Genomic DNA, 55321 nt, shown 5'->3' with positions numbered 1-55321 from the left:
AACTCGCCGGGGTCGGCGGCGATCAGCACGTCCCAGTACCAATGGCCGACCTCGTGGCGGACGTGCCCGAGCATCGTGCGGTAGGGCTCGGCCAGCTGTACGCGCAGCCCTTCGCGGAACCCGGCGTCGCCTTCGGCGAGGTCGATGGTGATCACGCCGCCGGCGTGCCCGGTGGTCACCGGCTCCTCGGCGCTGGACAGCAGGTCGAACGCCAGCCCGTGCTCCGGGTCGTCGGTGCGTGGCGTGGTGGGGAGGCCGAGGTCGTCGAGCTGGTAGAGCAGCCGCCGTTTGGCGGCCTCGGCGACCCGGAAGGTGTCGTCGACGTCCTTGTCGGCCGGGCGGGTCCGGGTCAGGGCGCAGCAACCGCACAGCGGGCCGCCGGCAGCGAGCCAGTTGCACCCGGCGAGCTCGGCGTTGGCGCAGCGCCGGTTCCCGCCCGCCCGGACCATCGACGCGCTCGCGCGGTCGAAGCCGACGCCGGTGCCGCACACCACGCAGGCCGAGTTCTCGAAGAACAACAGGTTCGCGCATTCCGGGCAGGTAAAGGTCCGCATGGGTTTCCCTTCGGTTCGGGCCGGGAGCGCGCCGTTTCACGGGACGTCCGCCGGAAGTTACCCCGTGGCTGTCCCGGACGAACTTGTGCTGGTCGTCACGTCACCCGCGACGACGACGCCCGGGTGACCACGATCGATTGAATGATCATCTTTCTGCCAGCTGTTTTCGGGCCGGTCACGCACGATGACCGGAGCAGCAGCCGAGGCGGAGGTGTCGATCGGATGGGTGGCGGGTCACGGCGGAAGGTGCCGGCGCTCCTGGTGGTGGCGACAGTGCTCGCGGGGTGCGTGTTCGCGTTCGGGCCGGTCGCGCGCGCCACCGCCGCGACGCACGACTGCGGGTTCGCGTCGGCGGGAACCGGCACCTACGCGCGGACGCTGTGCTGGTTCGACCTGTCCGGCTACGACGCCGCGGAGGCCACGTCCGCGGCGGGCCAGCGGCTGACCTTCGCGCTGCCCGGCGGCTACCGGCTGGCGGTCACGCTCAAGGTCTCCGGCGGCCCCGTCGCCGCGAACCGGCTCCCGACCTATTCCGCGGCCTACCTGGGCAACTCCGGGCACTACACGGGCGTGCCGGGGCGGCCGGCGCTGTACCAGACCGCTTCCGGCACGACGACGGTCGCCGCGCTGAGCGACATCGTGGCCACCGACAGCGCCGGGGCGGTGGTGCAGGGCTACGGGCTGGTGGGAGCGGACGCGGAGTCGACCGATGCCGGCGAGTCGATCGAGTGGACCTCGTCTTCGCCGCTCGAATCCCTGACCGCGACCGGGTCCGATCCGGGGATCGGGAACGCCTGCGGCGGCGGGTACAGCGGCATCGGCACGCGGACGGTGCGGTGCGCCGGGCGCACGGGCGCCAACAAGACCGGCACCGCGATCATCTCCGCCGAAGACCCCACGTCGTTCAGCCAGCGCATGGTCGGCGGCGGGCGCCAGGCGGTCGGGTTCGGCGTGCTGGTCTCGAGTCTGCAGCTGACCAAGAAGGTCGTGCGGGGCTTCCCCGGCGACTCCTTCGGGGTCTCGGTCGCGGCGCCGGGTGGCAGCGTGCTCGCCTCGGCCGACACCGGGGGCGGCACTTCGGCGAGCACCGGTGAAGTCACGGTGCTGGCCGGTGCCCGCGGCGGTGACTACACCCTGCGCGAGACCACGACTTCCGGGCTCGAGTCCAATTACGACAGAGCGTGGTCCTGCACCCGCAACGGCAAGGCGGACGGGGAACTGCCCGCCGGTGACGCCGGTGGTTCGGCCCGGGTGCACGTCGGCATCGGCGACTTCGTGTCCTGCACGGTCACGAACACGGGGAAGCCCGCGACGCTGAAGCTGGAGAAGCACGCCGCCACACCGGTCGACGTGAACGGCAACGGGATCACCGACGCGGGCGACACCATCGGGTACACCTTCACCGTCACCAACACCGGCGCGCTCGAACTGCACGACATCGCCGTGGCGGACGCGAAGGCCGGGCCGGTCGCCTGCCCCCGCCCGAGCCTCGCACCGGGGGAGTCGCAGACCTGCACCGCGCAGGCGCCGTACGTCATCACTCCGGCCGACGAGAACGCCGGGGCGGCGGTCAACACCGCGACGGCCTCCGGGCTGCCGCCGGGCAGTGCCACCCGGGTGACGTCCGACCCGTCGTCGACCCGCACCCCGACCGAGAAGCCGGCTCCGGCGCTGACGCTGAAGAAGTCGGCCTCACCCGACAACCCGGACGCGTACACCGCCGGCCGGCCGATCACCTACTCCTTCCTGGTGACCAACACCGGCAACGTGCCGCTGAACGACATCGCGGTCGACGAAACCGCGTTCTCCGGCAGCGGTGTCCTGCCCGCCGCCGGCTGCCCGGTCACCACGCTGGCTCCCGGCGCGAGCACGACGTGCACCGCCACCTATGTGCTGACCCAGGCCGACGTCGACGCGGGCCGGCTCGACAACACCGCCACTGCGCACGGCAAGCAGCCCGGCTCGCGGGTCCCGACCACGTCGAACCCCTCGAGCGTCTCGATCCCGACGCCCGCACACCCGGCGATCACCCTGGTCAAGACGGCCGACCCGCTGACCGTCGACCGCGCCGGCCAGTCCGTCGGCTACACGTTCGTGGTCACGAACACCGGTGACGTGACTTTGCGCGACGTCGGCGTCGACGAGACCCGCTTCACCGGCTCCGGCCCGGCCCCCGTCGTCACCTGTCCGGAGACCGTGCTCGCCCCGGGGGCCGTGCAGACGTGCCGGGCGACCTACGCGGTCACGCAGGCCGACGTCGACGCGGGTGCGGTGGAGAACACCGCTGTCGCGCGCGGAACGCCACCCCGCGCGACGAAGCCGACCACGTCGGAGCCATCGTCGGCGAAGGTGACCGCCACGCGCTCGGCCGCCTTGACCCTGGCGAAGTCCGCCCGCCCGGCCGTCGTGACGTCCGTGGGGGAGCCGGTTCGCTACTCGTTCACGCTGGAGAACACCGGCACCGTGACGCTGACCGAGGTGGCGATCACCGAGGGCGCCTTCAGCGGCAGCGGACCGCTGGGCGCGGTCACCTGCCCGGCCGGGAGCGCGGTGCTCGCGCCCGGCCAGGTCGTCACCTGCACGGCGGACTACGCGGTGACCCAGGCCGACCTCGACGCCGGCCGCATCACCAACAGCGCCACGGCGGCGGGCACCCCGCCCCCGGGCTTGCCGCCGGTGACGACGCCGCCCGCGACGGCGGTCGTGACCGCCGGTGGCGGGGCGGCGCTCACCCTGGTGAAGTCCGTCGAACCGGCCACAGTGGCCGGCGCGGGCGAGACGGTGAGTTACCGCTTCGCCGTGACCAACACCGGTAACCGCACCCTCACCGGGGTGTCCGTGCGCGAGACGGAGTTCACCGGCACGGGCCAGGCGCCGGTCGTCGAATGCCCGTCGCGGACGCTGGCGCCCGGGCAGGCACAGACCTGCACGGCCACCTACACCCTGACCCAGGCCGACGCCGACGCCGGAACGGTGACCAACACGGCCGAGGCGACCGGCACCGGTCCCGGCGGCGAACCGGTCACCTCCGGCCCGTCGCGGGCGAAGGCGACCGTGCCAGGCAAGCCGGGGCTGTCGCTGGTCAAGTCGGCCGACCCGGCCGACGGCGGCCACTTCCGCGCCGGGCAGACGGTCACCTATTCCTTCGTGGTCACCAACACCGGGAACCGCACGCTGACCGCGGTCACGGTGCGCGAAACGGCGTTCTCGGGCACCGGCCGGCTGTCCCCGCCGTCCTGCCCGGGCGGCGGCGCGACGGTGGCCGCGCTGGCTCCGGGGGAGCAGGCGGTGTGCACCGCCGCCTACGTGCTCACGCAGTCCGATGTGGACGCCGGAAGGGTGGCCAACACGGCCGTCGCCACCGGTACCCCGCCCCAAGGCGACCCGCCGGTTTCGGATCCGTCGACGGTCGTCGTGCCGACGCCGCCGGACGCCGCGCTCACCCTGGCGAAGACGGCTTCGCCGGGCACGGTTTCCGCGGCCGGGCAGGAGGTCACCTACTCGTTCGTCGTCACCAACACCGGCAATGTGACGCTCGAAGCGCTCGCGATCCGCGAAACCCGCTTCACCGGCAGCGGAGGGACACCGGTCCCGGTGTGCCCGGCCGGTCCGCTGGCGCCGGGGCAGCACGTGACGTGCACGGCGGCCTACCGGGTCACGCAGTCCGATGTGGACGCCGGGCGGATCGACAACACCGCCGTCGCGTCGGGTACCCCGCCGGCGGGCGGTCCGGCGGCGGAGTCGGCGCCCGCGAGCGCGACGGTGCGGGTCACCGCCGCCGCGGCACTCGCGATCACCAAATCGGCCCGGCCGGTCGACGTGAACGGCGACCGCGTGACCGGCGCCGGTGACCGGATCGAGTGGACGGTCACGGTCGGCAACACCGGTGCGGTCACCGTCCGGGAGATCCGGGTCGACGACCCGTCCGCGGGCGTGGCGACCTGCCCGGCGACCGAGCTGGCGCCGGGCCAGGCGATGACGTGCACGGTGCCCGCGCACACCGTCACCGCCGCCGACGTGGCCGCCGGCCGGGTGCGCAACGTCGCCACCGCGGCCGGCACCGGGCCCGACGGGTCGCCGGTCCCCGCCGGGCAGGCGGTCGCCGACGTCCCGGTAGCACCGGCACCGACCGGCGGCCCGCACCGGCTCCCCGGCACCGGCACGGACGTGGGCAGGCTGCTCGGCCTGGCGAGCGTGCTGCTCCTGGCCGGGGTAGCGCTGTGCGCGGCCGTCAGGCGGCGGGACGTGACCCGGTGAGCCGGCCGGGGCAGGCCCCGGACCCCCTCATGCGGTCGTCACGCGGCCGTCGTGGACTTCGGCGATCCGGTCGACGGTGGTGAGGTGGGCGCGGTCGTGGGTGACCAGGACGGTCGCGGTCGCGCGCTGGTGGGTGAGGCGGGTGAGGAGGTCGAGGACGGCGGCTCCCCGCTCGTGGTCGAGGGCGCTGGTGGGTTCGTCGACCAGGAGAACGGTGGGGTCGTTCATCAGGGCGCGGGCGATGTTGACGCGCTGGCGCTGGCCGCCGGAGAGCTGGTGCGGGAGGCGGCCGGCCTGGGGGGCGAGCCCGACGGCGTCGAGCAGGTCCAGCGCGCGGGTGCGGGCCTTGGCCGGGGAGCGGCCGTCGATGGCCGCCATGACCTGGAGTTGTTCGGCGGCGGTCAGGGCGGGCAGCAGGTTGGGTTGCTGGAAGACGATGCCGATCTTGTGGCGGCGCAGATCGGTGAGTTCGCGGCGGGGGAGGCCGGTGGCGGTGGTGCCGTCGATGACGACGGTGCCGGAGTCGGGCGTGATCAGGGCGGCGGCGACGGCCAGCAGGCTGGACTTGCCCGAACCCGACGGGCCGACCAGCGCGGTCAGGGTGCCGCGGGGGACGTCGAGGGTGACGTGGTCGAGTGCGGTGAGGCGGGTGTCGCCGTCGGGGTAGGTGAGGGTGACGTCGGTCAGGGCGAGGCTCATCGGGCGCTCCCGAGTGCGGTCAGCGGGTCGACGGAGGTGATGCGGCGGATGGCGAGCGCGGCGCCGAGCGCGCCGAGCAGAACCATGGCGGCGGCCGGGACGAGCACGGTGGCGGGGGTGAGGACGAAGGGAACGGCGGTGCCGGCGAGCGCGGCGCCGAGTGCGGCGGCGAGCCCGGTGCCGGCCAGGGTGCCGCCGGCGAGCAGGACGACGGCCTGCCCGAGCGCGTCCTTGAGCAGGGCCGCCGTGGTGGCGCCCAGTGCCTTGAGGACGGCGATGTCGGCGCTGCGCTGGATGGTCCAGACGGTGAAGAAGGCGCCGATGACCAGGGCGGAGATGGCGAACAGGAAGCCGCGCATCAGCTGCAGGGAGCCGTTTTCGGAGGTGTAGGAGCCGATCGCGGCCAGGGAGTCGTCGCGGGAGACGGTGGTGGTGCCTGCCGCGTGGTCGGTGGTGGCGAGGTCGGCGCCGGACGTCGTGGTCAGGGCGATCACGGTCGCGTCCCCGCCGGTCGGCGGGGCGATCGCCCGCCAGGTGGCGAGGGTGGTCCAGACGACGGGGGTGTGGCTGTACGAGGCGTCGCCGGACACCGCGGCCACGGTGAGCCGCCGTCCGGCCAGGGTGATGCTGCCGCCGGGCCGAGTGCCCAGGTCGGCGGCGGCGGGCTCGGACAGGACCACGGAGTGCTCGGTGAGCCGGCCGGAGTCCGGGGCGAGGCCGGAGCCGGGGAGGACACCGAAGGCCGAGACGCCGGTGCTGCGGTCGCCGGCGTCGGCTTTGGTGGTGGTGATGCCCAGCGGTTCGGCGCTGGTGACCCCGGGCGTGGCCGACCACCGCTGCCACTGCGCCCGGGTGACGGCGGAGTTGGCGTAGGACAGGCTCTGGCCGCCGGTGGGGGCGGCGAAGGCGATCTTGTCGGCGGCCAGGCCGGTGATGGCGGACACGTTCTGCCTGCCGAGCCCGGCGGTCAGCCCGGACAGCAGGCCGACCAGCAGGGTGATCAGCACGATGACGGTGCCCATCAGGGCGAAGCGCCCGTTGGCGAACTTGAGGTCTCTCCAGGCGACGAACATGGCGTCGATCGTCGTCGCGCACCACCGCTGCGGCATCGGGCCGGGGATGGCACTTCCGGGGCCGGACTGCGGCGCGCCGTCTCCACCTTTCGATAGAGGTGGCTCGAGCCACGGCTCCGTAGGCTGGGAAGCACTGTGAACACCGCTCCTGCCCTGACCCCGACCAGCCGGGTGCTGACCTGGTGCCTGCACCTGCTGGTGCTCGCCCTGCTCGCCTTGGCGGCGGTGCGGGCCGTGGCCGGGGGCCAGGATCGGGCCGGCGCGGTCGTCGCGGTGGTGGTGGCGTGCGCCGTGGTGTACGCGGCCGGGCCGCTGCTGCCGCGTGTCCGCGCGTCGCGGTGGGCCGCCGCGGCGTGGCTGGCGCTGCTGAGCGCCGGGTGGCTCGTGCTGGTGGTGCTGACCGCCGACGGGGTGTGGGTCGCGTTCCCGCTGTACTTCCTGCAGCTGCACCTGCTGCCGCGCCGCTTCGGACTGGCCGCGGTGGTCGCGACGGCGGTGGTCGCGATCGCCGCCTTCGCCGCCCATCAGGATGGGTTCAGCCCGGCAGCCGCGATCGGCCCGGCGCTCGGTGCGGCCGTCGCGGTCGCCGTGGTGTGGGGCTACCAGGCGCTGTACCGGGAGAGCGAACGCCGGCAGCGGTTGATCGAGGAGCTGACCGGCACGCGCGCCGACCTGGCCGAGGCGCAGCACACCGCCGGGGTGCTGGCCGAGCGGGAGCGCCTGGCCCGCGAGATCCACGACACCCTCGCTCAAGGGCTGTCGAGCATCCAGCTGCTGCTGAGGGCCGCCGGGCGGTCTTTGCCCGAAACGTCGGGCAACGCCGCTCGCTACGTGGAGCAGGCCCGCCAGGCCGCCGCGGACAACCTCGCCGAGGCGCGCCGCTTCGTCGCCGCGCTCACCCCACCGGCGCTCGACGACACCACGCTGGCCGGTGCGCTGGAACGCCTGTGCGCCACCACCAGTACCCGGCACCGGCTCACCGCGAGCTTCCACGTCACCGGCGACCCGGTCCCGCTGCCGGCCGCGCACGAGGTCGCGCTGCTGCGCATCGCCCAGGCCGCGCTCGCCAACACCGTCCGGCACGCCGGCGCCGTCACCGCCGAGCTCACCCTGAGCTACCTCGGTGACGAGGTCGCCCTCGACGTCGTCGACGACGGCGCCGGCTTCGACGTCGGGACACTGCCCGCGGCCGATCCCGGCGAAGGCGGGTTCGGGCTCGCCGCGATGCGTGCCCGCAGCGGGGCGCTGGGTGGTTCCTTCACCGTCGAGTCGGCACCCGGTCGTGGCACGGCGCTGGCCGCCCGGCTTCCCCTGCCCCGGCCCGACGGCACCCGGCTCGAGGCCCGGCCGTGACCGGCACCCCGATCCGGCTGCTGCTGGCCGACGACCACCCCGTCGTGCGGGCGGGACTGCGCGCGGTGCTGGAGACCGAGCCCGGTCTCGTGGTGGTCGCCGAGGCCGCGACAGCCGAAGCCGCCGTGGCGCGGGCAGCCGAAGGAGACATCGACGTGGTCCTGATGGACCTGCAGTTCGGGCCCGGGATGACCGGAGCCGACGCGACCGCGGCGATCACCGCGCGGCCGGGCGCGCCCCGCGTCCTGGTCGTCACCACCTACGACACCGACGCCGACACCCTGCCCGCCATCGAGGCCGGCGCCACCGGGTACCTGCTCAAGGACGCCGATCCCGACGAACTGGCCGCCGCGGTGCGGACCGCCGCGGCCGGCCGCACCACCTTGGCGCCGACCGTCGCCGACCGGCTCCTCGATCGGATGCGCCGACCCGATGTCGCGGTCACCCGCCGGGAGATCGAGGTCCTCACCCTGGTCGCCGACGGGCTGTCCAACCGGGCCATCGCGCAGCGCCTGCACCTCACCGAAGGCACGGTGAAGTCGCACCTGGCGCGCTGCTACACCAAACTCGGCGTCGACTCCCGCACCGCCGCGGTGGCGACCGCGACGGACCTGGGGCTCATCCGCCGCTGACGCGGGCGGCCCGTTTGGAGGTCGAACCGGAGCCGGGGCACCTGCTTGGCCACCCGGCCGGACCAGTGGTCGCGTTCGTCGAGCGGTTCCCAGGTCCGGTCCGGGTGTACCGGTGAAGTCAGTCGGCGACGCCCTTGGCCTGGTCGATGTAGGTCTGCCGCTCCGGGGTCACGCGCAGGATGACGCGTTCGGACTTGATGTTGCCAGGCGGGTAGTCCTCGCCGTTGTACTTGCGGGAGAGCCGGTCGACCTGGCGGCGGGCGCGTTCGCCGTTCTCGACGCCGGTCACCTTGCCCCGGACCTCGGCGTAGCGGTAGGGGTTCTGCTCGTCGCGGATGAGCACGGTGATCCGCGGGTCGCGGGCGACGTTGTGGGCCTTGGTGCGGTGGGTTTCGGTGTTGAGCACGATTTCGCCGTCTTCGACGTCGACCCAGATCATCTGGGTCTGCAGCCGCCCGCTGGGCAGGACGGTGGTGACCGCGGCGAAGTTCTTGCCGGTGGCCAATTCCTCGGTCTCGGGCATCAGTTCCGGGCCATCGGCGGTGCGTGCGGGCACGTCGGCTCCTTCCGGTCGGGCGCGGCGCGCGGTGCGTCACGCCGATCGGCTACCCGGGCGCGCGGGCGGCAAACGGAAGTGGTTTCTCCGGGCCGCGACCGGGTACGCGGACGGGATGTCTGTGCAAGCCGTGGTGATGACGGAATTCGGCGGCCCTGACGTCTTGACCCTGACGGAGGTCGAGCGGCCCGAGCCGGGGCCGGGGGAGCTCCTCGTCCGGGTGCTCGCGTCGGGGACGAACCCAGTGGAGGCGAAGATCCGGCAGGGGGTGGCGATCCCGGACCTTGAGCTTCCCGCGGTCCTCGGCGGTGACGTCTCCGGCGTCGTGGAGGCGGTCGGCCCCGGGGTGACCGATTTCGCCCGGGGTGACGAGGTCTTCTACACGCCGGAAATGGCCTCGCGGTCGGGAAGCTACACCGAGCTGAACGTCGTGGCCGCGGCCATCGTCGCGCCGAAGCCCCGCGGGCTCAGTCACGTCGAAGCGGCGGCGATTCCACTGGCCGGGGGCACCGCGTGGGAGGCGATCGTCCGGCGGCTGGCCGTGCGTCCCGGGGAGACGGTGCTGGTGCACGCCGGCGCCGGCGGGGTCGGCACGTTCGCCGTGCAGTTCGCCACCGTGGCGGGCGCCCGGGTGCTGGCCACGGCCGGCCCGGCCAACCAGGACCTGCTGCGGGACCTCGGCGCCGAGCCGATCGACTACCGCGAAGCCGATCCGGTCGAGGTGGCGCTGGAGCACACCGGCGGCACGGGCGTCGACGCGGTGCTGGACCTCGTCGGCGGGGAAAACCTCGTGAAGAGCTGTGCGGCTGCCCGCGCGTTCGGCCGGATCGCGACGGTGCTGCCGCCCAAGGGCGAGCTGAGCCCGCTGTACCAGCGGAACCAGCAGCTGCACGGGATCATGCTCACCCGGGAGCGCCGTCGCCTGGAGGAGATGACACCGGTGTTCGAACGCCGTCAGGCCCGGCCGGTCGTCGAAGAGGTCCTGCCACTGGATCAGGTGCGCAAAGCGCACGAACGGCTCGATTCCGGGCACGGCCGGGGAAAGACGATCCTCGACCTCTCTTGAGCGCGATTGCTCACGAAGGGGCGGGCGCGGCCCGGACCCCTGGCGGTTTTGCTCCGCCTCGAACGGGTACGCCGAGTGATCCCACCGAGAGGGCAGCCCATGGCAGCGAGCGAAGACACCGGAACGGATCCCACGATCGGGGTGCGGGTCGACGGCACCGAGCACCGGCTCGTGGTCGACCCGCGACGGACCCTGCTCGACCTGATCCGCGACCAGCTGGGCGAGCCGGTCGCGAAGAAGGGCTGCGACCACGGCCAGTGCGGCGCGTGCACGGTGCTGGTCGGCGGCCGCCGGGTGCTGGCCTGCCTGACCCTGGCCGTGACCTGCGACGGCGCCGACGTCACGACGGCGGCGGGGCTCGCCCGCGACGGCGAACTGCACCCCGTCCAGCAGGCCTTCCTCGACAACGACGCCTTCCAGTGCGGGTACTGCACGCCGGGGCAGATCTGCTCCGCGGCCGGGTTGCTGGCCGAGTTCGCCGACGGCGTCCCCAGCCACGTCACCTCGCCCGTGCACAGCGCTCCACAGTGGTCCGACGAGGAGATCGCCGAACGGATGAGCGGGAACCTCTGCCGCTGCGGCGCCTACGCCGGGATCGTCGCCGCGGTCCGGGAGTTGCGGTGAAGACCTTCACCTTCGCCAAGCCGGCCACGGTGGCCGAGGCCGTGCGGTGGGCCGCCGAGCCGGGCGCGGTGTTCCTGGGCGGGGGCACGAACCTTGTCGATCACTTCAAGCTGGGGGTCGCTCGGCCGGACCGGGTCGTCGACGTCACCGGTGTGACGTCGGATGAGATCCGCGAGACCGAAGACGGCAGCCTGTTCGTCGGCGCCGGCGTCCGCAACAGCGACCTGGCCGCGCACCCCGTGGTCCGGCGACGCTGTCCGGTGCTGGCCGAGGCGCTCCTCGCCGGGGCCTCCGCCCAGCTGCGCAACATGGCCACGACCGGGGGAAACCCGTTGCAGCGCACGCGATGCCTGTACTTCCAGGACGTGACGACGCCGTGCAACAAGCGGGAACCCGGCTCGGGCTGCTCGGCGGTCGGCGGCGCCACGCGCCAGCACGCGATCCTCGGCGCGTCCGAGGCGTGCGTGGCGACGCACCCGTCCGACATGGCCGTCGCGCTGAGCGCCCTGGACGCGCGGGTGCACGTCGCGAGGCCCGGTGGTGAGCGGGAAATCGCTTTCACCGACCTGCACCGGCTGCCCGGCGAGCACCCGGAACGCGACACCGTCCTCGAACACGGCGAGCTGATCACCGGCTTCACCCTGCCCGCCGTGCCGTGGGCGCAGCGATCCGCCTACCGCAAGGTCCACGACCGGGCCTCGTACGCGTTCGCCCTGGTTTCCGTCGCCGCCGGCGTGTCCCTTGTGGACGGCGCGATCGCCGATGTCCGCGTCGCGTTCGGAGGGGTGGCGCACAAACCGTGGCGGGCCACCGAAGCGGAGGCCGTGCTGCGCGGTGCCCGGCCGGGCGAGGACGTGTTCGCGGCGGCCGCGGACGCCGAGCTGGCCGGGGCCCGCGCGCTCGACGGCGTCGACGGCGGGAACGCGTTCAAGATCCCGCTCGTCCGCCGCACCCTGGCCGCGGTGCTGCGCGAGGTGACGACCGAGGAGCGGACCCGATGACCGAACTGCTTGAACCCCACGCCATCGGCACCGCCACCACCCGCCGTGACGGCCCGGCCAAGGTGACCGGGACCGCGCCGTACGCCTTCGAAGCGCCGGCGGACCGGCCGGTGTACTGCCACCCGGTGCAGGCCACGATCGGCCGCGGCCGCTGCGCCCGGATCGCCACCGTGGCCGCCGAAAGCCTCGACGGCGTCGTGCAGGTGATCACGCCGTTCACCGCCGAGCGGCTGGCGAGCACCGAGGACGCCGAGCTGGCCGTGCTGCAGGCTCGCGAGGTGCCCTTCCGCGGTCACGTGGTCGCGTTGGTGCTGGCCGAGACACCGGAGATCGCCCGGCACGCCGCGGAGCTGGTGGCCGTCGAGTACGACGTCGAGCCGCACGACGTCGAGCTGCGCGCCGGCCGCGACGACCTGTATGCGCCGGACTCGGTGAACCCGGACTTCCCGACCGACACCGCGCAGGGTGACGCCGACGCCGGACTCGAAGGCGCCGAAGTGACCGTCGGGGGGACCTACACGACGGCCATGCAGCACAACAACCCGTTGGAGCCGCACGCGACCACCGCATTGTGGGACAACGGGATACTCGACCTGTGGGACTCCACCCAGGGCGTCCACCCGGTCCGTTCCACCGTCGCCGAGGTGTTCGGTCTGCCCGAGGACAAAGTCCGGGTCCGCTGCCCGTACGTCGGCGGCGGCTTCGGCTCGAAGGGCACGCCGCACGCGAACGTCGTGCTCGCCGCGCTGGCTGCCCGCGCGGTGCCGGGCCGCCCGGTGAAGCTGGCGCTGACCCGGCAGCAGATGTTCGCCCTCGCCGGGTACCGCACGCCCACGATCCAGCGCGTCCGGCTCGGCGCGGACCGGGACGGGCGCCTGCGCGCGCTGCGGGTCGACGTCGTCGAGCAAACCTCGCGGATCAAGGAGTTCGCCGAGCAGACCGCGGTGCCCGCGAGGATGATGTACGCGGTGCCGAACCGGGCCACCAGTCACCGGCTCGCCGCGCTGGACGTGCCGGTGCCGTCGTGGATGCGGGCACCGGGGGAGTGCCCCGGCATGTTCGGGCCCGAGGTCGCGATGGACGAACTCGCCGTGGCCCTGGGCATGGACCCGGTCGAGCTGCGGGTGCGCAACGAGCCGCAGCGGGATCCGGAGAACGGACGGCCGTTCTCCAGCCGGAACCTCGTCGCCTGCATGCGCACGGGAGCCGAGCGCTTCGGCTGGGCGGACCGCGATCCGCGGCCGGGTGTCCGCCGCGAGGGCCGCTGGCTGACCGGGACCGGCGTCGCGGCGTCGGTGTACCCGGCGAAGCGCTCGCCCGGGTCCACGGCGCTGGTCCGGTTCGAAGACGGCCGGTACGTCGTGGAGATCGGCGCCGCCGACCTGGGCACGGGCGCCTGGACGATCCTGCCGCAGATCGCGGCCGACGCCCTCGGTGTGCCCGCGTCGAACGTCGAGGTCCGCATCGGCGACACCCGCTACCCGAAGGCGACGGTCGCCGGCGGCTCGTCCGGCACCGCCTCCTGGGGAACGGCGATCGTCGCCGCGGCGGAGGCGTTCCGCGGCAAGTTCGGCACCGACCCGGCCGACGGCGCCGAGGCGAGCGCGGACACGCCGGAAAACCCGGCCGAAGAGCAGTACTCGATGTACGCGTTCGGCGCGCAGTTCGCCGAGGTGCGGATCGACGCCGACACGGGCGAGATCCGCGTCCCGCGACTGTGGGGCACGTTCGCGGCCGGCCGGATCGTCAACCCGGTGACCGCCCGATCCCAGCTCCTCGGCGGCATGACGATGGGGTTGTCGATGGCGTTGTTCGAGGACAGCGTGCTCGACCCGCGCACCGGGCACGTGGTCAACCACGACCTGGCCGAGTACCACATCGCCACCAACGCCGACGTCGGCGACCTGCGCGCGGACTGGCTCGACGAGCACGACCCGCACGTGAACCCGATGGGCACCAAGGGAGTCGGCGAGATCGGCATCGTCGGCACCGCGGCGGCGGTCGCGAACGCGGTGTACCACGCGACCGGCGTCCGGGTGCGGAAGCTGCCGATCACCCTCGACGCTCTGCTGCCCGCGCTCCCGTGAAGTTGCGGGTGTGCAGCCGTCACCGGTCAGGTGTAGCACGATCAGGTGACTCGCCGGACGTAGGCCCGACCGTCGCATACGGCGGACGACATGAATCAGGAAAAAGTGGCGCGTCGCGTGTACCCGCGACCGCAGGGGGAATCTGAGCGCGGTCACGGGCACTTCGACAGCCGCGATGGCGGTGGAACCCAGTCGCTGTCAAGCCCGCCATGGCCTGCTGATCACCGGGCACGACTCGAATGAACAGCGCCGGTGCGGGCTCGGCCCAAGCCGGAGCCGCGGTCCAGGACGGCCAGGAGAAGGAGACCGGAGATGACGGCAAAGGCTCGGTTCGCAGAACTGGCGACCGTGGCAGGAATAGGAGTCGCGGGCATCGGCGCGGTACGGCGGGCGATGTCCGGACGTCGGCGGGAGGGCGACGAGACTCCGGACAGGTGGTTGGTCGTCACGATCCTCCGGCCGCCGGACGAGGTCTCCGACGGATCGTTGCCCGCACCGCTCGTGGAGCTCGGCGATCTCGTCGAGGTCGAGGTCCGGCCCGCGCCGGGCGACAAGGGCACGGAACTCGCCGCCCGGCTCACCCGACGCGGACCGGCCTCGGCGTCTGCTCGCTTGCAGGGCGAGGACCCGCGCCAGCGAGTGCGGGTGGCGTTGCGCGAGGCCAAATCCCTCCTCGAGGTGGGCGAGATCGTCCACCCCGACGCGCCCGCGACCACCCACCCGGGCCCGGTCGGCCGTCTGCTGAGCCGGGTCACCCACATCGCACAAGGAGAGGGCCGGCTGTGAAGGCACTGTGCTGGGAAGGAATCAACGAGGTTCGGGTCGAGCAGGTGCCCGACCCGGAGATCCGCAACAGCGGCGATGTGATCGTCAAGGTGCGGGCCAGTGCGGCCTGCGGTTCGGACCTGCACCTGCTCGGCGGGTACATCCCCGCCATGCAGGCCGGTGACGTGCTCGGGCACGAGTTCCTCGGCGAGATCGTCGAGGCCGGCCCGGGCGTGCGGAAGCGCAAGGTCGGCGACCGGGTCGTCGTGTGCTCGTTCGCCGGCTGCGGCAGCTGCTGGTACTGCACCCATGACCTGTGGTCGTTGTGCGACAACGCCAACACCAACTCCGGCATCACCCAGGCCCTGTGGGGTGCGGACGTGGGCGCTTGCTTCGGCTACTCCCACGCCCTGGGTGGCCTGGCCGGCAGTCACGCCGAGTACATCCGGGTACCGTTCGCCGACCACGGCAGCTTCCCGGTCCCGGACGGGCTGGACGACGACCTGGCCGCCGTGTTCGCCTCCGACGCCGGCCCGACCGGGTGGATGGGTGCCGACCTCGGTGGCGTCAAGCCGGGTGACGTCGTCGCGGTGTGGGGTGCGGGGGCGGTCGGGCAGGTTGCCGCGCGCGCCTCGGCGCTGCTCGGCGCCGAGCGGGTGATCGTCATCGATCGCATTCCCGAACGGCTGCGTCAGGCTCGCGAGCACATGGGGGCGGAAACCCTCGACTACACCCGGACCGACGTCGGCGCCGAGCTGCGCGAGCTCAGCGGCGGTCGCGGACCCGACGTGTGCATCGAGGCCGTCGGGATGGAGGCCCACAGCCCCGGCCCCGAGTACGCCTACGACCAGCTCAAGCAGCAGCTGCGGCTGCAGAGCGACCGGCCCACCGCCCTGCGCGAAGCCATTCACGCGTGTCGCAAGGGCGGGTCGGTCTTCTGCCTGGGCGTGTTCGCCGGTGTGGTGGACAAGTTCCCGCTCGGGGCGCTGATGAACAAGGGGCTGGTCTTCCGCGGCGCCCAGCAGCACGGGCAGCGCTACATCCCCGGCCTCCTCGACCGCATCGCCCGCGGCGAACTGCCGACCCGGCACTTCGCCACCCACCCGATGACCCTCGACGAGGGACCGAAGGGCTACGAGATGTTCAAGCACAAGCAGCAGGGTTGCGTGCGACCGGTCTTCCGGTTCTGATCGGACACCGGCGGCGCCGTCCGTTCGGGAAGATTCGCCTTCGGATCCGAAGCTGTCTTGGCGGTACCGCTTCAAACCAGCGGATGGGGGAACTCGCCCTCGTCGGCACCCGGCGCTACGGAGGGATTCGACGATGGCAACGTTTTCCGGCGGTGAACGCGGCGACCGCGCGGGTCCCGCGCGCGAGGGGCACCACGCCCTGATCGCCCAGCCCCACACCGAGGACGAAGGCACGGTCGCCGAGGCGGAGGCGGAGGCCGCGCTGCTGCGCACCCCGGCCCGGCCGCTGGGCGAACCCGGCCGCCGGCTGAACCGGAAGTCGCCGTTCTTCGTCGGACTGCTCGGGGCCGCTGGGGTGGCGGTGGCCTACGTGCTCGCCCAGGCGATCGGCGCGGCGCAGCACACCCTCATGCTGATCGGGCTGGCGCTGTTCCTGGCGATCGGCGTGGAGCCGGCAGTGTCGTGGCTGGTGGGCCGCCGGTTCCCGCGCTGGGCGGCGGTGCTGACCGTGCTGGCCGGGCTGCTGGTCGTGGTCGGCGGGTTCCTCGCCCTGGCGATCCCGGTGGTCGTGGAGCAGGCGGCGGCGTTTGCGCACCAGGCGCCGCGGTACCTGCAGACGTTGCAGGACCGCAGTTCCCCGCTGGGGCAGCTCGACAACCGCTTCGGGCTGCAGCAGCACCTGCAGCAGCTGCTCAGTGGCGGGGCCGGAGTGCTCGACACGGCCTTGTCGGCAGGCAAGGCCGTGCTCGGGACGCTGGGGGACCTGCTGGTCGTGGTCGTGCTGACGATCTACTTCCTGGCGGACCTGCCGCGCGTCCGCCGGGGTTTCTACCGGCTGGCGCCCCGCTCGCGCCGGCCGCGGGTGATCCTGATCGGCGACGAGATCTTCGCCAAGGTGGGCGGCTACGTGCTGGGCAATGCGCTGGTCTCCTTGATCGCCGGGTCGGTCACGTTCGGTTGGCTGCTGATCTTCGGGGTGCCGTACGCGCTGCTGCTCGCGATCCTCGTTGCCCTGCTCGACCTGATCCCGGTTCTCGGCACGGTCATCGGCGGGATCGCCGTGTCGCTGGTGGCGCTGACGGTGTCCTGGCCGGTCGCGGTGGCCACCGTCGGGTTCTTCCTCGTCTACCGGGTGCTCGAGGACTACCTGCTGGTCCCGCGGATCATCGGCAGGGTCCTCAAGGTGCCCGCGCTGGTCACGGTGGTCGCGGTCCTGCTCGGCGGGGTCCTGCTCGGGGTGATCGGCGCGCTCGTCGCGATCCCGGTCGCCGCGGCAGTGCTGCTGGTCCTGCACGAGGTCACGTTCCCGCGGCTCGAGCAGACCTGAACCCCGGGCTCGGAGCAGTACGAGTGCCGCTGCCCTTGATGGCGGTGCTGATCGCGAACGAACGGCCTCCGCGAAAAGCGGAGGAGTGACCACGTTCGTCCGCGACCGGCGCCGGGTCGAAGGAGGTGCGCGTCCGGTCGGCCGCGGTGACGCGGGAGCCGGCCGGACGATCACCGGGCGTGGAGGCACCGACAGCCGGTGATCACTGTGGGCCGGCCGTGTTCCCGGAGTGCGCCTCGCGCTCGGCGAGCCGGTGAAGGGCGTCGCGCAGGTTGTTGCGGGCACGGTAGGCGAGTGCGGTCAGCTGATTCGGCGTCTTGTTGAGCGCCATGGCCACGACGGACGGCTGGACGCCGTCGACGGCGGTCAGCAGCAGCACCAGCCGGTGTCTGGCCGACAGCTCGCCGAACGCCTGTACCAGCAGGCTTTGCCGGTCGGCGGTCGCCTGCCGGTCGGCGATGGCGTCCAGACCGTCCGGGCCGGTCAGGCCGGCGAACACTGCTCCGTCCGCCAAGTACTCCCGTTCGCGTTTCTTGATGTGGGAGACGGCGCACGACCGCACCGTGTGCCGGAGGTAGGTCTTGAACCCGTCGGTACCGGGTCCGAGACCACGCTGGATCAGGGCGAATATCCGGGCGAACGCCTCGGCGGTGATGTCTTCCGCATCCGCGTGGTTGTACGTGAACTGCCTCGCGTAGGCGCGTGCGGATGCGAAGTGGCGTAGATACATTTCACCGCAGTCCGGGGGATGGCCTGGATGGTTCACGACGTGCACTTCGTGGGTGCCGGACGGGCGCCGGTCAGTGCTCGGCGGTTCCCAAGCGCGTCCGTGGTTCGCTGGGTCGGTCATCTCCGGTCAGCTCCTTTCGTGAGTGTCGCGCGCGACGGCGGCGTCGGGTGTGTGGTGCGTCGACGACACGTCGCTCAGGCTGTCGTCGGGTGCCGAGGACGGCCACCGGCCGGACCGGTCGGCCGTCGCTGCGGCTCTGAGGAGCGACTCGTCGAGGATCCGGATCCGGCGGTACTGGAGCTGAACGGCGTTCCGGTCGCTCAGCGCCCTCAGAGCCCGGTTGAGACTGGGGCGTGACACACCGGCCATGGCAGCGAGCGCGGACTGGGAAATCACCAGGACGCCGTTGCGTTCCTCCAAGAGCAGCATGCGCGCCGTGCGCTGCTCGACGTCGCCTTCCAGCACCGTCGCGAGCCGTCCCGACGTGGTGACCAGGCGGTCGGCCAAGCCGGACATCAGGTGCGGTGCGGCGCCGGGGCGCGACAGGAAAGCGTTGAGCAGGGGGTCGGTTGGCAGGAACAAGTACGAAACGTGGCTCGCCGCGCGGGCGAGCCGCGGAGCCGTTCTTCCGCTGATCAGTTCTTCGAGTCCCAGTACGTCTCCGCGGCAGAGTGTCTGCGTCACCACGTCGCGAGGACCCGTCACCAGTTCGACGATGCCGTCCTGGATGAACGCGACGCCATCGGGCCGGTGGTCGCGCCGGCACAGCACGGTGCGCGGCGCGCAGCGAACGGGAACGAGCTCCTGTGCGAGGCTGTCGAGCAGATCGTCCTGGGCGCCGAAGTCGGGTGGATCGCCCGGCAAGAGGCAATCGAGCGCGAATCTCGCGTTGCGGCGCGCGGAGTAGCGGGGTGATTGGGCTGAATTGGAGGCTGGGAAGTCATCGGTTTGCGTCATGGTTTCTCACCGTTTGTGGCCTTGAGTGCGATCGTCGAGTACTGGGCTTCGCGTGGTGCTGCCCAGGTGGATCGGTAACGTGCGGTCGGCAGGGATTCTGTGTTGCGGAGAAGTGAAGTCCGGCCAGAACGACTTGTCGGGGACGTCGCGGACAACGGGCGGGCTACCCTGGGAACTGCCTGGTCAGACACCTTTGCCGGAGCATCACTCGGCTGGTCGAGTAAATCGTCAAGCAGATGACTTTCCGAGACCGGGAAAGCGAGTTCGGATCTTCTCGCGCGAGTTCTCGGAACCGGTAACGGTAAAATTCGAACAAACCCTACACCTGCCTGGGTGGTAGGTGTTCGCAACGTGCTTCGGCGGGGTGTTCACCGGCGAAGTGTGCGGTAGTGTTCCTCGCGTCGGAGGACGTGTACGGCAAATATGAGACGGAGCTCTGGCTCTGTGGCGCGGTCCTGAAACCACGACCATGTGCGCGACCCGGTGAATTCGTCGGGTCGCACAAAGCGAGTGAGGAACAAAAAAATGAATCTCTTGGTGAAGAGCATGACCGCGGTCGGGATTTCCGTTCCGCTTCTGGTGGCGGGGTGGGGGGTGGCGTCCGCGCAGAGCGGCGGTGGCGCGGGCTGTGCCCACTACCAGGCCGGTTCGGTCGCGGCCGGGCCGAACGGTGCCGCCGCGGCCACGACCGGCACCGGCGTCGGTGGGTGCGCCGGGGGTGGTGGGAGCGGCCGCGATGCGGGCTGTGCCTACTACCAGGCCTGGCAGGTGAGCGCCGGCCCGGAGGGCGCCGTCGGGAATCTGGTGACCTCAGGCACGGGACAGTGCGTCGGCGCTTGAGGGAACCGCTGGGTGCAGGTGCCGGCCGGCCGGCACCTGCACCCGTCCACGCCAGGGTGTGCACAACCTCGCTCGTACCCGGTCGACCGTCGCCTGGCGAAGGACGAGCGCAAGCTAACGGAAAGGTCTGACGAGGGATGACAGGTCCGCTGGACGTCCGCCGGTCGAAGCCGAAAACCGGCGAGGGTGCCGTCCGATACGAGCACGCCGGTGCCGTCTTCGGTTCCGATGCGGAGTACCGCAGGTTGATCTACTCGTTCGTCACCGTCGGTGTCCAGCTCGGTGAGCGGGTCTGCTGTCTGGTGTCAGCAGGGGAACGGTTGCGGGCGCTCGACCGGCTTGCGGCGGCGGGGGTAAACGTCGGTCGCTTGACCGACCGAGGTCAGCTGCTGGTCATGTCGGTCCGCGATCACCACATCCGGCTGCCTCTCGACCAACCCGAGGGATTGTTCGCCTGGCTCGCCCGATACGCCGACAACACGAGAGCGGAAGGGTTCTCCGGGCTCCGGATCATGGTGGAGGCCAACTGGATCCGGGAGAAGCTGCGCCCGCCCGAAGCCGACGGGTTCGAGACGGGCATCGACCGGCTGATCGGTGACCGGCCGGGTGCGTTCCTGTGCGCCTACGATCGGCGCCGGTGCGGTACGGAGGCGCACCTCTGGGCGGCGGCGCACCGCGACCGGATCGATCCCGCACTGTCCTATCGCGACGAAAACCTGCAGATTGTGCCCGTCGAGAGCGGAATGCGCGTCATCGGCCGAGTCGACCTGCGGAATCGGGCGGTGTTCAGCCGGGCGTTGACGGCTGCGGTCGACCGCGCTCTGAGCACTCGGACCGATGTGCAGCTCCACGTCCGCGACTTGAGCGATCCTGACGGGCCGGCGGTCGCCGCTCTCGCCCGGACGGCCCGTCAGCTCAGCACGATCGGTCTCAGCCTCGTCGTGCACGCGCCATCGACCGGCCTGCTCCGCATCGCGAGCGTGCTGTGGGACGAGTTGCCGACCGGCATGATGATCCTGCCCTGAGGTGGTCAGAGCAGGTCTGTGGCGGGGCCGGCGGTTGACGGTATCCGTGCCGCCGCCTCGAGGCCGTCGTGGTCGAGGATCGGAATCCGCCGGTAGCGGAGTTCGACGAGGCCGGCGTCCCGGAGACTTCCCAGTGCCACGTTGAGCGCCGGCCGTGACACTCCGAGGAGATTGGCGAGAGTCGCCTGCGACAGGGGCACGACGCCCTCTCGCTCTTCGGCCAGCAGAATCCGCGCCGCTTTGGTGCGGAGGTCGTCGGCGAGCACGGCCGCCAGGTGGTCCCACGCGCGTACCAACCGGCGGGTCAGGCCGGCGACCACCAGTTCCATGAACGATCGGTCCTGGCGCAGGTGCGGGAAGGTCGTGACGGGCAGGAGCAGCGCGGTGACCTCGGTGCTCGCGCGGACCGCGTACGGACGTGGTTGCCCGTCCAGCAGCCGGACCACGCCGAACGCCTCGCCGCGGCACACCGTCTGCAGGACGAGCCGATCACGTCCGTTCGCCATGGTCAGTTCGACCGTCCCGGTCTGGATGATCCAGATGCCGGCGCACCAGCCGTCCAGGTGGCCCAGTTCGGCGCCGGCGGAGAACCGTTGCTGGATCAGTTCTCCGGCGAGCAAGGTGAGCAGACCGGACTCGGCCTCCGCACCGTACCCCGGACGCCCGGCGAGGCTGTCCGCCGCGAACCGGGCCCTGGCGAGTTCCGGCACCGAAAATGACGTGATCGGCCGCGGCGGTGCTGCCACCCGGGGAGTCGATCCGCTCATCATTCCTTCTCGGTTCACGGTCACGCGGCGGCGCCGAAAGCCCGGCTGATGAGCGGGGCGTGTCGGACGGCGGCATTCGCATTGCTGTTGACGACGGCAACCGGAGATCATCCGTGGGGCCGGACTATATGGCGAAGGACAAGGTGTTGTCCAGTGTTCAATAAAGAAACCGTGGTTTTCGGTGGCTCGGTTGGCCGCAGGGGTTGCTCCGGCGGTGCCCCGGACAGCTCGCGGCCGGTTCTGTTGTCTTCAAACAACTGTCATGCGAAGCTGCCGGGCTACCGTCAGTCACGGTCAGCGCAGGGTGATCGTGGTGATCACCGTGGCCGTCGTCACCAGCGCGCCCAGGAGCAGTCCCGCGCACAACACTTCGAGGGCCAGCCGCGGAAGGCCGTTCGATCTGTGCAGCCGGTGCCGTGGGCCGGTGTTCCGTGGTTCCGGGAACCGTGGGGAGCGAGCGGAGGTTGCCCGGCCGAGCGCGCGGTGGGTCATCGTGATTCCCATCTGGAATTTCGGAGCGTCGCGGAGAACTGATTACCCTCCCCGGCACGGTTTAATCGCCGCGGGAATCACCGGCGCTTCAGGTGGCTGCTGCCGAAATCGAACAGTCGGGACACTCTTTCGCGTTGCGGCAGTGCCATTCCGCGCTTCGGGGGAATACCGTGTGAGCACGTGGTGGTGAAGTTCTCGCTGCCACGGACGGTGGATGGCGTGCCCCGCCACCGCCGCCGGCCGGTAGGTCGCCGCACGCCGCCGGCGGCCTACCGATGCCGTTCCGGCCGGCGGCCGCAAACCTCGGAGTCGTGACCAGCAATGATCCGGACAGTGCTCGTCGACGGTCGCTCGCCGGTCAAAGCGCTGGCGCGGGCGCTCCTGGCGGAGGGGATTTCCCTCTGCTGCGTCTCGTCGGCGGATCACGCGTTCGACGTACTCCTGGCTGATCGCGTCGACGTCGTACTGGTGGACTTCGGGTTGCCCGGGGTGGACGGCGTGACCCTTTGCCGGGCCGTCCGGCGCCGGAGCGAAGCGCCGATCGTCGTCATCCTCCACCGGCCGACCGTCGGGGAAGCCGTGGCGGCTCTCGGCGCGGGTGCCGATCAGTGCGTGGTGGATCCGTTGGCGGCCGCGGAGTTCGCCGCGAGGATCCGGGCCTCGCTCCGGCGCCGGACGATCACGGCCCAGCCGGCCACGGTGCGTCTCGGTGAGGTGGAGATCCGGATGGTGGAGAGGCAGGTTCACCGGTGCGGCCGCGAAGTGCGGCTGACGAGCACCGAGTTCCGCCTGCTGGCCGAGCTCGCGGCGGCAGCGCCGATGGCCGTGAGCCGTAGCGAGCTGACCCGGCGTCTGTGGGGGTCCGCGCGCCTGGCGGACACGAGGCTGCTCGACCTCCACGTGTGCCGGCTCCGGAACAAGATCGAACCCGACCCTCGGCGTCCCCGTCTGGTCCGCACCGTGCGAGGCGTCGGGTACCAGGCCGTTCCCGCGTGGTGACGCCGGCCGGCCGGAACTCGGCGGATTCCGACAATTCGGTGCCCTGATCGAATCACTTGCCGATCTTGTCCGTCGTATCGCGCATATCCGCTGCCGGTTCGGCTATCTGAACGTCGTCCCGCCGGAACTTGTGGGTGGGACGTTCGCAACAACAAGAAAAACGAGAAAGGAACTTCACATGCGGAAGAGCTTGCGGCTCGGCGTCGTGGGTGCTGCCTTGGCGGCTCCCCTCATCCTGGGTGCGGCCGGCGTCGCGTCGGCGCAGACGGTCTCCGCCGGTGGCGCGACCGTTCCCTGCGCCGACTACCACGCGTCGAACGTCCAGGCGGGACCGAACGGATCCGGCGGGACCGAGGTGAACAGCAGCGTCGGGTGCGACGGCACCGGAGACGTCGACGGCGGGAACGGTGTCGACTCCAGCGGCGACGCCGGTGGCGGGCTCCTGAATTCGGTTCTCGGCCTGCTGTGAAACATCGGTTCATGATGTTCTGGTGATCGGTTCCGGCCGTCGAGGCCGGCAGCCGATCGCTTCGCCGGTAGGTCATCAGGAGCGTCTGGTGACCTACCGGTGCCGGCGGGTGGTGCGAGGATTCCGCAATTCACCGAATGCGCGGGCCGGTGCTCGTGGTGAACCGGAATTCGATCGTCACCGGGAGGGTGTCGAGGTCGAGAGCCTGCCGGAGCCGCGGCAGGCCGTGGGTGTCGAGGCGGTTGCGGATGGTGCTGAGTTCACCGTCCTGCTCGGCGCCGAGGACCAGGACGAGTGCCGGGGCGTCGCGGGAGCCGGTGAGGGTCGCGTGCGCCGCGTGGACGCCGGGGTAGGTGCGGACTTCGGCGAGGAACGGTTCGACGGCCGTACCGGGTGCCAGTTCGGTGGTGCCGCGGTCGGGTTCGGTGCCGAAGCGCCAGGTGTGGGTCTTGGGTGTACGGGCCAGCTGGGCGGCGAGCCAGCGCAGCAGCAGGAGACCGGCGATGACGGCGGACGCGGCGACGACGTACCAGACCCAGCCGGGTGGTCGGGCGGTGCCGGGCACGAGCGGGGTGTCCGCGGCGAGCAGCCGGAGCTTGCCGAAGTGGGTGGCGACGGCGAATCCGCCGGCCGCGAGCAGGAGCAGTCCGATCAGGGTCAGCAGGGTGCGGTTGAGGCGGGCTGGGCGGTTGAGGCTGCTCATGACGCGCTCCTGGTGGCCTTGACCTTCACCTTCACGGCGGGTTCGGTCGCCGGTGCGATCTGGGCGAGGCGGCGGGAAATGGCGGCGTGAACGGCCTCGGCCAGGCCGTCGGTCCTGGTTCGTCCGGTGCGCACGCGCGCGATGACCTTGCGGCGTCTGAGGGTCAGCTTCGCCCCCGACACGCCGTCGACGCCGGCCGCGGCGGTCCGCAGGGTGGAGCGGTAGCTGCGGCGGGACGCCCCCGACTCCGGCTCGCCCTGCAGGGGAAGCACGGTGAGCTTGCCGGGGAAGACCGCGGCGAGGACCAGGACGAGCCCGAGCAGCACCACCACGCCACCGGCGATTGCGGGGACCAGGCCGTTCCAGCGCTGTGCGTGCAGCCATCCGGCGACGCTGTCGTAGCTGATCCACGGCCGTTGCCCCAGGATCAGCTGAATCGCGACAACGGCGGCGAGGACGCACGCGGCAAGCAGGACGAGTGCGGTGAGCACGGCCGGGGTGCTGCGGCGGGGACGGCGTTTCACTGGACCCTCCTGGTGTCGGCGTGCGCGGTGTGCAGGGCGGTGACGGTGATGTCGACACGCTCCACCGCCAGGCCGGTGAGTTCGTGCACCCGGCGGATGAGGTGTTCGCGGACGGCGTCGGTGGTCCGAAGAACCGACCGCGGGTAGCTGATCGACAGGCGCACCGTCAGCGCGGCGGTGTCGCCGGCGACGGTCGCGGTGACTTTGGCGCTGCGGTCGGGGTCCTCGCTGCCGACGGCCACACCCAGCACCCGGGTGGCGGATCCGCCGACGCCGTCGACTTCGGTGACCGCGGTCGTGGCGATCCGCTCGACCGCCGTGTCCCCGATCGTCAGCGCGCCGCGGTCGCCGGCGTCCGAGTGCGCCGGCGCGGTCGTGGTCGCGGTGGTCATGGCGGGTCAGCCTCGGTCACGGCCGGACAGCGCCGACAAGTCGAGCTTGCCGTCGAGGTACCGGCCGGCGAGCAGGCCGAGCGCGCCGAGGACGAGGACCAGGAGGAAGGCGCCGAAGCCGCCGAACGCGGCGGCCAGGCCGAGGACGAGCCCGGTCAGCAGACCGAGGTGGGTCGACGTCATGGTTGTTCTCCGATGTGTCGATGGAAGTGGTTCGGCGGGGCGATGTCCCCGATGCGGACGTTCACCGGCCGGTCGGCCGGGGCGATCGCGGCGCGAACCGCGTTGCCGATTTCCGCCACTGTCGCCGGGTAGCGGCCGGTCACGCCGATGGTGATTTCGTCGGGCCGGATGCGGATTCCGGGGAGACGCCGGTGGGGCAGGAGGGTGGCGATCTCCCCGAACCGGCCGCTGTGCAGGCCCGCCACGGCGGGCAGGGCCAGCACAGCGGCGGCGATGGCGTCGGCGTCGATCGCGACGCCGCGGGTCACTGGACGCGGCCGGTGTCGGCCTGCTCGTCGGCGTCGTCGTCGCCGGGGAGGCGGACGTCGGAGACGTTGATGTTCACTTCGACGACCTCGAGCCCGGTGATCTGCTCGACCGCGGTGATGACGTTGCGCCGGACCGAGCGGGAGAGATCGGTGATGGACACGCCGTACTCGACGAGAACCTGCAGGTCGATCGCGGCTTGGCGTTCACCGACCTCGACGGAGACGCCCTGCCCGGCCGATGCGGTGGCGCCGGGGATGCGTTCGCGCAGCGCGTTGAAGGCGCGGGCGGCACCGCCGCCGAGGGCGTGGACTCCGGACACCTCGCGAGTGGCGATGCCGGCGACCTTCTGCACCACGACATCGGAGATCGTGGTGCTGCCGTGGCTGGAGGACAGCGCGCTGTCCGCGGCCTTGGTGAGGGTGCCGGTCGCCGGGCCCGCGGCCTTGCCGGTGCCGCTGGTCGTGGTGGCGGGGTTCGTCATGGCGTCTCCCTGAATACGGTTCGGATCGGTGTGTCCGTGCCGGTGTTGCGGATTCCGTCCCGCTTGCCTGCACACCAGATGGACACCGCTGTCCGGGAAACGTCACGAACCGATCGTGTGTCGTGGCTCTCGTTCGCCGGATCGGTCCGTGATCGCATTCACCTGGTGGGGTGAGTGACGAACAGCCGTGTTCGGTTGTCTTCCTGGTCGAAGGGCGCCACCGCCTGGGTGGCGCCGCGGAGACAGGGAGATCCACGATGTCGTTGGGCGACAAGATCGGCAACAAGGCCGAGGAACTCGGTGGCAAGGCCAAGGAAGCGACCGGCACCGTGACCGGTGACGAGCGGCTGCAGGCCGAGGGCAAGAGCGATCAGGTGAAGGCCGGGCTCAAGGGCGCGGTCGAAGACGTCAAGGACGTCGTCGGAAACGCGGCGGACAAGGTCAAGGACGTCTTCAAGAAGTGACCGCATCGCGGTAGTTCCGCGGGACAGCGCCACGGAACCGACCGGGATTCCCCACGGTGGGTGCGAGGTTCCCACCCGCACCCACCGTTCGGCACCGAATGGTGACTCTGCCAGCCGATACTGGATCTGTGGCTGTCGACCAGTACGGCAGCAGGTCAGGAAGGCCCACCGGCGGTTTCGCCGAGGAGGCCGACCGCAGCCGTGATGCCGTCCTCGGCACTGATCAGTTCTCCGAGGCGTGCGGTGCGGGCGCGCATGCCATCGTCCGCGAGCGTCGTGCGGAGAGCGGTCGCCAAGGAGCGCGCGGACAACCGGGGCCGGGGCAGCGGCCGCGGCCCCACGCCGAGCTCGGCGACCCTCTTCGCCCAGAAGGGCTGGTCGACTCCGTGTGGCACGACAACAGCGGGGACGCCCGCCCGCAGAGCGGCGGCGGTGGTGCCGGCGCCGCCGTGGTGGACCACCGCCGCGCACCGGGGGAACAGCCACGAGTGTGGCACCTGGTCGACGACGAACACGTCCTCGGAGGCGGCGATGTCACTCATGCCGCTCCACCCGGTGAGCAGCACCGCCCGGACCCCGGCCCGCCGGATCGCTTCGGTGACCGTTCGGGCGGTCGTGGTGGGATCACCGCTCACCATGCTGCCGAAGCCGATGCAGACGGGAGCCTCGCCCGAATCGAGGAACGTGACGAGCTCCGCCGGCGGAGTCCACTCAGGCTCCTCAGGCAGGAACCAGTAACCGGTGACGTTCCAGGCCGCGGGTACGGCCACGACGTGCCTGCTGAACCCGTAGACCGGAGGCGGGGGGTTTCTCGGCCGGGCCCGGCGACGGGGCAGGCCGAGCACGTCCGGGCGCACGGCACGGGAGACGGCGCGAAAAGGCAGCGTGAGCCCCGCTTCGGTGATCGCCGAGCCGATCAGGTTGCCCGCAGCTCCGGTCCAGGCCGGCATCCAAGGCGTCAGCACACCGGTGACCGCAGGGGAGACCGCCCCGACCGGGTGCAGGTGCGCGGGCACGAAGGGGATGCCGAGTCGCTCCGCCACGTCGATCCCGAGTACCGCGCCGCCGATACCGCCCAGCAGGGCGTCGGTGCCGTCGGCGTAGTCGAGCAGCGCGCGAGCGTGTAGCAACGACTGCCGGAGCAGCTGCTCGCGCATGCCCTTGGGGACAACACCGCGGGAGAACCCGGCCTCGGCCGCGGCGCGTGCGGCGTCGTCCATGCGTCCGGGCAGCGGCACCGCATCGAGCCCCAGGCCGGTCAGCCAGCCGGTGAAGTCCTCCGGCACGACAACACGGACCTGATGTCCCGCTTTCTGCAGGCCCAGGGCCAGGGCGGCGTAGGGCTGGACACCGCCACGCGTGTCGATGGCAACGACGCAGACCTGCACAGGCAACCTCCATTGCAACATGTTGTTGCAATAATAGGGGAGGTGGCGCCGCGTCGTCCACCGCCGGTCGTCGGCGGGTGGTGTGCGGTGCGACCGCGATATCGTCGGGCGGGCTGCGGCAGGTACAGCAGGATGGGAGCTGGGGATGGGTGATGGCCCGGACGTGCCGAGCCGTCGTGACGTGGGACGCCCCCGCGGCGCCCCCGTGGTGGCGGCGATCCTCGCGGCCGTGCGCGCCGAACTGGCCGAGAGCGGGTTCGACAAGCTGAGCGTCGATCGCGTCGCGCGCCGCGCCGAGGTCAACAAGACCAGCGTCTACCGGCGCTGGCCCACCAAAGAAGCCCTCGTTGCCGCCGCCATGGACGGGCTGCGCACCGAGTTCGCCGGCAGTCCCGACACGGGTGACCTGCGAACCGACCTGCACGCCCTGGCCAAGCCCATCGCGGAGTTCCTGTCGCGTCCCGAAGGTGCGGCTCTGGCGCGAGCGGCCATTGGCAGCGGCGCCACGAGCGAGGTCGCCTCCCTTGCCGCACGTCGGATGAGCGAGCAGGCGACACCGGTGTTCGCCATCGCCGAGCGGGCTCGCCGCCGCGGGGAGTGGAACGAAGACGCGGACCCCCAGCAGGTGATCTTCAGCCTGGTCGGTGCGATCGTGCACCGAGTGCTCCTCGAGCACGCCGACCCCACGGGCCCGTGGCTCGACTCACTCGTCGACCTGCTCCACCGCGGCGCAGCCGCGCAACGCTAACCCTCGGGCAAGTGCCTGGGGCGGCCGAGCGGGAATGGCCGGTCGGGCCGCAGCGCGCAGAGGTCTCGCCACGGCAGCGTCCGCCGCAGGCATCGGCGGCCGCGCCGCGTTCGTGGCAAAAACGACCTCGTCGCCGACTGCTGCTTCCCGGCAGCGTTTCCGATCGGAGACCCACGATTTCAGCATGTGAGTTGCGGCGCTGGTTTTACGGAGCCGTCAAAGCCGGTATGCTCCGAAATGTGATCGGCCGGCATGAAGTTTTTCCTCTGGAGTATGGCCAGAAAACATCATGATTTCCGGAGTGTGGTTCGCCGATCTGGTACTGCCGGAACCGAGGGCTGCGGCGGTTCGCCGGGGGCACTGATGTTCGCCCGCTTGCGTGACACAGCACCGTGAATGTGTCTCGGTGGGATGGCTGGCCGCTGAGGACTTGGTCGCATGGTCGGTATCCCGGTCGAGAATTTGGTCTTGCAGCACAATGCGCGCTGCTGGTTCCAGGCGCTAACGTCCGTCGTTGCGCGAGTACGGATCGGAACGGTCTGTTGGCGCTAACATCGGACGATCCCGCCGGTCGCTGTGGGCGCGACACGCTCGCGGTGTGGCTCGTTCGTCCCGTCGCCGGTGTTGGACTCCCAGCTCCTGCCGGGCTGTGTTGCTTGGAGATACTTTCGATGACCCCTCTGGACGAACCAGCGGCGCAGCAAGCCCGCGACCCTTCGGCTTGGCTGGGGTTCCCCGCGCGTGCCGGAGCAGTGGTGCGACTGGAGCTTGCCTGTCAACCAGCGGCTCGATCGGCTGGTGGCGCTCGGCGGTGGGGTGCGCACGCTCACCACCGCGTTGCAGCAGGAGTGCACGGTCACCTCCGCGATGCTGGATTCACCCCGAAGATCGCGGAGCTGCCCCCATGGGCGGTTCAGGTCCGGGTGGCGTGCAGGGCTGCGGATGTGTGCGCGGCTGAGGAGCTTCCACACTGGACTTCACCGCGCCCGGGCCGAGTGCGAGGAAAAGCCCAGGAAAAGGATTGATGGTGAACAACGGCAGGACTCCGGTGCAGCGCGCGAATTCATGGCTCGTCGACGAGCTCGTGGTGAAAGCACCCGGCGCGGCTCATGCGATCGCCGTCTCGGCGGATGGGTTGGTGCTGGCGGCGTCGGCGTGGCTTCCGTCGGACAGAGCCGATCAGCTCGGGGCGATCGCGGCAGGCGTCATGAATCTCGCCGCCGGCGCCGCCCGGTGCCTCGAGGCTGGAAGCGTCAATGATGTCGCCGTCCAGATGGACTCCGGGCTCATGATGCTCATGGCACTCGGCCACGGAGCGACCCTGGCTGTCCTGGCGAGCTCGGACAGCGACCTCGGCCGGATCGGCTATGAGATGGCCGCGCTCGTCGAACAGGTCAAGCAGGCCATGACACCGGAGTTGCGCGGCCAGCTGGAAGGGCTTCCTACTTTCCCGGAGTGAGTACCGTTTTGCCTACGAGCCGGCACAGTTTCAGGGCCAGCTCGAGGTCGATCCGGTTGTCGGCGATGGGTCGCTGCAGCACTTGTTCGGCTTTGCGGATACGGTACTGAACCGAATTCTTGTGAATCGTCAGTGCCGTGGCCGCAGCGGTGAAGCTGCTTCCGGTCGCCAAGAACGCCAGCAGTGTTTCCCGGAGGCGATGGTGCTGTGCGTCGTCGGTGGCGAGGCTGCCGAGGGTGCGGGCAACCCAGCTGCGCGTTGCCGGAAGATCCGCAGTCATCAGGGCCAGTGCTCCGACGTCGCGGAAGGCGAGGTGCCGGTGCGCGGACTGGTCGTCGACCAGCAAGGCGAGTGCGTGCACTCTCCTGGCCTGATCGTGGCTGGCCCGGAATCCGGCGACCCCGGTACCCGGATCACCGAGTGCCAGCCGGGTGTGCGGGTCGGCCGCGTCCGTGGCGCGGTGGATCAAGTCGTCGCCGAACGGTGTCGTTGCCGACAACGGGAACCACACCCACACGCAGTGTTCGTCGGAGGGAACGACCAGCGGCGCTCCGCACGAGGGGAGCTGCTGCGAGATCGCGGTTGTCGTGGCCTCGAGTGACCGAGCGGAAGCCTCGGTACCGCTGCGCCAGACGAAGACGGCGAGATGACGGCCACGCAGCCGGTATCCGAGTGTCTTCTCGGCTGCGTCGATGTCGACCCGCTCGCTGGCGAGCAGGTCTCGCACCCGCCTCGCGCGCACCGCGCTGCGGTTGAGCAGCCAGTGCTCACGTTCCTCTTGGTAGGCCGTGACGACCTGCTGGGTCACCTGGTCGATGAAGGTGAAGGCATCGGTCAGGTACCGCTGAACGACTGCGGCCAGCACGTCACTGTCGACCGGCTGCCGGACGGCTTCTGAAGGGACGTGGGCGATGAGGGTGTTGCAGGCGAGGAAATAAGCGCGAATGAGGTCGATGACGGGAGTGCCGCGTTGGGCCAGGCGCCGGGCGTACTCGATCGCGGCGGCGGGCGCTCGCACCTGGGCCGGGTCGAGCCCGTGGCGGAAGACGCGAAGGACGGTGCCGAGATTCTGCAACAAGCTTGCCGACAACAGGTTCACGACCGCTTCGTCGTCCGAAACCAGATGCGGCAGTTCGCGGGCGTAGACGTTGACGACCTCGGCGATGAGGTCACCGGCGCACGCGATGAAGGCGTCGGCGACTCGTTCGACGTGGGCGGTCACGATCGCGTCGTCGATCATCCGGGAATGGTACATCCGGCGTAACGGTCCGGAAGCCCACGGGAGTGAGCCGGAGTCCGGTTCTCCAGGAAGCGGGCGCAACAGTTTGTCCGGCGGCCCGCCAAGCCCGAACGTGTCGGCTTGGCCGGCGCCGCGATCGACGAGCTCGTGCTCCGCGGTGCGACACCGGAAGCGGCCGGGTCGATTCTCGGCTCGCTCGCACGCGCTTACGGTGGCTGTCGGCTCCTGGCCTCGACGGGCCGCCGCGCGTCGTCCGCGGTGCGGCCGGCAGGCCATGTCCAGCCCGGTGGTGACACCCCGTGGGGCAAGTGTCACGAGGTTCTCCGGTACGTGCAAAGGGACGTGGGTGTCGATCAGGCCGGGCAGCAGCGCCGCGTCGGCCGGTCGGCACCTGTTCGGCCGACACGATTTCCTTTCCCCGGAACGGCTTTCGTTGTCGCCCAGTGTCCTCGACGCAGTCTGAATCCCGGCCGGCCCTTGCCACCAGGCTGACCGCGTTGCGGATCGGGTCGGCCACCGCGCTCATTTCGGCCGGGCGGATCGGGGTAATCTTGGTGCCGAAGCACGGACGCCGGGACTGACTGGGCCCGCGTCGCCGGTGATCGGGCCGGTTCGGGCGGGCAGTGGCGAGCGTGATCCCCGGAGGACGAGCCGCAGGGAGACGGAAGTGCCGCGATCGCTGCTGACCCTGGACGGGGAGGGACAGGGGCCACGGGTGGACCGAGACGACGGGCTCGACGGCGCCGGCGGGAAGCGCGGGACGCTCCCGAAGCTACGACGTCGAAGGTGTCGACACGGAGACGGGAAATCGCCGGTCAGAGTGAACGCGCGAGGGGGCGGCTTCCGCTCACCTCGGTTCTGCCGGTCGACTGGGTGAGCCGTGGACGAGAACAGTGAACTGACGTCGCCGTTCGGGAGGCTGCTGCTGGGTCACCGGCATGCGGCGGCGCTCAGCCAGGCGCAGCTGGCCGCGGCGTCGGGGATCAGCGTTCGCGCACTGCGGGACTTGGAACGCGGCCGTGCGCAGGCCGCTCAGCAGCGTTCCGCCGAGATGCTGGCGGACGCGCTCGGTCTCGCCGGGCGGCAGCGCGACCTGTTCCTGGCGGTCGCGAAGGAAGGCCGCCGCCGCGGCGGGCGCGTGCCGGAGGCGGCCGCGCTCTGCGCCCTGCCGTCGGAGGTGCGCGACCTCGTCGGGCGCGAGGCCGAACTGGACCGGGTGCGGGCCGAGGCGCGGGGCGGCGGGATCATGGCGATCGTGGGCCAGCCCGGGGTCGGCAAGACCGCGCTGGCGGCGGCGGCCGCGCACCGGTTGCGCCCGGAGTTCCCGGACGGCTGCTTGTGGATCGACCTGCGCGGGATGGACGACCAGCCGGTCACGGCCCGCGACGCACTCGACAGGCTGCTGCGTGCGCTCGGTGTCGCACCGGAGCACATCCCGTCCCAGGAGGCCGAGCAGGTCGCTCTGTTCCGGACGATGCTGGAGGGCCGGCGCGTGCTCGTGGTGCTGGACAACGCCGTCGACGAGGCGCACGTCCGCCCGCTCCTGGCGGTCGGCAAGGGGTGCCTGACCCTGATCACCTGCCGCCGGGCGCTCGCCGGGCTGGAAGGCGTTCGCTGGCTCTGGCTCGACCCGCTCGAGAGTGCGGACGCGGTCGGGCTGTTGTCGGCCATCGCCGGTGCCGAGCGGGTGCGCGCGGAACCGGCGGCCGCGGTGGAACTGGTCGAGCTGTGCGGTCTGCTGCCGCTGGCCGTCCGGATCGCGGGCAACCGGCTGGTGACCCGGCCGCACTGGTCCCTCGCGTACGTGGTCTCCCAGCTGCGAGACGAGCGCACGCGGCTCCGCGCGCTGTCCGCGGGAGATCTGCAGCTGCGGTCGGCGTTCGAGGTGTCCTACCGGCGGCTCTCTCCCGCGGCCCGGCTGGCTTTCCGCAGGCTGGCCGTGGTGCCCGGCCCGGATTTCGGTGCGGAGGTGGCGGCGATCGCGACCGGGTTGTCCGAAGTGGACGTCCGGGCCGGTCTCGACGAACTCGCCGACGCCAACCTCGTCCAGGTCGCTCCGGCGGCCGGGCGGTTCCAGTTCCACGACCTGATCCGGCTCTTCGCGGCGGACCGGCTGGAGGCGGACGAGCTGCCCGCCGAGCGGGAGACGCGGCAGCACCGCGTACTGGAGTATTTGCTGGACACGGCGGTGCGCGCGGCGAGGCTGTTCTTCCCCGACGCGCGGGATTCCGATCGCTTCGCCGGGCCGGAGGACGCCGGTGAGTGGCTGGACCGGGAGCAGTGGAACTGGGTGGAGGCGCAGTGCGTCGCGGCCCGGCTCGGCTGGCACCGCAGTGTCGTCGACGTGGCGAGGGCGATGCACTGGTACTCCGACGGGCGGATGCGTGGACCGTGGGACCGCATCTTCGGACTCGGAGTGGCGTCCGCGCGCGCGTTGGGCAGCCAGGCGGACCTGGCCGTCCTGCTGAACTTCCTCGGCTGGGCGCAGCACGTGTGCTTCGATGACAGCGAGGCCGCGTTCGTCACCCACCGGGAGGCGCTCGCCGTCGCGCTGGCGGCGGACGACCGGCAGGAGCAGATCTGGGCCAAGGCGTACCTCGGGATGACCCTGATGCGGCTCGGTCGCCTCGGCGAGGCGCTGGAAGAGGCCCGGGAAGCGTGTGCGATGGCCGAGGATGCCGATTTCTGGACGATCCGGTTGTACGTGCGCCTGCGGCTGGGCCGGGTCCTGCGGGCGCTGGGCCGCCACGAGCAGGCGATCGCCGAGCTCCGCGCGCTGGTGTCCGAGATCGGGAAGAACGAAGACGAGGTCCCGCAGGAGTTCAGCTGCACCATGCTGGCGTACGTCCGGGAGCACATCGGCTATTGCCTGTCCGGCCTCGGCAGGTGGCGGGAAGCGGCCGAGGCGCTCCACGAGGCCTGCACGGAGTTCGCCCGCGAAGGCCTGACGAGCCGAGCCGGGGAAGTGGCGCTGCACGCGGGCATCGCGTGGCGCAACGCCGGGCAGTACCGGCTTGCCCGGGAAAACCTGGAGCTGGCGGCGGCCACCGAAGGCAATCGCCTCACCCGCGGGGACCGCGAGCGCGCGCTGGCCGTGCTCGAACTGCTTCCCGCGGACTGACGCCGGAGGATGCTGCCGGCTTGTCCGCGGGGCCGGGAACGAGCCCCTCTTCCGGTCCCGGGCCCGGCGGGGGAGTGGCCGGGCCCGGGATCCGGTCGGCGAGGCGGACCGGGCGGCCGGAACCCGGCACCCGATCACGGGCTCGTCCCGTCTGCCGCCGGGGTGCGAAGCGGACTCCGACCGGTCAGCACGCCTCGGCTTCGCCGTCGGCGGCGCGCCGGCCGAGGACCGAAACGATGAGCTGCGCGCGGCTGGTCACGCCCAGTTTGAGCTTGATCCGGCGGACGTAGGTGTCGACGGTGTGCGGGCTGATGTTCAGCCGGCGCGCGATCGAGTCGTAGGTGTGTCCGCGGACCACGTGTTCGGCGACCTGGCGTTCCCGGGTGCTCAGCACCTCGCCGGCCGCCGGGTGTTCTGCCTGTACGGTCATGTGTCGTCCCGTTCTGCATGATGTCCGGCGGCGGTCCGGTGCCGGATCAGTTCGGTCCCTCGCCCGAGTCGCCGGGGGGCGTGGAGCCGTCCCCGGTCTGGGCGACGATCCGCGCCGGGTCCGGGAAAGGGGCCACCCGGGCGCCGGGCACGGCGATCGCGGTGGCCACGAGCGCAACCGCGAACACCCGCTTCGCACGAAGTCCCCGCAGGCCCGCCGCCGGTTCGCCGATCCGCTTCGTCATTGCGTTCTCCTCTGGTTTCCGGTCTCCTCAGGACGGAAACCACTGTCTCGGTGGCGGTTCCCCGAGCGTTCCCGTTGCGGTACTCCCCGGCGGGAACGAGGATGCGGCGCGCTCGTCCGGGCAGCCGGCGTCGGCCACGCCGGCACCTGCCAACGGCGACGGGCGGGCGGCCGACAGTCCTATGTGGACAGCAGGCGGACCGCGGGTGCCGGCCGGTGACATGGTCGAAGGCCGGTGGGTGTCCACCGGCCCGGCCGCGGCCCAGCCCGCCGACACCCCGTCCCGGCGTTCGGAAACGGTCGCCGGGGCGTGGTGTCGGCGCGGAGAGGCGCGAATGGCGCGGCTTGGGTGCGGTAGCTCCTTGTCGGGAGCGGACCCCGCGGGATCAGGGCAGTTCGCCCAACCGCCTCCACACGGCCTCGGCGGACACGCCTTCGGCCACGCGGTGGCTGCCGGCGGACCCGGACGGCCCGCCGAACTCCACGGCCGCGAACCAGTGGGGCCGGGGCGGGTCGATCAAGGCTCCCGCCAGGGCGCGGAACAACCCGGTCACCAGGTCGAAGCCGGTCGCGGTCTCGATCAGGGCGGCGATGCCGTGCACGGTGAAGCGAGGCTCCGCGCACACCAGGCGTGGCCCGCCCGCGGTCAGCACCACGCGGGTGTGCGCGGGGCCGAACTCGTAGCCGACGGTGTCCAGCATCCCGGTGACGAGGGCCCGCACCTGCTGCGCACTGGTCCCGTCCAGGTCTGCCGGGTACAGGTACCGGGTCAGCGCCCCGATCCGGCGGTGCTCGACGATCCCGACGACGCGGTGCATCCCGTTCACCGTCAGCGTCGTGACCACCACCTCGGCGCCGGTGACCAGCTCCTCGACCAGGAAGGGGCCGGCGCCCGTCCGGTTTCGCCGCGTCCAGGCGGCGAGCGCCGCACCCGAATCGACGACGTCTTCGCCCGACGCCGTGGCGATGGTGGCCGCCCCGCCCAGGTCGGCGACCGCTTTCGGCACCTCGTCCGCCACCGGCACCAGGTGCTCCCGCACGACCGCGCGCAAGCTCGAAGCCAGCAGCTGCCGGAACGCCCGGACGTCGGCGAGCAGCCGGGGGGCGTCGGCGACCTCCGGGCCGGCGCCGGGCGGGATCCGGTACGCGGGGAATCCGTCGGCTTCGAGCACGTGGGTGACGCCATGGTGGTCCACCAGGTGGCGGAGGCCGGCCGCGGTACCGCCGAATTCCCCGGGACGGTACACGCGTTCCGGGGCGAGGCCCGCCACCCGGTCCTCGCCGGTGAGCACCAGAACGTCCAACCCGGCCCGCACCGCCCGGTGCACGAGCCCGGTGTCCGGGTGGAGCAGCAGCAGCCGGACCGGCGTCTCCGGAGTCGGGATGCGGTCCCCCATGTCTTCTCCTTCGGTCCGCAACGCGCCGGGGGAGCCGGCGGGTGCCCGTGGTGTACCGGAGAAACCGAATCACGGCCGGCATTGGCATGATGCTCGAATCCGCGCCCGGCACCCGGGACCGGATTCACGTGACTTGATCCAGCGGATCCGGCCGGGCAATCTCGAGGCACCGGCGGAAAGTTTCCCGGCGAGACCCACGGGCGAAGAACGGCGATCGGGCGGTGGCCCGGACACCCGTTCCCCGGCGGCTTTTTCCGGGGTGCCCGCACGTCCTCACGCACTGGCCGGGCTGGGTGCCCAGCCGGGTTCCAGGTGCGTCGTACCCGAAGGAATTCGCATGCGATTCGGCTTGTTCTTCCTGCCGGCCGAGGGACCCGGCCATTCCCGGCCGGCCGCCGAGGTCTACCGGGCCCTGATCGACAGTGCGGTGGACGCCGAGGAACTCGGCCTGGACTCCGTGTGGTTCGCCGAACACCACTTTTCCCGCTACGGCGGGTACGTTCCCAGCATCCCGGTCCTCGGTGCGGCGGTGGCCGCGCGGACCGAGCGGATCCGGATCGGCTCCGCCGCCACGATCCTGCCGCTGCGCGACGCGGTGGAGACCGCGGAGAGCTTCGCGATGCTCGACGTGCTGAGCGGCGGCCGGCTCGACGTCGGTGTCGGCCGGGGTTTCCTGCCGCGGGAATTCGCCGGCCGGGGGGTGGGCATGGACGAACGGGCCGTCCGGTTCACCGAAGGCCTCGCCGTGCTCCGCGCCGCCTGGGCCGACGAGCCGGTCACCTTCCACGGCGAGCACTACGACCTCGACCGGGTGGACGTGCTGCCCAAGCCGCTCCAGAGACCCGGCCCGCCACTGTGGATCGCCGCCTCCACCGCACGGGATTCGTTCGAGCTGGCCGGTCGCGAAGGCCTCGGCCTGATGGTCAACCCCTACAACCGGACCGCCGACGAGCTGGCTTGCGGCTTGCGCTGGTACCGGGAGGCCCGCCGCGCCGCCGGTCTCGATCCCCTCGGGGGCCGGGTGCTCGCGAACCAGCACCTCTTCGTGGCGCCGACCGAAGAGGAAGCGGCGGAGATCCCCCGCCGGGCACTGATGGAATACCTCGGCACCGTCGATGCCGCGTTCGGACGGGAGCTGTCCCCGCACGACTACGCGGAGATGTACCCCGGCAAGGTGCTCTTCGGGACCCCGGAGACGGTGGCAGGCAAGATCCGGGAGTGGGCGCGCGCGGGTGTCACCGACCTGTGCCTCATGCAGCACTTCGGCAGCCTGCCACCGGAAACCGCGGCACGCTCGCTGAAGCTGTTCGCCCGTGAGGTGATCCCGTGCCTCCGCTGAGCCGGCGCGCCCTGTCGGGTCCTCCCGTGCGCACCCCGCTGGTGTCCCTCGGCTCCGCCCACGGCTGGCGCGACCTGCTGCTCAAGGACGAGACCCAGCAGCGGTCCGGGGCCTTCAAGTTCCGCGGAGTCTGGCAGCGCACCGGCCGGTACCCGGCCGGAACGGTGCTGGTCACCGCGTCCACCGGCAACCACGCCGCGGCCCTCGCCGAAGCCGCGCACGCCCGGGGCCAGCACGCACGGGTCTACCTGCCCGCGGCCACCCCGGCGGCCAAGGTGCGGCGGGTCGCGCAGTGGGGCGGGGAAACCGTGGCGGTGGCGGGGGGTTACGACGACTGCGAAGCGGCCGCGCGAGCGGACGCGGACCGCGGGCGCGGGGTCTTCGTGCACAGCTTCGACGACGCCGGGATCATTGCCGGGCACCGGTCCCTGTTCGCCGAGGCGGCCGCGCAGGGCGGTTTGCCGGACGTGGTCTACCTCCCGCTCGGCGGCGGCGGGCTGATCACCGCCGCCCTCCGCGAGTGGGCCGCGGCCGGAGTCCGGATCGTCGGGGTCGAGTACGCCGGAGCACCGGCCATGGGGGCCTCGCTCGCCGCCGGTCGGCGGGTCACGCTGGACTCCGCCGCCGGGCTGCCGGAAGGGCTGCTGGTCCGCCGGATCGGGGCGCTGGCGTTCGAGGCCTGCCGGTCCGGCCGTCCGGACGTGGTCTCGGTCGAGGACCACGAACTGCACCGGGCGATGGCGCTGCTGTGGACGCACGCGGGCATCCGGGCCGAGGCCGCCGGGGCCGCCGCGCTGGCGGCCGCCTTGCGCGAGCGCGGTCCCGGCCGTCGCGCGCTGGCCGTCGTGTCCGGCGGGAACATCGACGAAACCTTGTGGCAGCACTGTGTCGAAGCGGCCCGGTCCCGTCTCGCGGACGGCCTGCGAACCTCCCGGGGAGCCTGACATGACCTCGATCCCGGACCGGGCCGGACCCGCCCGCCTCGGCGTGATCGGCGGGGTGGGCCCGATCGCCACCGCCGACCTCTACCGGCTGCTGGTCGCCCGCTACCGGCAGGCCACCGGCGGTACCTACCCCGACGTGTTCATCCACAGCATCCCGCTCTCCGCCGGGCTGGAGACGGGGTTCATCACCGGGACCGCGGACGACGGCCACCGCGCGGAGATCACCGCGTTGCTGGCGGCGGCACTGGACCTCTTCGAGGGCGCCGGTGTGCGCAACGTCGTCCTCCCGTGCAACACCCTGCACGCCTACCTGCCCGGCCTGCTGCGCGGCCGGTCCCTGGGCTGGATCGACATGGTCGCCGCGGTGCACCACCGGCTGGCGGCCGACGGCAGGCGCCGGGTCCTGCTGCTCGGTACCGGTTCGACGGTCACCTCGGACCTGTACCGGAGCACGGCACGGGTGGAGTTCGCCCGCCCGCCCGCGGCGGCGCAGAGCGAGGTGGAAAGCCTGGTGCTGAGCTGCCTGGACGGTGACCTGTCCGGTGTCCCGGCGGCCCGGTTGCGCCGCCTCGCGGCCTGCGCCGGGCCGGTCGACGCCGTGCTGCTCGCCTGCACCGACCTCCACCTGCTGCGTGACCGGGCCGAGTTCGGCGTGCCCGTGGTGGACAGCCTCAGCTGCCTGGCCGATGCGTGCGCGCGGACCCTCGTTGCGCAGCGGCAGCCCGTCGCGTCGGGAGCACGGCCGTGACCGGCCCGGACACCGCGTTCGACGCGGCCGGCGTGGCGGCCGACCCCACGGCTCCGGAATGGGCGGTGCGCACGGCCGGGTGGATCCGCGACGAGGTGGCCGCGCCCGCACCGGCTCTCGGGCGGCCCGGCGCGCTCTGCCCGTACATCCCGGCCGCGCTGCGACGTCGCCGGGTCCTCCTCGTCGAGTGCGGGCTGCCCGGCTCGGACCCGGCCGCCCTCGACGGCTGGCTCCTGGCGCGCGCGGCCCGGTTCCGGCGGCGGGCCGCGGCCCTGCCACCGGCGGAGGCCCTGCTGTCCTGCCTCGTCGTGGTGTACACGGCGCCGTCCGCGGACGGCGCGCTGGTCACCGGCGTCCGGGAACGGGTCAAACCCCGGTTGCTCGCCGAGGGCCTCACCACGGGCGAGTTCTTCCCGCGGAGCCCGGACACCAGCGTCCGCAACGCCGGCCTGCCGGTCGCGCGGTCGCCCTGGCCGGCGCTCGCCCTCCGCCACTCCACCCCGCACGACGAGCTGTTCCTGGCCGGCCAGCCGCCGCTGCACCGGATCTTCCGGGCCAGCGGCCCCGGCATCGACCCGGGACGGGGCAGCGAGTCCTTCCGTCCAGCCACGGCCGACCACGAGGAAACCCGATGAGCACACAACCGATCGCGAACACCGTGCCGGCGCTGCCCGGCGACCAGGACCGCTACTGCGTGGTGGGTCCCGAGCTGCACCTCGTGGCCGCGCGGCCACGCGGCGGGGACCGGATCGACTTCGAAGTCCGCGGCGACCGCGAGACCCGGCTGGGTTCGGTGCGGGCGGCCACGGTCCCCGGCGGGATCGAGCTGGTTCCCGACCACGCGCTGCGTGCCGCCGCGCCGGCCGTGGTCGCCGAGGCGGTGCGGCTGGCGGTCCGGACCGCGGCCAAGGCCTTCCGCGACGGCCTCGGCACCTGGCGGCTGGCCGTCCCCGGGCCGCTCGGCGAGACCCTGCTGCCGCTGCTGTCCGAGGAGGGCTTCGAGGCGGCGGCCGGGGGACTGCACTCGGTCCGCCACGACTTCACCCGCGGCGCCGAACGGGCCGACAGCATGGAAGGGGTCTACGAAGACCCGTACACCGTGCCGTGGAACTTCGTGCCGCTGGAAGCCGACGTGCTCGACCGGCTGACCGCGGTGGCCGCGCCCGGCGCCCGGGTGCTCGACCTCGGCTGCGGCTACGGCAAGAACGCCCGCCGGCTGGCCGGCGCGGGCTACCGGGTCGCCGGGGCGGACATCTCGGCGTCGGCCGTCGCGCGGGCCCGGCGCCTGGTCGGCCCGGAGGTGGAGCTGGTGGCCGCCGACGCCACCGGGCTGCCGTGGCCGGACGCTTCGTTCGACGTGGCCCTGGACATCGGCTGCCTGCACTGCATGCCGGACGGCGACCGGCCCGCCGCGGTGCGCGAACTCGCCCGGCTGCTGACCGGCGAGGGCGTGCTCTGCTCCCGGATGTTCCTGCCGCGCCCCGCCCGGTGGGTGGCGGCCCAGCCGTTCCGGACCACCGCGTTCGGGTTGCCGGCCGAGGAGGCCGCCGCCTTGCTCGGCACCGCCTTCGCGTGGGTGGAACTCGAGCGCACCGACGAAGCCACCTACCTCGTGGCGAGGGGACCGGTGCGGCGATGACCACCGAGCTGGTGCTGCTGGTCGGCGGGCGCAGTACCGAGCACGACGCTTCCCTGCACAGCTACCGCCGCGTGCGTGCGGCGATCGAGTCCGCACCCGGCCGGCTGTCCCTCGCCGCCGTCGTGTACCTCACGAGACAGGGCGGCGTCCGCTACTTCGCGCACGGGCCGTGGCCCGGCACGGAAGCGGAACTGAGCGCCGGCGAGGACCTTCCGGTGTACGAGGGACTTCGCCTGCTGAAGGAATCCGGGGCCTTCGTCTTCTCGCTCCTGCACGGGAACGAAGGAGAGGACGGTTCCTGGCAGGGCGTTGCCGAGGTGCTCGGGCTGCGGGGGAACTTCGGTCCCGTGCTGGCTTCCGCGCTGGGGATGGACAAGCGGCTCCAGGCCGTGGTGGCGGCCGGCCTGGTGCCCGGCCTCCGCACCCCGGCCTGCTGGATGACCCCGCGGTCCGCGAGCGGTTCGCCGGCGGCCCTGCGGAAGTGGGCGGCCGCGGTGGCGGCGGAACTCGGTGGCCGGCCCGCGGTCGTCAAACCCAACCGCATGGGAGCGTCGCTGCTCACCGAGCTGGTCCGCGTCCCGGACGGCGCGGCGCTGGCCGACGCGGTCGCCGAGGTGCTGCCCTACGACGACCAGGTCCTGGTGCAGGAGTTCGTCGACGGCACCGAGCTGACCTGCGGGGTGATCCGCACCGAGGCGGGCGCCGTGGCCCTGCCGGTGGTGGAGGCGGTGACCGCGCGGGGCTTCCTCGGTCACCGCGAAAAGCACGCGTCCGGCTGCGTGCGGCCGCTGCTGCACACCCGCGACACCGGGGACACCCGGCGCGTCAAGGAAGCCTCGGTCCGGATCTTCGAGCAGCTGGGGGTCTTCGGCTTCGCCCGGCTCGACTTCCTCGTCCGGGACGGCGAGCTGTACTTCCTCGAAATCAACACGCTGCCCGGCCTGATGGACGGCAGCGCGTTCCCGATGATGCTCGAAGCCGCCGGGTTCGGCCTGGTGGACCTCATCGAAGGCGGCGTTGCCGAGCACGGCAGGCTGCCGGTCCGGCACAAGGTCCTCCCGTACCACATCGACCACGGATCGCCCGCTCCGCAGCGAGGCGTGCCCAAGCCCGAGGAGGGACCCGTGCCGGACGAGCCCACGGAGACGTTGATCGTGTTCCCCAACCGGGCTCAGCTGGCCACGGTCGCCGAAGCCGCGGCGGTGAGCGGGGTGCCGTTGACCGTCGTCCTCCCGGACGGCGCCCCGCCGCCCGAGGTGACCGGGGTGCGCGTGCTGACCGCCGCCGCCGTGGCCGGCCGCCCGGCCCCGCCGCCGGGAGCCCGGCTCATGTGCTGCCACGAAAGCGGCGTGTACTGGGTCGCCGAGCACCGGGCGGCGGTCGGGACGCCCAACTTCGCCGAGGTCTGCCTGGAGATGCTGGTGAAGACCAAGCTCGCCGCGGTGCTGGGCGAGCTCGGTGTCACGGTGGTCGCCAAGCACAAGCTCGACCTCGTCGAGGACCGCGCCGCCCTGCCGTACCCCGCCGTGGTCAAACCGGACTTCGGGTTCGCCAGCATGCTGGTGAAGCGGGTCGCGGACGCCGCCGGGCTGGCCGAGTACGAGCGCTCCTTCCGGCGGCTGCGCGAACGATCGCTGCTCGCCGGGTACGACCGGTTCATCGACGGCTACCCGGACGCCGATCCGCACGGGATCGTGCTGGAGCCGGACCTCAGCGGCGCCACGCTGTTCCTCACCGTGCCGTTCCTGGTCCGCGCCGGTGAGCTCGCCGGCTTCTTCCCGGTGCGCGGGCTCGCGCAGCGCCGGGACGAGCTGACCGACTTCCACTGGTGCGCCTTCGGCACCGGAGGCGTGCCGCCGGAGGCGCAGGCCGCGCTCGACCGGGATCTCCGGCTCCTCGCCAAGGGGCTGGGGCTGAACGGCGGCGTGTACGAGATCGAAGCGCTGTGGGAAGCGGGCACCGCGACGTTGCACGTCCTGGAGTTCTCCCCGCGGGTGACCGGTGGCCTCATCCCCGAACTCGTCCGCCGCAGCACCGGTGTCGACGTGGAACTGCTGGGCCTGCTGTACTTCCTCGGCGCCGAGCCCGGCCCCGGCGTCGCGGTCTCGCCCGACCGCGACGAGCCGCACGTGCTGGCGCTGCTGGGCGAAGGCGACGAGCCACCCGAACAGGTCCGCGGCGTGGCACCGGTGGTCAGCCGCCCCCGGCGGCTGGGCGGCACCGAGTTCCGCGACGTGATCTACCCCGGCCCGCCGGCTCCGGAGGTGCCGCGGTGACCGCGCCCGCGCAGCCGCGCCTGATCGCCTTCGAAGGTCTCGACGGCACGGGCAAGAGCCACCTGACCCGGGTGCTGGCCGAGACACTGGGGGTCCCGCGGGCGCAGACGCCCGGCGACCTCTACCGCGGCGTCCGCGCCGCCCTGCACGGGGCCGGTGGCCTGGCCTCGTACCTGATGTACCTCAGCGCGTGCGCGTGGACGGTCGAGTCGGCCCGGCGCTCCGGTGCGGCCGCCTTGGTGGTCGATCGCTACTGGTTCTCCAGTGCCGTCCAGCACGGGTGGAACTGCGGGTCGTCCCCCGCCGAGGCGCTCTCGGCCCCGTGCCGGCCGCACTTCCTGCTGCCCCGGCCGGAACTGACCGTGCTGCTGGCGGCCTCCCGTGAGGCGCGCCTGAAGCGGCTCTCGTGCCGCGGCGGCACCGGCTCGCAGCTGGGCGATCCCGGGCAGGCCTACGAGGAGTACTGGGCCGGATGTGCCGCGCTGCTGCGCGAGGACCCGCGTGCCGGGGACTCCGTTCTGGTCCTCGACACGACGGAGACCGACACCCGCAAGGCGATGGAGCCGCTGCTCGCCCACCCGGTGGTGCGGAGCATCGCCGCCCTGGCCGGACGCCGGCTCGCGGGGGAAGGGGCGAGGGCATGACCACGACGGTGGTTCCGCACGGTGACCGGGGGTTCGCCTGGTCCGGTGACCTGCTCCGGATCGCGCCCGCCGACGCCGAAGCCGGGCTGGCCGAAGCGGCCGGGGAGACGGTCACCCTGGCCTTCCACGGCTACCTCGAATGCGGCGAAGGGACCGTGCTGTCCGGTCCGGCGGCCGCCGAACGGCTGATCGCGGCCTTCCTGGACCGCGGCGAGACCTTCCTGGACCAGGTGGACGGCGGGTACTCGCTCGTGCTCGCCGACCGCCGGACCGGGCGCACCTACGCGGCGCGCGACGCGGGCGGGCTGGGCAGCCTGTTCTTCGCCCGCGCGGCGGACCGGACGGCCGTCGGCACCGAGCCGGCGGAGGTGGCGAGCGCGGCCGGCGCCGACCGGCCGAGCTTGCCGGGCTTCGCGCAGTACCTCCTGCTGAACTACCCCCTGGCGGACAGCTGGTTCCTCGACGGGGTCCGGCCGGTGCCGGCCGGCGCGCTGCACCTGCTCGGGCCCGGGGGGCCGCGACGGCTCCGCGGCACCCGCGGCTTCCCGGGGCGCGGCGACGAGGACCTGCCACCGCCGCGGACCGGGGAGCTGGCCGCGGCGCTCGCCGCCGCCTCGTCGACGCTCGGCGGGGACGCCTTCGCGGTGCACCTGAGCGGCGGCGTCGACACGTCGCTGATCGTGCACGCGCTGCCGCGTTCCCGGAACCTGCGCACCTACACCGCTTTCTACCGCAACGACGACGCCGACCGCGCCTGGGCCGCGGAGGTCGCCCGCGAGATCGGCGCCGACCACCGGGAGTTCCGCATCCCCGCGGACGAGTCGTTCCTCGACGTGGTGGACGACCTGGCCGGGGCGCTGGGCGCGCCGGTCATGGCGATCGGGGTGCCGACCTTCTGGTACCTCGGCCGGGCCGCGGCCGAGGGCGGCAGCCCGGTCGTCCTCTCCGGGGTGGCCGCCGATCACCCGCTGGTCGGCTGGAACCGGATCGACCGCGTCGGCGCGGTCACCGGTGATCCGCGGGACCTGGCGGCCCGCTGCGCCGTGCACGTGCCGCCCGAGGTGCTGGCGCCGTACCTGGCCGACGCCGACCTCCGGATCGCTGCCGCGGAGGTGCCCGAGCGGGTGCGCGAGCTGATGCCGCACGGTGCACCGCCGGCCCGGTCGATCGAGCGGTTCCACGCCGAGCACTTCCTGCCCGAGCACCTGCGGTCGGCCTCGGTGGCGCACGGCGGGCACGGGGTCCGGGTGCGGCACCCGTTCCTCTCGCCGTCGGTGTCCGGGCTGGGGTTCCGCGCGGCCGGCTCCCGCGAAGAGGCGCTCGGGAAGCGCTACCTGCGCCGCGAACTGCACGCGCTGGGCTGCTGGGCCGCGGTCCGGGCCGGCAAGCAGCAGCAGGCCCTGTCGTTCACGGGGTTCCGGGCCCTGGCCAGGGACCGCCTGCTCGACCGCCTCGCCGGCGGGGCCGGCCTGTTCGGCCTGGACACGGCCCGGCTGGCCCGCCTCGCCGCCTCGGACGAGCCGGCCGATCCGCGGGAGCTGCGGCTGCTCTGGCTGGCCTACTCGTACCTCTGCTGGCAGGAGCGGCAGCGCCGCGCGGTCGCGGTGAACCGCGTACTCCTGCCCCGTCCCCAAGGAGCGTCATGACCCTCATCGCCTCCGGCGCCATCGTCGACCGAAGCCGGGTCCCGTTCGCCTGGGCCGCCGTTTCGGGCCTGCTGGACACCGCCTACGCCGAGGAGCTCGCCGACCGGTTCCCCTCCGGCCTGCTGCGCGAGTCGCGCAGTCCCCAGGGGCACTACCTGCTGCGCGACTGCACGGTGATCGAAGCCGGCGAGCGGACCGCGGTCGCCGCGGCGCTGCCCGAGCCGTGGCACCGGCTGCTCGACTGGCTGCTCACCCCGGACTACCGGGAGTTCGTGCGGTCGGCGACGGGCGCCGAGCTGACCGGCTGCCGGCTCAAGGTCCGGCTGTGCGAGTACGGAGCGGGCACGTTCATGACCGCGCACACCGACCGGCCGGACCGGGTGGCCACCCAGATCCTCTACCTCTCCCGGTCCTGGCGTCCCGACTGGGGCGGGGGCCTGGACATCCTGACCGCACCGGAGGACGACGACCCGGCCGCGGTGGCCGCGTCGATCCGGCCGGACTTCAACACTTCGGTGCTGTTCGCCCGCAGTGACCGCTCCTTCCACGCGGTGCGCCGGATCAGCCCCCGGGCACCGGTGCCGAGACGGACCGTGCTCGCCCAGTTCGTGGCCGATCCGGAGGGGACGGCGGCATGTGTGGCGTAGCGGCGGTGCTGGGCCCGGGAGCGACGCCGGAGACGGCGGCGCGGATGGCCGCCGCGCTGCGGCACCGCGGTCCCGACCGGGTCGCGGCCCGTGGCCGGCCCACCGCCGCCGTGGCCGCCGCCCGCCTCGCCGTCACCGGGCCCGGCGAGGCCGGGGACCAGCCGATGGACGACGGCGGCCTGCTGGTGTTCAACGGCGAAATCCACAACCACCGCGCGGTGCGGGCCCGGCTTCCCCGCCGTAGCTACCGCGGGGACAGCGACACCGAGACGCTGCTGGCGGCCCTGGACGAGTGGGGGGACGAGGCGTTGCCCCGCCTCGAAGGCCCGTTCGCCTTCGTGCACGTCGCCCGCGGCACCGGGATGGTGACCGTGGCCCGGGACCGGTTCGGGGTGAAGCCGCTCTACCTGGCCCGCCACAGCGAGCGGTGGTTCGTGGCGAGTGAGATCAAGGCACTGCTCGCCGGGGGCGTGCCCGCGGTCGCCGACCCCGCGGCGCTGCGGGCCGTGGTCGCCGACTACTGGACGAACGGCGCCGAGACGCCGCTGCGGGGCATCCGGCGGGTGCCGCCCGGCGCCGTGCTCACGTTCGACGGCGCCGGCCGGCTGGTCGGGCAGCGGCGGTGGTTCGAACCCGCGGACCTGATCGACCCGGGGGAGGCGGCCCGCCAGGCGGCGCTCTCCCCGGAAGAGTGGCACGACGAGCTGGAGAGCACGCTGCGGACGGCGGTCCGCGGTCGCTTGCCGCAGGACGACGGCACGGGCGCGGGCGTGCTCTGCTCCGGCGGGCTGGATTCGAGCCTGGTGCTGGCCCTCGCGAACGCCGATGGGGCGCCGCTGCCCGCCTACGTCGCTTCGTTCCCGGACCAGCCCGAGGCGGACGAAACCGGGTGGGCCGCCGAGGTGGCCCGGTGCACCGGCAGCCCGCTGACCCCGGTCGAGGTGAGCGCCGACGCCTGGCGGGAGCACTTCGCCGCGTCGGTGTGGCACTTCGAATACCCGCTGGTGCACCAGAACTCCGTGGCGCTCGCCACGGTGGCCCGCCGGGCCCGGGCGGACGGCCTGCGCGTGCTGCTGTCCGGGGAAGGTGCCGACGAGCTCTTCGGCGGCTATCCCTCCCGGCACCGGGTGCCGCGGCTGGCCTTCGGTGCCGCCGACGGCTCGTTGGAGGTGCCCGCGCGCCGCAACGGCGCGTTGCGGCGGGCGCTGGGCGTGGAGGTCGCGGCCGACGCCGGGTACGCACGGCGGCTGCGCGAGTCCCTGGACCGGGCCTTCGCCCACCTTCCGGGGCCGCGGCGGGCGCTGGCGGTCGCGCTGGCCGCGGACCTGCGGTTGTTCCTCAGCCACGGGCTCAACCGGCTGGACAAGAACCTGATGCAGGCCTCGATCGAGGCGCGGGAGCCGTTCCTGGACACCGCTCTGGCCGCTTTCGCGCTGAACGCGCCGCTGGACCGGCACCTGGTGCCGGTGCTGAAAGCCGGCTTGGCCGCGGTCGCCCGCCGCCGGCTGCCGGCCGCGGTCGTGGACCGCAAGAAGGCAGGCTTCAATTTTTCCCTCTCGTCGTACCTCAAAGAACTGGACGACCGCGTCTTGGAATCGGGTGTGCTGCGCGCGGTTCTGGAGGTGCCGGACGACCGGTGGCGGGCCATTGTGGCCGACGCCGAAGAGCGGACGAAATTCCGGTTGTGGTCGGCCGAAGTGTGGTGCCGTCTGTTCGTGGAAGGGATGGACTTGGCCGAGGTGAACGGGGTCGTCTGGCGAACGTGACGACTGTTTGACCGCGTGTTTCGGGTGTTCGGTCGATCTTCGGCGCGAATGGGGATCGACACTTTTTGCTGCCCTTTTTGGTGGTCGAAAAACAATTTATAAAATCTTCCGGCGAGACCTTGTCTGAACTGTTTCGGGTCGGCTAGATTTTTGTGAGCCGAGACCGAAAAGGGCTCGGAAAACCCAGCCGGAATCCACTTCCGGCTCGTCACGAGGAGGAATTCCATGGAGCGTCAGCACTCCACGGGCATGCGCCCGACCCTGGACAAGACCGCCCCGGCCCGCCGGCACTCGACCGGGATGCGCCCGACGCTGGACAAGATCGGCAAGTGACCTGCCGTTCCCGCTGAGGGAAGGTCACCGGGCCCGGCGTTCCCCGCGCCGGGCCCGTCTTCCCCGCCTTTTCCGTTTCGTTCCAGGAGGTCCGATGTTCGCCGTCGACCGCACGACCCTCGACAACGGGGTGCCCGTGCTCGCCCGGACCGACCGCCGGTTCGCCACCGCCGCGGTGGCGGTGGCCGTCGGCGCCGGATCGCGTGACGATCCGGCCGGTCAGGGCGGCACGCTGCACCTGCTGGAGCACCTGCTGATGAGCTCGCCCACCGGCTCGTCCCGGCCGCTGGCCGAAGAGATCGGTGCGATCGGCGGCAGCGGCAACGCGGTGACGGCGCTGGAGCTGATGCTGCTGCACGCCCAGGTGCTGCCCGAACACGCCGCGCCCGCGCTCGCCGCACTGGCCACCGCGGTCGCCCGGCCCACCATCACCACGGCGGGCTTCGAGACCGAGCGCACCGCCGTGCTCCAGGAACTCGCGGCCGCGGCCGCCGATCCCGCCGACGTCGTCCAGGACGCGTTCGTGGGGCAGCTGTTCCCCGGCCACCCGCTGGGCCGTCCCGTCGGCGGGACGACCGAAGAGGTCCGGGCGGCGTCCCGCGACCGGGTCCTCGCCGTGCACCACGACCTGCTCGCCACCGCACCGCTCGCGCTGATCGCGGTCGGGCCGCTGACCGCACGAGAGGTGAGCGAGGCGGTGCGGGGGACCGGGATCGACGAGATTCCCCGCCGCGAAAGCGAAACCGCCGTCGTCGAGCTGCCGCCGTTCGTCGCGGCCCCGCCACCCCGGGACTGGCCCGCCGGGTACTGCTGGCTCTCGATCGGCGGCCGCTCCCCGGCCGCGGATGATCCCGCCCGGCACGCCTACACGGTGCTCGGCCACCTCCTCGGGGGTGCGCCGTGCTCGCTGCTCTACCGCCGGCTGCGGGTGGAGAAGGGCCTGGGCTACCACTTCCAGGCCTGGCACCGCAGTTACCGCGACGCCGGGTCGTGGCGCGTGCTGGTCGGCGCGGAACCGGAAAACGGCCCGCTGGTGCTGGACATCGTGCGCTCCTGCCTGGCCGAGGTCGCGGCCGGGGCGGCGGCCGGCCTGCTCACCGTCGCCCGCCAGGCCGCGGTCTTCGACCTGCTGGAGGAGGCGGACAGCCCGCTCGGCCAGGCGATCCAGCTGGCCCGCGGGACCGGCGCCGGGGTCCGGCCGTGGTCGGCCGCGGAGGAGGCCGCCGCGCTGCGGTCCGTCCCGGACGCCGCCATCGCCGCCGCGGCGGCGAGCCTGCTGTCCGGCCTGACCGTGGTCGTGCGGCCGGAGGCGGGACGATGAGCGCGCCCGCCACGACCGCCCCCGACTGGGATTCCTTCACCGGCAGCGGGTTGCTGCACGAGGTCCACGGCCACCGCTGTGTGGCCGGCGCCAGCACGGACACCGGCGGCCGCGTCGACTGCCTGGTGGAGTACGCGCCCGAGCCGGTCGTCACCGACCCGGCGGCCCTGCGGCGGCTGGCCGGGACGGTGCTGGCGGAGCACGCGTGCGACCGGTGGCGGGACCTGGTGGTCCGGGTGCCGGGTGCGGGCGTGCCGGCCGCGCCGCTGGCCCGGGACCTCAGCCACCTCCGCTGCACCGACGCGTTCGACGCCACGATCCGGCCACCGGACGGGGTGCGCATCGCGCCCTCCGCCGGCGCCGGCGACGAAGCGCACGTGCGGAGCTGGCTCCGCCGCGCCGTCGTGACCGGGAACGGTGAGCGGGAGCTGCGGCAGGACGAGGAGGTGGTGGACCGGATCGTCGAGGGCTACCTGACCGCGCCCGACCGGGTGTCCCTCGTGGCCTCGGTGACCACCGAAGGTGGACGGCTCCCGATCGCCCACGCCACCCTCCTCACCGCGGCCGTCGACGACCTCACCGGAACGTCCTTCGTGGACCTGGTGGACATCCTGGTGGCGGACGGGTACGACGCCCGGGCTCTGATCGGCGCCCTGTCCGCCGCGTGCGCCCGGCACGCCCGCGCGGTGGGACGGCCCCTGGTCGGCAACGTCGTGCACAGCCGGGCCGATGCCGCCAACGGCGAGCGCGTGGTCGCGTCGCTGATCCGGCGGGGGTGGGAGCTCACCGGCACCTACTGGCGGTGTTCCCTCGAGGACCTGCGGGGTGCCCGATGACTCCGCCCGGCGACGCCTTCGAACCCACCCTCGACCTCCTGCGCACCCTGCTCGACGCGGAGGACGCGCCCCCCGACGTCCTGGTGCACCAGGCCCGTTCGGCCAGCTACCTCCTGCCACCCCTGGTGCTCTCGGTGGCCGACCGGGAAGGGCACCGCCTCGGCACCGGGTCGGGCGACGAGGTGCGGCGGCATCGCGAACGCACCGCGCTCTACCGGAAGATCGCCGAGGTGGCCGTGTCGCACGGCGCGCGGGTGGTGAAGGGACCGGCGCTGGCCCGGTTCCTGCCGCCCTGGGTCGTCCGCACCTCCGGCGACCTGGACCTGCTGGTCCCCGGCGAAGCGGTGCTGTGGAAGGTCGCGCTGGCCGTCGAGGAGCTCTTCCCCGTCGGCGACCTCATCCTGACCCTCGCCGGGTGGGGCGCGAGGGCACACCTGATGGTGGGACTGTTCCGCCCCGCCGACGATCCGTGGCTCGACCCCGAGCTGTGCGTGGAGATCGCCACCTTCGCCTACCCCGGCGACTTCGAACGGGTTCCGCTGCGGGCCGCGATGCCGGCGCGGGAAAGCACCGCGCAGCTGCTCGCCGTCGCGGAGGAACGGCTGCAGCGGCCGTTCGGGGCCCGGGACGCGCTGGACTGCCTGGCCGTGCTGACCTCCGCGGAGGCCCCGGACCCCGCCGAGCTCGCCCAGGCGGCCACGGCCTGGTCCCTGGCGCCGGAGCTGCTGGAACTGGTCGGCTTCGCGGCTGACGCGGCCGGTGCCGCCGCGGCCCCGCCTGCCGCGTACCGGGCGGCGCTGGCCGGCCCGGCGGCCGCGGAACAGGCCCGCCGGGACGCCGTCGAGCCGGCGGGGAACCCGGGCCCCGACGGGGAAACCCGGCCCGAGCGGCTGCGTCGGCGGCTCGCCGCCGGCGGCTCCGTGGCCGAGCGGCTGCGCAACGCTTTCCCGGTCTTCGGGATGCCACTGCGCAGCGGTACCGGGTTCGCTCCGGCCGACCGGTCCACGTTGTACGAGGACGGCGACCTCACCCTGCTGACCACGCCGCTGGACGCGTTCCTGCTCGTGGCCGAGCAGGTGGTCGCGCCCGACCGGTACCGGCGGGCGCAGGAGCTGGCCGGCCGGATCGCCGCGGCGCAGCGCGAGGCGGTCGCCGCCGGGCCGGGGCGAGCATGAGGAGCGGCACCGCGCCGTCGCCCGGCCCGGCTTCCCCCGGCATCGAGGTGACCGATCTCGTGCGGGTCTACCGCGGCGGGAAAGCCGGTCCCCGCAACGCACTCGACGGCGTCTCCTTCACCGTGGGGCGAGGCGAGACGATGGGGCTGCTCGGGCCGAACGGCGCGGGCAAGACCACCCTGGCCAGGGTGCTGTCCACCCTGCTCACCCCCACCTCGGGCCGGGTGCGGGTGGCCGGCTACGACGTGGTCGCGCAGGCGCGGCAGGTCCGCGCGGCCATCGGCCTGGTCCTCGGCGGCGAGCGGGGGCTCTACGGGCGGCTGACCGCCGAGCAGAACGTGCGCTACTGGGCCGCGATGTGCGGGCTCGGCCGGCGGGAAGGACGGCGGCGCTCCCGGGAGGTGCTGCAGGACCTGGGCCTGGCCGAGCACGCGGACCGTCCGGTGGAGCGGTTCTCCCGGGGCATGCTGCAGCGGGTGCACCTGGCCCGCGCGCTGGTCGCCGACCCGGAGGTGCTGGTGCTCGACGAGCCGACCGCCGGCCTGGACCCCAACGCCGCCTTCGGGTTCGTCGAACTCGTGCGCCGGCTGCAGGACCGCGGCACCACGATCCTGCTCACGACGCACGACATGCGCGAGGCCCAGGAACTCAGCCACCGGGTGGTGCTGCTCGACCAGGGCCGGATCGTCGCGGCCGGGAGCCCGGCGGAGCTGCTGTCCGGGTTCACCGAGCACCGGGTGATCAGCGTCGCCGCGGCCCCCGACGGCGCGGTGGAGCGGCTGGCCGCGACCGGCGGGGCCGGCACCCCGGTCCGCACCCCGACCGGGGACCTCCGCTGCACGGTGTCCGGCACGCAGCAGCTGGCCCGGACACTGGCGGTGCTCGGCGAAGCGGGCTGCACCGGGATCTCGATCAGCACCCCGGGGCTCGACGACGTCTACCGCTCGATCATCCCGGACCGGGAGTTCAGCGTCCGATGAGCGAACACGTCCGCACCGCCCTGCTGCTGGTCGCCCGGCGTCCCGGCGTGCTGTCCCTGCTGGTCTTCGTCCCGCTCTACTCGGTCGTGTTCTTCACCGTGGTGCAGCAGAACGGCCGTCCGGACCTGGCCGCCACCGTGGGCCTGACCAGCTTCGTGATGACCCTGTGGTCGCACGCGGTGTTCGTCTCTTCCGAGGCCGTCGACCACGACCGCGGCGAGGGTGTGCTGGAGGTGCTGCTGGCCGCGCCGCGGTCGTACGCGCGGTCGCTGATCCTGCGGATCGCCGCGACCGAGGCGGTGTGCCTGCCCGCCGCGGCGGAGATCGCGGTCATCGGGGGATGGGGTTTCGGCTTCCCGCTGCGGGTGGCCGCCCCCGTCGCCTTCCTGACGGCCCTCCTGCTCACCTTCGCGGGCACGGTCGGTTCGGCGATCCTGCTGGCCGCCCTCTTCGTGCTGGTCCGGGGCGCGCGGACCTACCAGAACGCGCTCACCTATCCCTGTTACCTGCTGGCCGGCCTCGTCGTGCCGGCCTCTCTGCTGCCCCCGCCGCTGGCCGCGGCGAGCCACGGGTGGTTCCTCTCCTGGGGAGCCGACCTGATGCGGGACGCCCTGCACGCGGTGCCCGTGGAGCTGCCCCGGCGGCTGCTGGTGCTCGCGGTGCTGGCCGGGGTCCAGAACCTGGCCGGCGTGCTCTTCATGCGGCGGGTGATCCGCCGTGCCCGGGACGGAGGTGTGGCACTGCATGCCTGAACCGACTCCGGCCCCGCCGCACCGCGGGGTGGTGGGCTGCCGGCTGCGCTCGGCGGACCGGCAGCTGTACCTGTTCCAGATCGGGGTGAGCAGCGGTTTCGCCGACTACCGGCGCATGTTCACCTGGAAGTCCTGGTTGTTCGGCTGGGTGCTGCGGCTGGTCGCGCAGGTGGCGTTCTTCGCGTCGCTCGGCCGGCTGCTCGGCGTGCCGGGCAGCCAGGACTACCTCGCGCTGGGCAACGCCGCCCTGCTCGGTCCGCTCGGCGCGCTGGGCGTGGTGTCGACGGTGGCGGCCGAGCGGCGGGCGGGCACCCTGGTGCTGTTGGCGCTGGGCAGGGCCGCGGCCCTGCCCGTGCTGGCCGCGCGCGGCCTCTACTGGGCTTTCGACGCGGTCCTGACCGCGTCGCTGGCCACCGCGCTGCTGCCGGTGATCGCCGGCACCGCCGTCCCGTTCGGTGCGCTGCCGGGCATCTTCGGCCTGGAAGTGCTGGGCACCCTGTCCTGTTACGCGCTGGCCCTCGCCCTGACGCCGTTCAGCATGCGGTTCCCCGAGACCCGCGGCTACCTGACCTCCGGGGTGCTGGTGCTGATGATGCTGTTCAGCGGGGTGAACACCCGGGTCACCGGGGGACTGGCGGGGCAGGCCGGTGCCGTGCTCCCCATGACCCACGCGCTGGCCGGCATCCGGCAGCTGGCCGCGAGTGGTGCCTTCCCCTGGCCCGCGCTGGGCGGCGAACTGTTCGTGCTGGGCGGGTGGACCCTCGCCGCCGCGGTGCTGGTGCCGTGGGGCCTCCGGCGTGCCGCCCGGTCCGGCGGCCTCGGCTGAGGAGTGCTCCGCGCCCCGGCCCGGCAGGCGGTAACGCGCGAGGAACGGAGCGGGAACGGCGCTCGGCACGCTGGAAGCCAGTCGAGCGCACCGGGAAGGAAGGCCACCATGCACGCGCTGTCCGGAGCACAACAGGGCGCCGCCGAAGCAGGTGGGCCACGCCGGTACCGCCCGCCCACGGCCGGGGTGCTGCGTGCCGGCGCCGATGGGGTGTCGAGGCGGCCGGACTCTGCGGGGGTGCTGGGGATCCGTATTGGTGGGGTGTCGGTGCGGCCGGCTTCGGTGGGGGTGTTGGGCTTCCGGGTCGGTGGGATGTCGGTGCGGCCGGCCGTGGCGGGGCCGCCGGGCATCGGCCCCGGCGGGCAGCCGGAATGCTCGGCTGCTTCGGCTCCGCGCGGCCGGGGAGCTCGCCGGTGACCACTGTGGACCGGGCGGCCGGCTCCGCCACGCCGGTCGAGCCGGGCGCGGACGAGGACAGCGGTCTCGTGGCCGGTGCCGGCCCCCTCTCCCGGCTCGACGCCCTCATCCTCGAGGGCGTCGCCACCGGTGCCTCGAGCCTGCAGATCGCCTGCCGGCTGCACCTCAGCCGCCAGGCGGTGGACTACCACATCAAGGCCATGCAGCGGCAGTTCGGCGCGGTCAACCGGGCGGCGCTGGTCGCCAAGGCCTGCGTGACCGGGGCGCTGGAGGTCGGTACCTGGCCGCCGAAGGTTCCGCCGTCGGTGATCCGTGACCACCGGAACCGCGGTGACCACGACGGTGCACCGGGTCGGGGTCGTGAGTGGTAAGGCGGGTTGGTCGCTGGCCGCCACGGTCGCCGTCTCGCGCCAGGCTTCCGCCTCGGTCTTCGCCGACGCCAGTTCGGCGTCGACGCGCTTGCGGGCTTCCTGGGCTTCGTCCAGCC

The 55321-nt window shown here is 72.6% G+C and carries 54 protein-coding genes (1 of these 54 cut by a window edge); 35 read left to right on the top strand and 19 right to left on the bottom strand.

Going from position 1 to position 55321, the window contains the following annotated elements; translation table 11 throughout:
- Positions 1-554: the 5' portion of a zinc-binding metallopeptidase family protein gene (locus tag ACWEGE_RS05090; RefSeq protein ID WP_449659139.1), read on the bottom strand. Its footprint begins 430 nt before the window's first position; the window shows 554 of its 984 coding nt (coding positions 1-554); it begins with the start codon at positions 552-554; the stop codon falls past the left edge of the window.
- A 222-nt stretch (positions 555-776) separates the two neighbouring features.
- On the opposite strand from ACWEGE_RS05090, the gene ACWEGE_RS05085 reads away from it, so the two are divergent.
- The gene (locus ACWEGE_RS05085) at positions 777-4811 is read left to right on the top strand and encodes a CshA/CshB family fibrillar adhesin-related protein (protein ID WP_449659138.1); all 4035 of its coding nucleotides are present in this window, start codon (positions 777-779) and stop codon (positions 4809-4811) included.
- 27 nt (positions 4812-4838) lie between these two features.
- On the opposite strand, the gene ACWEGE_RS05080 is transcribed toward ACWEGE_RS05085, so the two are convergent.
- Both ACWEGE_RS05080 and ACWEGE_RS05075 read right to left on the bottom strand, forming a co-directional pair.
- A complete protein-coding gene (locus tag ACWEGE_RS05080; protein WP_449659137.1) occupies positions 4839-5510 on the bottom strand; it encodes an ABC transporter ATP-binding protein in 672 nt (223 codons plus the stop codon).
- Positions 5507-6583, bottom strand: a complete 1077-nt coding sequence (locus ACWEGE_RS05075; protein ID WP_449659499.1) for an ABC transporter permease — start codon at positions 6581-6583, stop codon at positions 5507-5509. The genes ACWEGE_RS05080 and ACWEGE_RS05075 overlap by 4 nt, the downstream gene beginning before the upstream one ends.
- A gap of 135 nt (positions 6584-6718) precedes the next feature.
- On the opposite strand from ACWEGE_RS05075, the gene ACWEGE_RS05070 reads away from it, so the two are divergent.
- Positions 6719-7936: a sensor histidine kinase gene (locus tag ACWEGE_RS05070; RefSeq protein WP_449659136.1), complete on the top strand. Its 1218-nt coding sequence runs from the start codon at positions 6719-6721 to the stop codon at positions 7934-7936.
- Positions 7933-8568, top strand: a complete 636-nt coding sequence (locus tag ACWEGE_RS05065; protein WP_449659135.1) for a response regulator — start codon at positions 7933-7935, stop codon at positions 8566-8568. Before ACWEGE_RS05070 ends, ACWEGE_RS05065 begins: the two co-directional genes overlap by 4 nt.
- Before the next feature lie 118 nt (positions 8569-8686).
- On the opposite strand, the gene ACWEGE_RS05060 is transcribed toward ACWEGE_RS05065, so the two are convergent.
- Positions 8687-9124 (bottom strand): PPOX class F420-dependent oxidoreductase, encoded by a 438-nt coding sequence (locus tag ACWEGE_RS05060; protein WP_449659134.1) that lies wholly within the window; start codon positions 9122-9124, stop codon positions 8687-8689.
- Between the two features lie 115 nt (positions 9125-9239).
- On the opposite strand from ACWEGE_RS05060, the gene ACWEGE_RS05055 reads away from it, so the two are divergent.
- From ACWEGE_RS05055 to ACWEGE_RS05025, 7 genes are all read left to right on the top strand, one after another.
- Complete coding sequence (locus tag ACWEGE_RS05055) at positions 9240-10190, top strand: zinc-binding dehydrogenase (protein ID WP_449659133.1); 951 nt, start codon at positions 9240-9242, stop codon at positions 10188-10190.
- A gap of 99 nt (positions 10191-10289) precedes the next feature.
- The gene (locus ACWEGE_RS05050) at positions 10290-10814 is read left to right on the top strand and encodes a (2Fe-2S)-binding protein (RefSeq protein ID WP_449659132.1); all 525 of its coding nucleotides are present in this window, start codon (positions 10290-10292) and stop codon (positions 10812-10814) included.
- Entirely contained in the window at positions 10811-11815 is a 1005-nt protein-coding gene (locus ACWEGE_RS05045) for an FAD binding domain-containing protein (protein ID WP_449659131.1), read from the top strand. The genes ACWEGE_RS05050 and ACWEGE_RS05045 overlap by 4 nt, the downstream gene beginning before the upstream one ends.
- Entirely contained in the window at positions 11812-13902 is a 2091-nt protein-coding gene (locus ACWEGE_RS05040) for a xanthine dehydrogenase family protein molybdopterin-binding subunit (protein WP_449659130.1), read from the top strand. The genes ACWEGE_RS05045 and ACWEGE_RS05040 overlap by 4 nt, the downstream gene beginning before the upstream one ends.
- A 312-nt stretch (positions 13903-14214) precedes the next feature.
- A complete protein-coding gene (locus ACWEGE_RS05035; RefSeq protein ID WP_449659129.1) occupies positions 14215-14688 on the top strand; it encodes a hypothetical protein in 474 nt (157 codons plus the stop codon).
- Positions 14685-15857 carry a zinc-dependent alcohol dehydrogenase gene (locus tag ACWEGE_RS05030; protein ID WP_449659128.1) on the top strand — a complete coding sequence of 391 codons (1173 nt, stop codon included), beginning with the start codon at positions 14685-14687 and terminating at the stop codon, positions 15855-15857. Before ACWEGE_RS05035 ends, ACWEGE_RS05030 begins: the two co-directional genes overlap by 4 nt.
- A gap of 133 nt (positions 15858-15990) precedes the next feature.
- The gene (locus ACWEGE_RS05025; protein ID WP_449659127.1) at positions 15991-17184 is read left to right on the top strand and encodes an AI-2E family transporter; all 1194 of its coding nucleotides are present in this window, start codon (positions 15991-15993) and stop codon (positions 17182-17184) included.
- A gap of 202 nt (positions 17185-17386) precedes the next feature.
- Here ACWEGE_RS05025 and ACWEGE_RS05020 read toward each other — a convergent pair whose 3' ends face one another.
- Both ACWEGE_RS05020 and ACWEGE_RS05015 read right to left on the bottom strand, forming a co-directional pair.
- Positions 17387-18034, bottom strand: a complete 648-nt coding sequence (locus ACWEGE_RS05020) for an RNA polymerase sigma factor (protein WP_449659126.1) — start codon at positions 18032-18034, stop codon at positions 17387-17389.
- 6 nt (positions 18035-18040) lie between these two features.
- On the bottom strand, positions 18041-18871 hold the full coding sequence (locus ACWEGE_RS05015) for a Crp/Fnr family transcriptional regulator (RefSeq protein ID WP_449659125.1): 831 nt from the start codon (positions 18869-18871) through the stop codon (positions 18041-18043).
- Positions 18872-19396: 525 nt separating this feature from the next.
- Between ACWEGE_RS05015 and ACWEGE_RS05010 the strand changes: the two genes are divergently transcribed.
- Positions 19397-19711 (top strand): hypothetical protein, encoded by a 315-nt coding sequence (locus tag ACWEGE_RS05010; protein WP_449659124.1) that lies wholly within the window; start codon positions 19397-19399, stop codon positions 19709-19711.
- Positions 19712-19848: 137 nt separating this feature from the next.
- The gene (locus ACWEGE_RS05005; RefSeq protein WP_449659123.1) at positions 19849-20736 is read left to right on the top strand and encodes an MEDS domain-containing protein; all 888 of its coding nucleotides are present in this window, start codon (positions 19849-19851) and stop codon (positions 20734-20736) included.
- A 5-nt stretch (positions 20737-20741) separates the two neighbouring features.
- On the opposite strand, the gene ACWEGE_RS05000 is transcribed toward ACWEGE_RS05005, so the two are convergent.
- Together ACWEGE_RS05000 and ACWEGE_RS04995 are read right to left on the bottom strand one after the other, a co-directional pair.
- A complete protein-coding gene (locus ACWEGE_RS05000; RefSeq protein ID WP_449659122.1) occupies positions 20742-21482 on the bottom strand; it encodes a Crp/Fnr family transcriptional regulator in 741 nt (246 codons plus the stop codon).
- Positions 21483-21797: 315 nt separating this feature from the next.
- Positions 21798-21995 carry a hypothetical protein gene (locus ACWEGE_RS04995; protein ID WP_449659121.1) on the bottom strand — a complete coding sequence of 66 codons (198 nt, stop codon included), beginning with the start codon at positions 21993-21995 and terminating at the stop codon, positions 21798-21800.
- Between the two features lie 333 nt (positions 21996-22328).
- Between ACWEGE_RS04995 and ACWEGE_RS04990 the strand changes: the two genes are divergently transcribed.
- Together ACWEGE_RS04990 and ACWEGE_RS04985 are read left to right on the top strand one after the other, a co-directional pair.
- Complete coding sequence (locus tag ACWEGE_RS04990) at positions 22329-22994, top strand: winged helix-turn-helix domain-containing protein (protein ID WP_449659120.1); 666 nt, start codon at positions 22329-22331, stop codon at positions 22992-22994.
- A 178-nt stretch (positions 22995-23172) separates the two neighbouring features.
- The gene (locus tag ACWEGE_RS04985; RefSeq protein ID WP_449659119.1) at positions 23173-23463 is read left to right on the top strand and encodes a hypothetical protein; all 291 of its coding nucleotides are present in this window, start codon (positions 23173-23175) and stop codon (positions 23461-23463) included.
- A gap of 130 nt (positions 23464-23593) precedes the next feature.
- Here ACWEGE_RS04985 and ACWEGE_RS04980 read toward each other — a convergent pair whose 3' ends face one another.
- From ACWEGE_RS04980 to ACWEGE_RS04955, 6 genes are read right to left on the bottom strand one after another with little or no spacing between them, the layout of a single operon-like run.
- Positions 23594-24166 carry an alkaline shock response membrane anchor protein AmaP gene (locus ACWEGE_RS04980; protein WP_449659118.1) on the bottom strand — a complete coding sequence of 191 codons (573 nt, stop codon included), beginning with the start codon at positions 24164-24166 and terminating at the stop codon, positions 23594-23596.
- Positions 24163-24690 (bottom strand): DUF6286 domain-containing protein, encoded by a 528-nt coding sequence (locus ACWEGE_RS04975; protein ID WP_449659117.1) that lies wholly within the window; start codon positions 24688-24690, stop codon positions 24163-24165. Before ACWEGE_RS04975 ends, ACWEGE_RS04980 begins: the two co-directional genes overlap by 4 nt.
- A complete protein-coding gene (locus tag ACWEGE_RS04970) occupies positions 24687-25082 on the bottom strand; it encodes an Asp23/Gls24 family envelope stress response protein (protein WP_449659116.1) in 396 nt (131 codons plus the stop codon). Before ACWEGE_RS04970 ends, ACWEGE_RS04975 begins: the two co-directional genes overlap by 4 nt.
- Before the next feature lie 6 nt (positions 25083-25088).
- Positions 25089-25265 carry a hypothetical protein gene (locus ACWEGE_RS04965; protein ID WP_449659115.1) on the bottom strand — a complete coding sequence of 59 codons (177 nt, stop codon included), beginning with the start codon at positions 25263-25265 and terminating at the stop codon, positions 25089-25091.
- Complete coding sequence (locus tag ACWEGE_RS04960; RefSeq protein WP_449659114.1) at positions 25262-25573, bottom strand: hypothetical protein; 312 nt, start codon at positions 25571-25573, stop codon at positions 25262-25264. Before ACWEGE_RS04960 ends, ACWEGE_RS04965 begins: the two co-directional genes overlap by 4 nt.
- Positions 25570-26055 carry an Asp23/Gls24 family envelope stress response protein gene (locus tag ACWEGE_RS04955; RefSeq protein ID WP_449659113.1) on the bottom strand — a complete coding sequence of 162 codons (486 nt, stop codon included), beginning with the start codon at positions 26053-26055 and terminating at the stop codon, positions 25570-25572. Before ACWEGE_RS04955 ends, ACWEGE_RS04960 begins: the two co-directional genes overlap by 4 nt.
- Positions 26056-26312: 257 nt before the next feature.
- Here ACWEGE_RS04955 and ACWEGE_RS04950 point away from each other — a divergent pair, with 257 nt between their 5' ends.
- Entirely contained in the window at positions 26313-26519 is a 207-nt protein-coding gene (locus ACWEGE_RS04950) for a CsbD family protein (RefSeq protein WP_449659112.1), read from the top strand.
- A gap of 155 nt (positions 26520-26674) precedes the next feature.
- On the opposite strand, the gene ACWEGE_RS04945 is transcribed toward ACWEGE_RS04950, so the two are convergent.
- Positions 26675-27907 carry a glycosyltransferase gene (locus ACWEGE_RS04945; protein ID WP_449659111.1) on the bottom strand — a complete coding sequence of 411 codons (1233 nt, stop codon included), beginning with the start codon at positions 27905-27907 and terminating at the stop codon, positions 26675-26677.
- A 145-nt stretch (positions 27908-28052) separates the two neighbouring features.
- Between ACWEGE_RS04945 and ACWEGE_RS04940 the strand changes: the two genes are divergently transcribed.
- Together ACWEGE_RS04940 and ACWEGE_RS04935 are read left to right on the top strand one after the other, a co-directional pair.
- A complete protein-coding gene (locus tag ACWEGE_RS04940) occupies positions 28053-28655 on the top strand; it encodes a TetR/AcrR family transcriptional regulator (protein WP_449659110.1) in 603 nt (200 codons plus the stop codon).
- 1024 nt (positions 28656-29679) lie between these two features.
- Complete coding sequence (locus ACWEGE_RS04935) at positions 29680-30114, top strand: roadblock/LC7 domain-containing protein (protein ID WP_449659109.1); 435 nt, start codon at positions 29680-29682, stop codon at positions 30112-30114.
- Here ACWEGE_RS04935 and ACWEGE_RS04930 read toward each other — a convergent pair.
- A complete protein-coding gene (locus ACWEGE_RS04930; RefSeq protein ID WP_449659108.1) occupies positions 30098-31354 on the bottom strand; it encodes a PucR family transcriptional regulator in 1257 nt (418 codons plus the stop codon). The genes ACWEGE_RS04935 and ACWEGE_RS04930 overlap by 17 nt on opposite strands.
- An 880-nt stretch (positions 31355-32234) precedes the next feature.
- On the opposite strand from ACWEGE_RS04930, the gene ACWEGE_RS04925 reads away from it, so the two are divergent.
- Positions 32235-34475: an ATP-binding protein gene (locus ACWEGE_RS04925; protein WP_449659107.1), complete on the top strand. Its 2241-nt coding sequence runs from the start codon at positions 32235-32237 to the stop codon at positions 34473-34475.
- A 184-nt stretch (positions 34476-34659) separates the two neighbouring features.
- Here ACWEGE_RS04925 and ACWEGE_RS04920 read toward each other — a convergent pair whose 3' ends face one another.
- The 3 genes from ACWEGE_RS04920 to ACWEGE_RS04910 all read right to left on the bottom strand — a co-directional run bounded on the left by ACWEGE_RS04920 (position 34660) and on the right by ACWEGE_RS04910 (position 36545).
- Positions 34660-34905: a response regulator transcription factor gene (locus ACWEGE_RS04920; RefSeq protein ID WP_449659106.1), complete on the bottom strand. Its 246-nt coding sequence runs from the start codon at positions 34903-34905 to the stop codon at positions 34660-34662.
- Positions 34906-34951: 46 nt separating this feature from the next.
- On the bottom strand, positions 34952-35149 hold the full coding sequence (locus tag ACWEGE_RS04915) for a hypothetical protein (RefSeq protein ID WP_449659105.1): 198 nt from the start codon (positions 35147-35149) through the stop codon (positions 34952-34954).
- Positions 35150-35534: 385 nt separating this feature from the next.
- A complete protein-coding gene (locus ACWEGE_RS04910; protein ID WP_449659104.1) occupies positions 35535-36545 on the bottom strand; it encodes a hypothetical protein in 1011 nt (336 codons plus the stop codon).
- 337 nt (positions 36546-36882) lie between these two features.
- On the opposite strand from ACWEGE_RS04910, the gene ACWEGE_RS04905 reads away from it, so the two are divergent.
- From ACWEGE_RS04905 to ACWEGE_RS04825, 17 genes are all read left to right on the top strand, one after another.
- The gene (locus tag ACWEGE_RS04905) at positions 36883-37884 is read left to right on the top strand and encodes an LLM class flavin-dependent oxidoreductase (protein WP_449659103.1); all 1002 of its coding nucleotides are present in this window, start codon (positions 36883-36885) and stop codon (positions 37882-37884) included.
- Entirely contained in the window at positions 37872-38828 is a 957-nt protein-coding gene (locus ACWEGE_RS04900) for a threonine ammonia-lyase (protein ID WP_449659102.1), read from the top strand. Before ACWEGE_RS04905 ends, ACWEGE_RS04900 begins: the two co-directional genes overlap by 13 nt.
- Before the next feature lies 1 nt (position 38829).
- Complete coding sequence (locus ACWEGE_RS04895; RefSeq protein WP_449659101.1) at positions 38830-39576, top strand: aspartate/glutamate racemase family protein; 747 nt, start codon at positions 38830-38832, stop codon at positions 39574-39576.
- Positions 39573-40211 carry a DUF6875 domain-containing protein gene (locus ACWEGE_RS04890; RefSeq protein WP_449659100.1) on the top strand — a complete coding sequence of 213 codons (639 nt, stop codon included), beginning with the start codon at positions 39573-39575 and terminating at the stop codon, positions 40209-40211. The genes ACWEGE_RS04895 and ACWEGE_RS04890 overlap by 4 nt, the downstream gene beginning before the upstream one ends.
- Positions 40208-41215, top strand: a complete 1008-nt coding sequence (locus ACWEGE_RS04885) for a class I SAM-dependent methyltransferase (protein WP_449659099.1) — start codon at positions 40208-40210, stop codon at positions 41213-41215. Before ACWEGE_RS04890 ends, ACWEGE_RS04885 begins: the two co-directional genes overlap by 4 nt.
- A complete protein-coding gene (locus ACWEGE_RS04880; RefSeq protein WP_449659098.1) occupies positions 41212-43491 on the top strand; it encodes an ATP-grasp domain-containing protein in 2280 nt (759 codons plus the stop codon). Before ACWEGE_RS04885 ends, ACWEGE_RS04880 begins: the two co-directional genes overlap by 4 nt.
- On the top strand, positions 43488-44135 hold the full coding sequence (locus tag ACWEGE_RS04875) for a hypothetical protein (RefSeq protein WP_449659097.1): 648 nt from the start codon (positions 43488-43490) through the stop codon (positions 44133-44135). The genes ACWEGE_RS04880 and ACWEGE_RS04875 overlap by 4 nt, the downstream gene beginning before the upstream one ends.
- Positions 44132-45781: an asparagine synthase-related protein gene (locus tag ACWEGE_RS04870; protein WP_449659096.1), complete on the top strand. Its 1650-nt coding sequence runs from the start codon at positions 44132-44134 to the stop codon at positions 45779-45781. The genes ACWEGE_RS04875 and ACWEGE_RS04870 overlap by 4 nt, the downstream gene beginning before the upstream one ends.
- Complete coding sequence (locus ACWEGE_RS04865) at positions 45778-46428, top strand: 2OG-Fe(II) oxygenase family protein (protein ID WP_449659095.1); 651 nt, start codon at positions 45778-45780, stop codon at positions 46426-46428. Before ACWEGE_RS04870 ends, ACWEGE_RS04865 begins: the two co-directional genes overlap by 4 nt.
- A complete protein-coding gene (asnB, locus tag ACWEGE_RS04860) occupies positions 46416-48194 on the top strand; it encodes an asparagine synthase (glutamine-hydrolyzing) (RefSeq protein ID WP_449659094.1) in 1779 nt (592 codons plus the stop codon). The genes ACWEGE_RS04865 and asnB overlap by 13 nt, the downstream gene beginning before the upstream one ends.
- Positions 48195-48621: 427 nt before the next feature.
- A complete protein-coding gene (locus ACWEGE_RS04855; RefSeq protein WP_449659093.1) occupies positions 48622-49848 on the top strand; it encodes a M16 family metallopeptidase in 1227 nt (408 codons plus the stop codon).
- Complete coding sequence (locus tag ACWEGE_RS04850; RefSeq protein ID WP_449659092.1) at positions 49845-50684, top strand: hypothetical protein; 840 nt, start codon at positions 49845-49847, stop codon at positions 50682-50684. The genes ACWEGE_RS04855 and ACWEGE_RS04850 overlap by 4 nt, the downstream gene beginning before the upstream one ends.
- Positions 50681-51859: a hypothetical protein gene (locus tag ACWEGE_RS04845; RefSeq protein ID WP_449659091.1), complete on the top strand. Its 1179-nt coding sequence runs from the start codon at positions 50681-50683 to the stop codon at positions 51857-51859. Before ACWEGE_RS04850 ends, ACWEGE_RS04845 begins: the two co-directional genes overlap by 4 nt.
- Positions 51856-52839 carry an ABC transporter ATP-binding protein gene (locus ACWEGE_RS04840; protein WP_449659090.1) on the top strand — a complete coding sequence of 328 codons (984 nt, stop codon included), beginning with the start codon at positions 51856-51858 and terminating at the stop codon, positions 52837-52839. The genes ACWEGE_RS04845 and ACWEGE_RS04840 overlap by 4 nt, the downstream gene beginning before the upstream one ends.
- On the top strand, positions 52836-53591 hold the full coding sequence (locus tag ACWEGE_RS04835) for an ABC transporter permease (RefSeq protein ID WP_449659089.1): 756 nt from the start codon (positions 52836-52838) through the stop codon (positions 53589-53591). Before ACWEGE_RS04840 ends, ACWEGE_RS04835 begins: the two co-directional genes overlap by 4 nt.
- Entirely contained in the window at positions 53584-54417 is an 834-nt protein-coding gene (locus ACWEGE_RS04830; RefSeq protein ID WP_449659088.1) for a hypothetical protein, read from the top strand. The genes ACWEGE_RS04835 and ACWEGE_RS04830 overlap by 8 nt, the downstream gene beginning before the upstream one ends.
- 413 nt (positions 54418-54830) lie before the next feature.
- On the top strand, positions 54831-55205 hold the full coding sequence (locus tag ACWEGE_RS04825; protein WP_449659087.1) for a helix-turn-helix domain-containing protein: 375 nt from the start codon (positions 54831-54833) through the stop codon (positions 55203-55205).
- Positions 55206-55321 lie beyond the last annotated feature (116 nt).

This window comes from Amycolatopsis sp. NPDC004747, from assembly GCF_053601335.1.
Note: the sequence above shows the minus strand (reverse complement) of the source record. Positions and strands in the feature narration are given on the sequence as shown.

Bases quoted from the DNA above. Each gene is read 5' to 3' on its own strand.
- ACWEGE_RS05085 (WP_449659138.1), top strand. From the start codon at position 777: ATGGGTGGCGGGTCACGGCGGAAGGTGCCGGCGCTCCTGGTGGTGGCG.
- ACWEGE_RS05080 (WP_449659137.1), bottom strand. From the start codon at position 5,510: ATGAGCCTCGCCCTGACCGACGTCACCCTCACCTACCCCGACGGCGAC.
- ACWEGE_RS05075 (WP_449659499.1), bottom strand. From the start codon at position 6,583: ATGTTCGTCGCCTGGAGAGACCTCAAGTTCGCCAACGGGCGCTTCGCC.
- ACWEGE_RS05055 (WP_449659133.1), top strand. From the start codon at position 9,240: ATGTCTGTGCAAGCCGTGGTGATGACGGAATTCGGCGGCCCTGACGTC.
- ACWEGE_RS05050 (WP_449659132.1), top strand. From the start codon at position 10,290: ATGGCAGCGAGCGAAGACACCGGAACGGATCCCACGATCGGGGTGCGG.
- ACWEGE_RS05040 (WP_449659130.1), top strand. From the start codon at position 11,812: ATGACCGAACTGCTTGAACCCCACGCCATCGGCACCGCCACCACCCGC.
- ACWEGE_RS05035 (WP_449659129.1), top strand. From the start codon at position 14,215: ATGACGGCAAAGGCTCGGTTCGCAGAACTGGCGACCGTGGCAGGAATA.
- ACWEGE_RS05025 (WP_449659127.1), top strand. From the start codon at position 15,991: ATGGCAACGTTTTCCGGCGGTGAACGCGGCGACCGCGCGGGTCCCGCG.
- ACWEGE_RS05020 (WP_449659126.1), bottom strand. From the start codon at position 18,034: ATGACCGACCCAGCGAACCACGGACGCGCTTGGGAACCGCCGAGCACT.
- ACWEGE_RS05015 (WP_449659125.1), bottom strand. From the start codon at position 18,871: ATGACGCAAACCGATGACTTCCCAGCCTCCAATTCAGCCCAATCACCC.
- ACWEGE_RS05010 (WP_449659124.1), top strand. From the start codon at position 19,397: ATGAATCTCTTGGTGAAGAGCATGACCGCGGTCGGGATTTCCGTTCCG.
- ACWEGE_RS05005 (WP_449659123.1), top strand. From the start codon at position 19,849: ATGACAGGTCCGCTGGACGTCCGCCGGTCGAAGCCGAAAACCGGCGAG.
- ACWEGE_RS04995 (WP_449659121.1), bottom strand. From the start codon at position 21,995: ATGACCCACCGCGCGCTCGGCCGGGCAACCTCCGCTCGCTCCCCACGG.
- ACWEGE_RS04985 (WP_449659119.1), top strand. From the start codon at position 23,173: ATGCGGAAGAGCTTGCGGCTCGGCGTCGTGGGTGCTGCCTTGGCGGCT.
- ACWEGE_RS04980 (WP_449659118.1), bottom strand. From the start codon at position 24,166: ATGAGCAGCCTCAACCGCCCAGCCCGCCTCAACCGCACCCTGCTGACC.
- ACWEGE_RS04970 (WP_449659116.1), bottom strand. From the start codon at position 25,082: ATGACCACCGCGACCACGACCGCGCCGGCGCACTCGGACGCCGGCGAC.
- ACWEGE_RS04965 (WP_449659115.1), bottom strand. From the start codon at position 25,265: ATGACGTCGACCCACCTCGGTCTGCTGACCGGGCTCGTCCTCGGCCTG.
- ACWEGE_RS04955 (WP_449659113.1), bottom strand. From the start codon at position 26,055: ATGACGAACCCCGCCACCACGACCAGCGGCACCGGCAAGGCCGCGGGC.
- ACWEGE_RS04950 (WP_449659112.1), top strand. From the start codon at position 26,313: ATGTCGTTGGGCGACAAGATCGGCAACAAGGCCGAGGAACTCGGTGGC.
- ACWEGE_RS04940 (WP_449659110.1), top strand. From the start codon at position 28,053: ATGGGTGATGGCCCGGACGTGCCGAGCCGTCGTGACGTGGGACGCCCC.
- ACWEGE_RS04935 (WP_449659109.1), top strand. From the start codon at position 29,680: ATGGTGAACAACGGCAGGACTCCGGTGCAGCGCGCGAATTCATGGCTC.
- ACWEGE_RS04930 (WP_449659108.1), bottom strand. From the start codon at position 31,354: ATGATCGACGACGCGATCGTGACCGCCCACGTCGAACGAGTCGCCGAC.
- ACWEGE_RS04920 (WP_449659106.1), bottom strand. From the start codon at position 34,905: ATGACCGTACAGGCAGAACACCCGGCGGCCGGCGAGGTGCTGAGCACC.
- ACWEGE_RS04915 (WP_449659105.1), bottom strand. From the start codon at position 35,149: ATGACGAAGCGGATCGGCGAACCGGCGGCGGGCCTGCGGGGACTTCGT.
- ACWEGE_RS04910 (WP_449659104.1), bottom strand. From the start codon at position 36,545: ATGGGGGACCGCATCCCGACTCCGGAGACGCCGGTCCGGCTGCTGCTG.
- ACWEGE_RS04905 (WP_449659103.1), top strand. From the start codon at position 36,883: ATGCGATTCGGCTTGTTCTTCCTGCCGGCCGAGGGACCCGGCCATTCC.
- ACWEGE_RS04895 (WP_449659101.1), top strand. From the start codon at position 38,830: ATGACCTCGATCCCGGACCGGGCCGGACCCGCCCGCCTCGGCGTGATC.
- ACWEGE_RS04885 (WP_449659099.1), top strand. From the start codon at position 40,208: ATGAGCACACAACCGATCGCGAACACCGTGCCGGCGCTGCCCGGCGAC.
- ACWEGE_RS04880 (WP_449659098.1), top strand. From the start codon at position 41,212: ATGACCACCGAGCTGGTGCTGCTGGTCGGCGGGCGCAGTACCGAGCAC.
- ACWEGE_RS04870 (WP_449659096.1), top strand. From the start codon at position 44,132: ATGACCACGACGGTGGTTCCGCACGGTGACCGGGGGTTCGCCTGGTCC.
- ACWEGE_RS04865 (WP_449659095.1), top strand. From the start codon at position 45,778: ATGACCCTCATCGCCTCCGGCGCCATCGTCGACCGAAGCCGGGTCCCG.
- asnB (WP_449659094.1), top strand. From the start codon at position 46,416: ATGTGTGGCGTAGCGGCGGTGCTGGGCCCGGGAGCGACGCCGGAGACG.
- ACWEGE_RS04855 (WP_449659093.1), top strand. From the start codon at position 48,622: ATGTTCGCCGTCGACCGCACGACCCTCGACAACGGGGTGCCCGTGCTC.
- ACWEGE_RS04850 (WP_449659092.1), top strand. From the start codon at position 49,845: ATGAGCGCGCCCGCCACGACCGCCCCCGACTGGGATTCCTTCACCGGC.
- ACWEGE_RS04845 (WP_449659091.1), top strand. From the start codon at position 50,681: ATGACTCCGCCCGGCGACGCCTTCGAACCCACCCTCGACCTCCTGCGC.
- ACWEGE_RS04840 (WP_449659090.1), top strand. From the start codon at position 51,856: ATGAGGAGCGGCACCGCGCCGTCGCCCGGCCCGGCTTCCCCCGGCATC.
- ACWEGE_RS04835 (WP_449659089.1), top strand. From the start codon at position 52,836: ATGAGCGAACACGTCCGCACCGCCCTGCTGCTGGTCGCCCGGCGTCCC.
- ACWEGE_RS04830 (WP_449659088.1), top strand. From the start codon at position 53,584: ATGCCTGAACCGACTCCGGCCCCGCCGCACCGCGGGGTGGTGGGCTGC.